The 56381-nt window shown below is 72.6% G+C and carries 49 protein-coding genes and 1 pseudogene (2 of these 50 cut by a window edge); 26 read left to right on the forward strand and 24 right to left on the reverse strand.

The genetic code is table 11. The features are described 5' to 3' along the window. The 4 genes from ACZ7G3_RS09185 to mug form a co-directional block, all read left to right on the forward strand. On the forward strand, nt 1–153 hold the 3' portion of the coding sequence (locus ACZ7G3_RS09185) for a hemolysin family protein (protein ID WP_470924366.1). Its footprint begins 861 nt before the window's first position; the window shows 153 of its 1014 coding nt (coding positions 862–1014); the start codon falls outside the window, past its left edge; its stop codon occupies nt 151–153. A 217-nt stretch (nt 154–370) separates the two neighbouring features. Continuing rightward, a complete protein-coding gene (locus ACZ7G3_RS09190) occupies nt 371–1153 on the forward strand; it encodes an SGNH/GDSL hydrolase family protein (RefSeq protein ID WP_470924368.1) in 783 nt (260 codons plus the stop codon). A gap of 85 nt (nt 1154–1238) precedes the next feature. Next, a complete protein-coding gene (gene purB / locus ACZ7G3_RS09195) occupies nt 1239–2681 on the forward strand; it encodes an adenylosuccinate lyase (RefSeq protein ID WP_426522222.1) in 1443 nt (480 codons plus the stop codon). Then, nucleotides 2678–3235 carry a G/U mismatch-specific DNA glycosylase gene (mug, locus tag ACZ7G3_RS09200; protein WP_470924549.1) on the forward strand — a complete coding sequence of 186 codons (558 nt, stop codon included), beginning with the start codon at nt 2678–2680 and terminating at the stop codon, nt 3233–3235. Before purB ends, mug begins: the two co-directional genes overlap by 4 nt. A gap of 13 nt (nt 3236–3248) precedes the next feature. On the opposite strand, the gene ACZ7G3_RS09205 is transcribed toward mug, so the two are convergent. The 3 genes from ACZ7G3_RS09205 to ACZ7G3_RS09215 form a co-directional block, all read right to left on the reverse strand. Then, nucleotides 3249–3692 carry a hypothetical protein gene (locus ACZ7G3_RS09205; RefSeq protein WP_470924370.1) on the reverse strand — a complete coding sequence of 148 codons (444 nt, stop codon included), beginning with the start codon at nt 3690–3692 and terminating at the stop codon, nt 3249–3251. Nucleotides 3693–3793: 101 nt separating this feature from the next. Continuing rightward, complete coding sequence (locus tag ACZ7G3_RS09210; RefSeq protein WP_470924371.1) at nt 3794–4519, reverse strand: ABC transporter permease; 726 nt, start codon at nt 4517–4519, stop codon at nt 3794–3796. A gap of 2 nt (nt 4520–4521) precedes the next feature. Next, the gene (locus tag ACZ7G3_RS09215; protein WP_470924373.1) at nt 4522–5442 is read right to left on the reverse strand and encodes an ABC transporter ATP-binding protein; all 921 of its coding nucleotides are present in this window, start codon (nt 5440–5442) and stop codon (nt 4522–4524) included. 108 nt (nt 5443–5550) lie between these two features. On the opposite strand from ACZ7G3_RS09215, the gene ACZ7G3_RS09220 reads away from it, so the two are divergent. From ACZ7G3_RS09220 to ACZ7G3_RS09230, 3 genes are all read left to right on the forward strand, one after another. Next, nucleotides 5551–6708 (forward strand): sensor histidine kinase, encoded by a 1158-nt coding sequence (locus tag ACZ7G3_RS09220; RefSeq protein WP_470924375.1) that lies wholly within the window; start codon nt 5551–5553, stop codon nt 6706–6708. Nucleotides 6709–6722: 14 nt separating this feature from the next. Next, nucleotides 6723–7385, forward strand: coding sequence for a response regulator transcription factor (locus ACZ7G3_RS09225; RefSeq protein WP_426598499.1), 663 nt, complete (start codon nt 6723–6725; stop codon nt 7383–7385). A gap of 100 nt (nt 7386–7485) precedes the next feature. After that, entirely contained in the window at nt 7486–8640 is a 1155-nt protein-coding gene (locus ACZ7G3_RS09230) for an ROK family transcriptional regulator (RefSeq protein WP_426598500.1), read from the forward strand. Nucleotides 8641–8665: 25 nt separating this feature from the next. On the opposite strand, the gene ACZ7G3_RS09235 is transcribed toward ACZ7G3_RS09230, so the two are convergent. Next, the gene (locus ACZ7G3_RS09235; RefSeq protein WP_470924378.1) at nt 8666–9427 is read right to left on the reverse strand and encodes a GntR family transcriptional regulator; all 762 of its coding nucleotides are present in this window, start codon (nt 9425–9427) and stop codon (nt 8666–8668) included. Between the two features lie 180 nt (nt 9428–9607). Then, nucleotides 9608–10493: pseudogene (locus ACZ7G3_RS09240) on the reverse strand (RNA polymerase sigma-70 factor). Nucleotides 10494–10724: 231 nt separating this feature from the next. Between ACZ7G3_RS09240 and ACZ7G3_RS09245 the strand changes: the two are divergent. Then, nucleotides 10725–11603: an alpha/beta fold hydrolase gene (locus ACZ7G3_RS09245; RefSeq protein ID WP_470924379.1), complete on the forward strand. Its 879-nt coding sequence runs from the start codon at nt 10725–10727 to the stop codon at nt 11601–11603. Here ACZ7G3_RS09245 and ACZ7G3_RS09250 read toward each other — a convergent pair. Next, nucleotides 11555–11857: a hypothetical protein gene (locus ACZ7G3_RS09250; RefSeq protein WP_470924381.1), complete on the reverse strand. Its 303-nt coding sequence runs from the start codon at nt 11855–11857 to the stop codon at nt 11555–11557. The two genes, ACZ7G3_RS09245 and ACZ7G3_RS09250, sit on opposite strands and share 49 nt — an antisense overlap. Before the next feature lie 42 nt (nt 11858–11899). Beyond that, complete coding sequence (locus tag ACZ7G3_RS09255) at nt 11900–12391, reverse strand: SRPBCC family protein (RefSeq protein ID WP_470924550.1); 492 nt, start codon at nt 12389–12391, stop codon at nt 11900–11902. 220 nt (nt 12392–12611) lie between these two features. Here ACZ7G3_RS09255 and ACZ7G3_RS09260 point away from each other — a divergent pair, with 220 nt between their 5' ends. The 6 genes from ACZ7G3_RS09260 (at nt 12612) to ACZ7G3_RS09285 (ending at nt 19229) form a co-directional block, all read left to right on the forward strand. Beyond that, nucleotides 12612–13259 (forward strand): hypothetical protein, encoded by a 648-nt coding sequence (locus ACZ7G3_RS09260; protein ID WP_470924382.1) that lies wholly within the window; start codon nt 12612–12614, stop codon nt 13257–13259. A 49-nt stretch (nt 13260–13308) separates the two neighbouring features. Beyond that, nucleotides 13309–15066, forward strand: coding sequence for an NAD(P)/FAD-dependent oxidoreductase (locus ACZ7G3_RS09265; protein WP_470924384.1), 1758 nt, complete (start codon nt 13309–13311; stop codon nt 15064–15066). 150 nt (nt 15067–15216) lie between these two features. Beyond that, nucleotides 15217–15741 (forward strand): RNA polymerase sigma factor, encoded by a 525-nt coding sequence (locus tag ACZ7G3_RS09270; RefSeq protein ID WP_426598507.1) that lies wholly within the window; start codon nt 15217–15219, stop codon nt 15739–15741. Between the two features lie 99 nt (nt 15742–15840). After that, on the forward strand, nt 15841–16542 hold the full coding sequence (locus tag ACZ7G3_RS09275) for a hypothetical protein (RefSeq protein WP_470924386.1): 702 nt from the start codon (nt 15841–15843) through the stop codon (nt 16540–16542). 91 nt (nt 16543–16633) lie between these two features. Next, complete coding sequence (locus tag ACZ7G3_RS09280) at nt 16634–18223, forward strand: ABC1 kinase family protein (protein ID WP_470924388.1); 1590 nt, start codon at nt 16634–16636, stop codon at nt 18221–18223. A gap of 124 nt (nt 18224–18347) precedes the next feature. Further along, nucleotides 18348–19229 (forward strand): SAM-dependent methyltransferase, encoded by an 882-nt coding sequence (locus ACZ7G3_RS09285; RefSeq protein WP_470924391.1) that lies wholly within the window; start codon nt 18348–18350, stop codon nt 19227–19229. 68 nt (nt 19230–19297) lie between these two features. Here the strand turns inward: ACZ7G3_RS09285 and ACZ7G3_RS09290 are convergent, their stop codons facing one another. From ACZ7G3_RS09290 to ACZ7G3_RS09330, 9 genes are all read right to left on the reverse strand, one after another. Then, nucleotides 19298–20539, reverse strand: coding sequence for a wax ester/triacylglycerol synthase domain-containing protein (locus tag ACZ7G3_RS09290; protein ID WP_470924393.1), 1242 nt, complete (start codon nt 20537–20539; stop codon nt 19298–19300). A 50-nt stretch (nt 20540–20589) separates the two neighbouring features. Then, complete coding sequence (locus ACZ7G3_RS09295; protein WP_470924395.1) at nt 20590–21912, reverse strand: NAD(P)/FAD-dependent oxidoreductase; 1323 nt, start codon at nt 21910–21912, stop codon at nt 20590–20592. Beyond that, nucleotides 21909–22598 (reverse strand): flavin reductase family protein, encoded by a 690-nt coding sequence (locus ACZ7G3_RS09300; protein WP_470924397.1) that lies wholly within the window; start codon nt 22596–22598, stop codon nt 21909–21911. Before ACZ7G3_RS09300 ends, ACZ7G3_RS09295 begins: the two co-directional genes overlap by 4 nt. Beyond that, nucleotides 22570–23037, reverse strand: a complete 468-nt coding sequence (locus ACZ7G3_RS09305; protein WP_470924399.1) for an aromatase/cyclase — start codon at nt 23035–23037, stop codon at nt 22570–22572. The genes ACZ7G3_RS09300 and ACZ7G3_RS09305 overlap by 29 nt, the downstream gene beginning before the upstream one ends. Before the next feature lie 118 nt (nt 23038–23155). Beyond that, complete coding sequence (locus ACZ7G3_RS09310) at nt 23156–24601, reverse strand: aspartate aminotransferase family protein (RefSeq protein ID WP_470924400.1); 1446 nt, start codon at nt 24599–24601, stop codon at nt 23156–23158. Then, entirely contained in the window at nt 24598–25719 is a 1122-nt protein-coding gene (locus ACZ7G3_RS09315) for an SDR family oxidoreductase (RefSeq protein WP_470924401.1), read from the reverse strand. The genes ACZ7G3_RS09310 and ACZ7G3_RS09315 overlap by 4 nt, the downstream gene beginning before the upstream one ends. 56 nt (nt 25720–25775) lie before the next feature. After that, entirely contained in the window at nt 25776–26909 is a 1134-nt protein-coding gene (locus ACZ7G3_RS09320) for an acyl-CoA dehydrogenase (protein WP_470924403.1), read from the reverse strand. 92 nt (nt 26910–27001) lie between these two features. Beyond that, nucleotides 27002–27964: a bifunctional lysylphosphatidylglycerol flippase/synthetase MprF gene (locus tag ACZ7G3_RS09325; RefSeq protein WP_470924405.1), complete on the reverse strand. Its 963-nt coding sequence runs from the start codon at nt 27962–27964 to the stop codon at nt 27002–27004. Then, nucleotides 27948–28454 (reverse strand): hypothetical protein, encoded by a 507-nt coding sequence (locus ACZ7G3_RS09330; RefSeq protein WP_470924407.1) that lies wholly within the window; start codon nt 28452–28454, stop codon nt 27948–27950. The genes ACZ7G3_RS09325 and ACZ7G3_RS09330 overlap by 17 nt, the downstream gene beginning before the upstream one ends. 151 nt (nt 28455–28605) lie before the next feature. Here ACZ7G3_RS09330 and pdxR point away from each other — a divergent pair, with 151 nt between their 5' ends. The 3 genes from pdxR (at nt 28606) to ACZ7G3_RS09345 (ending at nt 33496) form a co-directional block, all read left to right on the forward strand. Then, complete coding sequence (pdxR, locus tag ACZ7G3_RS09335; protein WP_470924409.1) at nt 28606–30066, forward strand: MocR-like pyridoxine biosynthesis transcription factor PdxR; 1461 nt, start codon at nt 28606–28608, stop codon at nt 30064–30066. A gap of 142 nt (nt 30067–30208) precedes the next feature. After that, nucleotides 30209–31795, forward strand: a complete 1587-nt coding sequence (locus ACZ7G3_RS09340) for an alkaline phosphatase D family protein (protein ID WP_470924410.1) — start codon at nt 30209–30211, stop codon at nt 31793–31795. A 321-nt stretch (nt 31796–32116) separates the two neighbouring features. Further along, nucleotides 32117–33496, forward strand: coding sequence for a GNAT family N-acetyltransferase (locus tag ACZ7G3_RS09345; RefSeq protein WP_470924412.1), 1380 nt, complete (start codon nt 32117–32119; stop codon nt 33494–33496). Nucleotides 33497–33521: 25 nt separating this feature from the next. Here the strand turns inward: ACZ7G3_RS09345 and ACZ7G3_RS09350 are convergent, their stop codons facing one another. Next, entirely contained in the window at nt 33522–34745 is a 1224-nt protein-coding gene (locus tag ACZ7G3_RS09350) for a trans-sulfuration enzyme family protein (RefSeq protein WP_470924414.1), read from the reverse strand. Between the two features lie 60 nt (nt 34746–34805). Here ACZ7G3_RS09350 and ACZ7G3_RS09355 point away from each other — a divergent pair, with 60 nt between their 5' ends. Beyond that, nucleotides 34806–35285: an Lrp/AsnC family transcriptional regulator gene (locus ACZ7G3_RS09355; RefSeq protein WP_426598524.1), complete on the forward strand. Its 480-nt coding sequence runs from the start codon at nt 34806–34808 to the stop codon at nt 35283–35285. Nucleotides 35286–35362: 77 nt separating this feature from the next. Next, nucleotides 35363–37051, forward strand: a complete 1689-nt coding sequence (locus ACZ7G3_RS09360) for a DUF885 domain-containing protein (RefSeq protein ID WP_470924416.1) — start codon at nt 35363–35365, stop codon at nt 37049–37051. A 341-nt stretch (nt 37052–37392) separates the two neighbouring features. On the opposite strand, the gene ACZ7G3_RS09365 is transcribed toward ACZ7G3_RS09360, so the two are convergent. The 3 genes from ACZ7G3_RS09365 to ACZ7G3_RS09375 form a co-directional block, all read right to left on the reverse strand. Further along, entirely contained in the window at nt 37393–40386 is a 2994-nt protein-coding gene (locus tag ACZ7G3_RS09365) for an AAA family ATPase (protein WP_470924418.1), read from the reverse strand. Then, nucleotides 40383–41546 carry an exonuclease SbcCD subunit D gene (locus tag ACZ7G3_RS09370; RefSeq protein ID WP_470924420.1) on the reverse strand — a complete coding sequence of 388 codons (1164 nt, stop codon included), beginning with the start codon at nt 41544–41546 and terminating at the stop codon, nt 40383–40385. Before ACZ7G3_RS09370 ends, ACZ7G3_RS09365 begins: the two co-directional genes overlap by 4 nt. A 712-nt stretch (nt 41547–42258) precedes the next feature. Next, nucleotides 42259–43551 carry a cellulase family glycosylhydrolase gene (locus ACZ7G3_RS09375; RefSeq protein ID WP_470924421.1) on the reverse strand — a complete coding sequence of 431 codons (1293 nt, stop codon included), beginning with the start codon at nt 43549–43551 and terminating at the stop codon, nt 42259–42261. Between the two features lie 977 nt (nt 43552–44528). On the opposite strand from ACZ7G3_RS09375, the gene manA reads away from it, so the two are divergent. The 3 genes from manA (at nt 44529) to ACZ7G3_RS09390 (ending at nt 47595) form a co-directional block, all read left to right on the forward strand. Next, entirely contained in the window at nt 44529–45746 is a 1218-nt protein-coding gene (gene manA, locus ACZ7G3_RS09380) for a mannose-6-phosphate isomerase, class I (protein WP_470924423.1), read from the forward strand. 106 nt (nt 45747–45852) lie between these two features. Next, nucleotides 45853–46827: an ROK family protein gene (locus tag ACZ7G3_RS09385; protein ID WP_470924425.1), complete on the forward strand. Its 975-nt coding sequence runs from the start codon at nt 45853–45855 to the stop codon at nt 46825–46827. Between the two features lie 183 nt (nt 46828–47010). Continuing rightward, complete coding sequence (locus ACZ7G3_RS09390; protein ID WP_470924427.1) at nt 47011–47595, forward strand: YdeI/OmpD-associated family protein; 585 nt, start codon at nt 47011–47013, stop codon at nt 47593–47595. A 195-nt stretch (nt 47596–47790) separates the two neighbouring features. On the opposite strand, the gene ACZ7G3_RS09395 is transcribed toward ACZ7G3_RS09390, so the two are convergent. Then, a complete protein-coding gene (locus tag ACZ7G3_RS09395) occupies nt 47791–48837 on the reverse strand; it encodes a LacI family DNA-binding transcriptional regulator (protein ID WP_426598535.1) in 1047 nt (348 codons plus the stop codon). Beyond that, nucleotides 48834–51257, reverse strand: a complete 2424-nt coding sequence (locus ACZ7G3_RS09400) for a glycoside hydrolase family 2 protein (protein WP_470924429.1) — start codon at nt 51255–51257, stop codon at nt 48834–48836. Before ACZ7G3_RS09400 ends, ACZ7G3_RS09395 begins: the two co-directional genes overlap by 4 nt. Nucleotides 51258–51535: 278 nt before the next feature. Between ACZ7G3_RS09400 and ACZ7G3_RS09405 the strand changes: the two genes are divergently transcribed. The 3 genes from ACZ7G3_RS09405 to ACZ7G3_RS09415 all read left to right on the forward strand — a co-directional run bounded on the left by ACZ7G3_RS09405 (nt 51536) and on the right by ACZ7G3_RS09415 (nt 54784). Continuing rightward, the gene (locus ACZ7G3_RS09405) at nt 51536–52858 is read left to right on the forward strand and encodes an ABC transporter substrate-binding protein (protein ID WP_470924431.1); all 1323 of its coding nucleotides are present in this window, start codon (nt 51536–51538) and stop codon (nt 52856–52858) included. A gap of 91 nt (nt 52859–52949) precedes the next feature. Beyond that, entirely contained in the window at nt 52950–53924 is a 975-nt protein-coding gene (locus ACZ7G3_RS09410; protein ID WP_426556385.1) for a carbohydrate ABC transporter permease, read from the forward strand. After that, nucleotides 53921–54784 carry a carbohydrate ABC transporter permease gene (locus ACZ7G3_RS09415; protein WP_470924433.1) on the forward strand — a complete coding sequence of 288 codons (864 nt, stop codon included), beginning with the start codon at nt 53921–53923 and terminating at the stop codon, nt 54782–54784. Before ACZ7G3_RS09410 ends, ACZ7G3_RS09415 begins: the two co-directional genes overlap by 4 nt. A gap of 79 nt (nt 54785–54863) precedes the next feature. Here the strand turns inward: ACZ7G3_RS09415 and ACZ7G3_RS09420 are convergent, their stop codons facing one another. Next, the gene (locus ACZ7G3_RS09420; RefSeq protein WP_426598539.1) at nt 54864–55490 is read right to left on the reverse strand and encodes a YigZ family protein; all 627 of its coding nucleotides are present in this window, start codon (nt 55488–55490) and stop codon (nt 54864–54866) included. A 139-nt stretch (nt 55491–55629) separates the two neighbouring features. Here ACZ7G3_RS09420 and ACZ7G3_RS09425 point away from each other — a divergent pair, with 139 nt between their 5' ends. Beyond that, nucleotides 55630–55920: a hypothetical protein gene (locus ACZ7G3_RS09425; protein ID WP_470924435.1), complete on the forward strand. Its 291-nt coding sequence runs from the start codon at nt 55630–55632 to the stop codon at nt 55918–55920. Here ACZ7G3_RS09425 and ACZ7G3_RS09430 read toward each other — a convergent pair. Continuing rightward, a protein-coding gene (locus tag ACZ7G3_RS09430; protein ID WP_470924437.1) for a hypothetical protein crosses the window boundary here: on the reverse strand, nt 55863–56381 show its 3' portion. It continues 198 nt past the right edge of the window; only the last 519 of its 717 coding nucleotides appear in the window; its start codon lies beyond the right edge, outside the window; it ends in the stop codon at nt 55863–55865. The two genes, ACZ7G3_RS09425 and ACZ7G3_RS09430, sit on opposite strands and share 58 nt — an antisense overlap.

Below are 56381 nucleotides of genomic sequence, written 5' to 3' on the forward strand. Positions count from 1 at the left end.
CGGGTGAGGGAGCGCACCCCGCTGGACGACGTACTCACCGCGATGCGGCGCAGCCGCACGCACGTGGCGGCCGTGCTGGGGTCCGACGGGCGGCTGGCGGGGCTGGTGACCATGGAGGACGTACTCCGGGAACTGTTCGGGCAGCGAACGTGAGTCTGCGGGACGGAGGGCGGTGCCGGGCCGGAGGCGGAGGACGGGTGCCGGCCGGAGCGGCGAGGGCGGGTACCGAGCCGGGGGCGAGGACGGGTGCCGAGCCGGGGGCGAGGACGGGTGCCGGCGGACTCGGAGAGGGGTGCGGACCCGAAGGGCGGCGTGGACCCGAAGGGCGACCGACCGGCGGGTATGTGCAGGGGCTACCATTTCTGTCGCCATGCAGACGAATCCCACCCACACCAGTCTCGTCGCCGTCGGCGACTCCTTCACCGAGGGCATGTCGGACCTGCTGCCCGACGGCTCCTACCGGGGCTGGGCCGACCTCCTCGCCGCGCGGATGGCCGCCCGCTCCCCCGGTTTCCGGTACGCGAACCTCGCGGTGCGCGGAAAGCTGATCGGGCAGATCGTCGACGAGCAGATCGACGTGGCGGCTGCCATGGGAGCCGACGTGATCACGCTGGTCGGCGGGCTCAACGACACGCTGCGGCCCAAGTGCGACATGGCCCGGGTACGGGATCTGCTGACGCAGGCGGTGGAGCGGCTCGCCCCGAACTGCGAGCAGCTGGTGCTGATGCGCAGTCCGGGGCGCCAGGGTCCGGTGCTGGAGCGGTTCCGGCCGCGCATGGAGGCGTTGTTCGCCATCATCGACGACCTGTCCGAGCGGCACGGCGCCGTGGTCGTCGACCTGTACGGGGCCCAGTCGCTGGCCGACCCCCGCCTGTGGGACGTGGACCGGCTGCATCTGACCGCCGAGGGGCACCGCCGGGTCGCGGAGGCCGTGTGGCAGACGCTCGGTTACGAGCCCGAGGACCCCGAGTGGCACGCGCCGATCCCGGCGACGCCGCCGCCGGGCTGGGTCATGCGCCGGACCGCGGACGTCCGTTTCGCCCGGCAGTACCTGCTGCCCTGGATCGGCCGCAGGCTGACGGGCCGGTCGTCCGGGGACGGCCTGCCGCCCAAGCGCCCGGAGCTGCTGCCGTACGAGGACCTCACTCCGTGATCCCCGCACCCACGCACCCTTCGTAGGTTCCGACGAAGAGCCCCGGGGAGCTGGCCTGCAGGAATCGCCAGTAGAATCCGTTTACGTGACTTCCGCTCCCGCCAAGCCCCGCATCCCGAACGTCCTCGCCGGACGCTACGCCTCCGCCGAGCTCGCCACGCTCTGGTCGCCCGAGCAGAAGGTGAAGCTCGAGCGGCAGCTCTGGCTCGCCGTGCTGCGGGCCCAGAAGGACCTCGGCATCGAGGTGCCCGACGCCGCGATCGCCGACTACGAGCGCGTCCTCGACCAGGTCGACCTGGCCTCGATCGCCGAGCGCGAGAAGGTCACGCGGCACGACGTGAAGGCGCGGATCGAGGAGTTCAACGACCTCGCCGGGCACGAGCACGTGCACAAGGGCATGACCTCCCGCGACCTGACGGAGAACGTCGAGCAGCTCCAGGTCCGGCTCTCCCTGGAGCTGATCCGCGACCGCTCGGTGGCCGTGCTGGCCCGGCTGGGCAAGCTGGCCGGCGAGTACGGCGAGCTGGTCATGGCCGGCCGCTCCCACAACGTCGCCGCGCAGGCCACGACGCTCGGCAAGCGGTTCGCCACCGCCGCCGACGAGCTGCTCGTCGCGTACGGCCGGGTGGAGGAGCTGCTCGGCCGCTACCCGCTGCGCGGCATCAAGGGCCCGGTCGGCACCGCTCAGGACATGCTGGACCTGCTCGGCGGGGACGCGGGCAAGCTGGCGGAGCTGGAGCAGCGGATCGCCGGGCACCTGGGCTTCTCGCAGGCGTTCACCTCGGTCGGCCAGGTCTACCCGCGCTCGCTGGACTACGAGGTCGTCACCGCGCTGGTGCAGCTGGCGGCGGCGCCGTCGTCGCTGGCGAAGACCATCCGGCTGATGGCCGGCCACGAGCTGGTCACCGAGGGCTTCAAGCCCGGCCAGGTCGGCTCCTCCGCGATGCCGCACAAGATGAACACCCGCTCCTGCGAGCGCGTCAACGGCCTGATGGTGATCCTGCGCGGCTACGCCTCGATGACCGGCGAGCTGGCGGGCGATCAGTGGAACGAGGGCGACGTGTCCTGCTCGGTGGTGCGCCGGGTGGCTCTCCCCGACGCCTTCTTCGCCCTCGACGGGCTGCTGGAGACGTTCCTGACCGTGCTCGACGAGTTCGGTGCGTTCCCGGCCGTCGTGGCCCGGGAACTGGACCGCTACCTGCCGTTCCTGGCCACCACCAAGGTCCTGATGGGCGCGGTGCGGGCCGGTGTGGGCCGCGAGGTCGCGCACGAGGCGATCAAGGAGAACGCCGTCGCCTCCGCGCTGGCCATGCGCGAGCAGGGCGCCGAGCGCAACGAGCTGCTCGACAAGCTGGCCGCCGACGAGCGCATCCCCCTGGACCGCGCCGGGCTGGACGCGCTGATGGCCGACAAGCTGTCCTTCACGGGCGCCGCCGCCGACCAGGTCGGCGTCGTCGTCGCCCGGATCGAGGAGATCGTCAAGCAGCACCCGGCCGCCGCGGGCTACACCCCCGGAGCGATCCTCTGACGCGCTTCACCCAGGCGGAGCTGGAGGCCGCCCGCGACCGTCTCGTACCGGACGTCGTCGCGGACGGTCTCCGCGTGCTGTTCTGCGGCATCAACCCCGGGCTGATGACGGCGGCGACGGGCCACCACTTCGCCCGTCCCGGCAACCGCTTCTGGCCGGTGCTGCACCTGTCCGGTTTCACGCCACGGCTGCTGAAGCCGTCGGAGCAGGGTGAGCTGCCGTCGTACGGACTCGGCATCACGAACGTCGTCGCGCGGGCCAGCGCGCGGGCGGACGAACTGACCGCGGAGGAGTACCGGGAGGGCGGTCGGGTGCTGGCGCTGAAGGTGGCACGGTTGCGTCCCGGCTGGCTGGCCGTGGTCGGTGTGACCGCGTACCGGACGGCGTTCGACGAGCCGAAGGCCCGCGTGGGCCCGCAGGCGCGGACGATCGGGGGCGCGCGCGTGTGGGTGCTGCCCAATCCGAGTGGGCTCAACGCGCACTGGACGGCGCAGACGATGGCGGAGGAGTTCGCGCGGCTGCGGGTCGCGGCGGAGGCGGAGCAGCAGGCGTAGGCGCGGGCGGGCGTCACGGCGGTGCCTGCTCCGTGACGACGGCCAGCAGCTGTACCTCGTCCGCCTCGTCGTCCCGGTCGGCGACCGCCACCCCCACCCAGCGGCCGGTGCCCTCCGCCTTCCAGAGATACGCCACGCGCGCGCGGGTGCTGAGTTCGGCCCACGGCTCGGGTATCTCCTCCCGCTCGGTCCGCAGCAGGACGGTCTGCAGGTTCCAGGGGTCCGTCCGGCCCCAGCGTGCGGCGAGCAGTTCGTGGAGGGCGTCCCGTTCCTTCTCGTACTGCTCCACCGTCACGGCCCGCTCCGCCCGGTTGCCGCCGCGCAGGCCGTGGCTGCTCTCCAGGACCGCCACGAAGTGGCCGGGGCCCCCGGTGCCCGCGTCCGACGGGCCGTGCTCCGCCGGGAACGGCCGGAAGCACAGCTCGTCGATGAGGGCGATGTGCCGCGCGATGTCCATGCCCTCCAGTAAACCGGCCGCCACTGACAATTGGCGGGGCGTCAGGCGGCCGGTGCTGCCGGGCGGCGGCCGGTACCGGCGGCACCGGCGGCCGGGTGGTGTCAGGCGTCCCGGCTGCGCAGCCGCCAGGCTCCCGCCAGCAGGGCTGCCGCCGTCCACAGCGCGGTCACCGCAAGTCCGGCCCAGGGCCCCAGAGTTCCCTCGTGCGTCTGGTACAGGACGACCTGCCCCGCCTTGTCCGGCAGGAAGTCGGTGACGCCGCCCACCGCGTCCCCGATCACGAAGGAGACGATGAGGATGAACGGGATCAGGACGGACAGGGTGGCCACGCCGCTGCGGAACAGCGCGGTGAGGCCGGCCGCGAGCAGCGCCATCAGCATGAGGTAGATCCCGCAGCCCACGACGCCGCGCACCTGCTCGCCGGTGGTGAGCCCGTCCGCAGCCGGGCCGAGGCCCGCCCGGGCCGCGACGAGGGCGGCGAGCGCGGTGAGCAGCCCCACGACGAGCGCGGGTACGGCGACGACCACGAGCTTCGCCGCGAACCACCGTCCGCGCCGCGGAACGGCGGCCAGCGAGAGCCGGATCCCGTTGCCGTGGTACTCGGAGGAGACGGCCATGGCCCCGAAGGCGACGGCGGCGATCTGGCCGGGCATGACACCGGAGAGCGCCATGAACAGCGGATCGAACTCGGGCTGGGAGGTGTCGGAGATTCCGGCCAGCGCGGAGAAGGCGGTGGTGACCGCGAACACCGCCAGCAGGGTGCCGCACAGCGAGCGCAGGGTGCGGACCTTGAGCGCCTCCGAGCGGAGTACGGGCGTGAACGACATGGTCAGACCTCCTGGGGCTGTGCGGTGAACTCGGTCTCGGTGGCCGTCAGGTCGAGGTACGCCTGCTCCAGCGTGCCTTCGTCCGAGGAGAGTTCGAGGATCGGGACTCCCGCGCCGGACATGGCGCGACCGATGTCGTCCACGCGCGCGTCGTGCACGGTCCAGTACCCGTCGTCGTGTTCCACGGCATCGTGGCCGTGCCGGGCCAGGGCGGCCTTCAGGGCGGTGGCGTCCGACGTACGGACGCGGACACGCGGCTGCACGCGCGCGTCGATGAACTCCCGCATCGGGGTGTCGGCGAGCAGGCGGCCCCGGCCGAGGACGACCAGGTGGTCGGCGAAGGACGCGGTCTCGTTCATCAGGTGGCTGGAGACCAGGACCGTGCGGCCCTCGGCCGCGAGCCCGCGCAGCAGTCCGCGGATCCAGATGATGCCCTCGGGGTCCAGCCCGTTGGAGGGCTCGTCCAGCATGACCACCTCGGGATCGCCCAGCAGGGCGGCGGCGATGCCCAGCCGCTGGCGCATGCCCAGCGAGTACGTCCGCACCCGGCGGCGGGCCACCGACGCGATGCCCGTCTCCTCCATCACCTCGTCGACCCGGCGCGACGGGACGCGGTTGCTCGCCGCGAGGACGCGCAGGTGGTCCCGGGCGGTGCGCGCGCCGTGCGCGGCCTGCGCGTCGAGCAGGGCGCCGACGTGCCGCAACGGCTCGTGCAGGGTGGCGTAGGGGCGTCCGCCGACGGTCGCGGTCCCGGAGGTGGGCCGGTCGAGGCCCAGGACGAGCCGCATGGTGGTGGACTTCCCGGCGCCGTTGGGGCCGAGGAAGCCGGTGACGCGGCCGGGGCGCACGGTGAAGGTGAGGTCGTCGACGGCTCGTCGGGTGCCGTACTCCTTGGTGAGGTTCTGGACGTCGATGCTGGTCATGGAAGCAGCGTGGCGGTTGGTACCGGGTCGTGGCCTCCCCCACGGGCGGGGAGCCTCTCCCCCGTGCGGGGGAGCCGGGCTGTCGGTGCCGGGTGGCACGATGACGGGATGGTCCGCCTGCTGCGCCCGCTGGTCCGCGGGACGACGTACACACGCCTGCTGCACCTGTGGGTGCCGATGGCGGCCTTCAGTGTGTATATGTTCGTCCTGCCGCACCTGCCCTGGGGACCCCTGCTCGTGCTGGTCCCGGTCGGCCTGATCCCGGCCGTGCGGACCGGCGAGGGGGTGCAGGCGCGCCTGCTCCTCACCCCCGGCCACGAGGACTCGGCGTTCTCGGTCACCCCCTCGGCGAGCCGCAGCGACCGGCTGCGCACGGTGGCGTGGCTGGAGCTCCGCATGCTGCTGGGCGCCTTGACCTCGATGGTCTGCGTGTGGCTGCCGCTCATCGCCGTCGAGATGGTCCGGCACTCCCTGGGGTACCGCGTCGACGACATACCGGTGCTGCGGGACACCGACCCGCACTGGGTGTGGGCGCTCCTCGCGGTGCTCCCCCTCCTCGCGCTGTACGGCGCCGTGGTCGGCCTCGGGGTCCTGGTGACGGCGGCGGCCCGCGCGCTCCTCGGACCGTCCGCCGCCGAACGGCTGAGCGCCCTCGAGGAACGCACCGAGCAGCTCCTGGAGCGCAACCGCATCGCCCGCGAGCTGCACGACTCCATCGGTCACGCGCTGACCGTCGCCGTCGTGCAGGCGGGGGCCGCGCGTACGGCGAACAGTCCCGAGTTCACCGACCGGGCCCTGACCGCGATCGAGGAGACCGGCAGGGCGGCCCTGGAGGACCTGGAGCGGGTGCTCGGTGTCCTGCGGGAGACCAAGGGGCCCGCGAGCGGCCGGCCGACGCTCGCGGACGCCGACCGTCTCCTGGAGTCCGCCCGCGCCTCCGGGGCGAAGGTCGACGCCGAGGTCACGGGCCCCGTGGAGACCCTGCCCGGCCCCGTCTCCCGGGAGGGCTACCGCATCCTCCAGGAGTCGCTGACCAATGTGCTGCGGCACGCGGGTGCCGTACCGGCGCGGGTCCGCGTCGAGGTGAGAGACGGTGCGCTCACCCTGGAGGTGCGCAATCCGCTGCCGGACGGGAGGGTCACCCCCGGACGCGGCAGCGGCCTGCGCGGTATACGCGAGCGTGCCGCGCTGCTGGGCGGCCGGGCGCACACGGGACCCGACGACGCCGGCGATTGGCAGGTGCGCGTCGAGCTGCCGCCGAGCTGATCTACCCTGGCCGGATGCCGGTCAGAGTGCTCCTCGTCGACGACGAACCCCTCGTACGCGCAGGTCTGCGGGCCGTGCTGGAGGCGCAGCCCGACATCGAGGTGGTCGGTGAGGCCGCCGACGGGGCGGCGGTCATCCCGCTGGTGCGGCAGGTACGGCCGGACGTGGTCGCCATGGACGTCCGGATGCCCCTGATGGACGGCATCGAGGCCACGCGCGCGCTGCTGCGGACGATGACCGACCCGCCGAAGATCCTCGTGGTGACGACCTTCGAGAACGACGAGTACGTGTACGAGGCACTGCGCGCGGGCGCCGACGGGTTCCTGCTGAAGCGGGCCCGGCCGGCCGAGATCGTGCACGCGGTACGGCTGATCGCCGAGGGCGATTCCCTGCTGTTCCCGGCCTCGGTGCGGCAGCTCGCCGCCGAGTACGGCGACGACGGCGGTAACCGCGCGGCCCGCGCGGAGTTGGAGCGGGCGCAGCTGACCGAGCGGGAGGGCGAGGTGCTGCGGCTGATGGCGCGCGGGCTGTCGAACGCGGAGATCGCCGCCCGGCTGACCGTGGGTACGGAGACGGTGAAGTCGCATGTCAGCGCCGTACTGTCGAAGCTGGGGGCGCGGGATCGCACACAGGCGGTGATCACGGCGTACGAGTCGGGTTTCGTGGCGCCGGGGTGAGGCACCGCGGCATTCCGGGAAGGGGCGGACCGGCACTCGCCGGGGCGGAGCGGGCCGAGTACGATCCGGCCAACACGCGCACGAGCTGGGAGGACTGACGTTGGGCGGGCTGACCGGCGGGGATCCGTCGCTGCTGCGGAGGATCAACTCCGCTGTGGTACTGCACGCGTTGCGTGCCACGGACTGCGCGACGCTGACCGAGATCACCCGGGTGACGGGACTGTCCCGGCCGACCGTCGAGGGTGTCGTCGAGGGGCTCATCGAGGCGGGTCTCGTCGTCGAGGCGGCCGCCGACGAGGGCGCGGCCCGGCGGCAGGGGCGGCCCGCGCGACGGTTCCGGTTCCGGGCGGAGGCCGGGCATCTGCTGGGTCTCGAGATCGGGCCGCACCGCGTCGCCGCGCTCCTGTCCGGCCTGGACGGCCGGGTGATCGGCGCTCAGGCCAAGGACGTCGACGAGACCGCCTCGGCCGACGAGCGGCTGGAGCGGCTGCGCACCGCCGTCGCCGAGTTGCTGCGCCGGGCCGGTGTCGCGCGCGGCTCGTTGCGTGCCGTGGGGGCGGCCACGCCCGGGATCGTGGAGGCGGACGGCACGGTGCGGCTGAGCACCGCGCTGCCCGAGTGGACAGGGCTGCGCCTGGGCGAGCGGCTGAGCCGTTCCTTCAAGTGCCCGGTGCTGGTCGAGAACGACGCGAACGCGGCGGCGGTCGCCGAGCACTGGAAGGGCGCCGCCACCGAGTCCGACGACGTCGTGTTCGTGCTGGCCGGGCTGAGTCCGGGGGCCGGGGCGCTGATCGGCGGGCGGCTGCACCGGGGGTACGGCGGGGCGGCCGGCGAGATCGGCGCGCTGCATCTGCTGGGCCGGGAGGTGACGCCGGAGACACTGTTGTCCACCACGGACCAGCCGCTGCATCCCCTGGACGAGCAGGCGGTGGCCAAGGTGTTCGCCGAGGCCCGCGAGGGCGACCAGCGGGCCCGCGCGGCCGTCGAGCGTTTCATCCAGCGTCTGGTGCACGACGTGGCGGCGCTGGTGCTGGCCCTCGACCCGGAACTGGTCGTCATCGGCGGCTGGGCGGCCGGGCTGGACGGCGTACTGGAACCGTTGCGACGGGAGCTGGCCCGCTACTGCCTGCGCCCGCCGCGGGTGACCCTGTCGCTCCTGGGCGAGGCCGCCGTTGCGACGGGTTCGCTGCGACTGGCCCTCGACCATGTGGAGGAGCAGCTGTTCGCGGTAGAGGGCGCGACGGCACGCCGCTGACCCGCCGATGCCCGGCCCGGGGCGGTCAGGAGGCCCTGGTCTCGGGGCCGTGGTGGATCTCCACGTCGCCGGAGTCCCCGAACGTCAGCCGGCAGGTGTCCGCGCGGTACGTGGCGACGGAGAGCGCGGCGGTGCGGCCCTTGGCCAGGTAGCGGGTGGTGACCACGAGGACGGGTGCCCCCGGAAGGCGGTCCAGTTCCTTCGCGTCCTCCGCGCCGGCCGATCCCAGCTCCACGGCGCTCTCCTGCCGCTCCAGTTCTCCGCGCCGCAGCTCGCGGAGCACGGCACGCGCGCGTGCGGCGCCGGAGGGCGCGTCGATGGAGGTGAGGTCGGGCACCGAGGCCGGTGGGATGTACAGAAGCTCCGCCGCGACGGGCTGGCCGTGCGTCACGCGGGAGCGGCGCACGGTGTGCACGGGCTCGTCCCGGCCGGTGTCCAGCGCGTCGGCGACGGCCGCCGGCGGAGCCGCCAGGGTGCAGTCGGCCGAATGCCAGGCGTCGTCGGAGGTCCCGGGCCAGACGTGCTGCCGGGTGCCGACGGCCACGCCGACACGTGGCGGGGCGACGGTCGTGCCGACGCCGCGTCGGCGCTGGAGCCTGCCTTCCAGTTCGAGCTGTTCCAGGGCCTGGCGGAGCGTGGCGCGGGCGACCCCGAAGCGGGCGGCGAGATCCCGCTCGTTGGGCAGGATCTCACCCACCGAGAACTCCGAGTCCAGGGCTTCGCTGAGGACGGTCCTGAGATGCCAGTACTTCGGTTCCGCCACCGATCCCAACTGCGTGGTCCCCACCCTGTCCTCCGCAATCGCCGTGGTCCGGCGGCGTTTTGACGCCCTTGTTTATTAAAGGTTGTTGTAGTTCTCTGCGACGATAAAACGGCCCACACCCTTGGTCAAGACCAACCCTGCGGCAGGGCGACGAGGCCCCCGTCACAGGACGGGGGCTCGGGCCGCGGCGGGGAGGCGCTCCGGTCAGGCGAGGGCGGCCAGGGAACGCAGTTTGTCGGGGTTGCGGACGATGTACACCGCCTGGATCCGGCCGTCGGCCACGTCCAGCTGGAACACGGAGTCGGGCGTGCCCGCGGACAGGACCAGCAGGGCCGGGCCGCCGTTGAGTTCCACGGGGCGGAAGGAGACGTCCGGAATCCCCTTCTGCGCGGCGCCGAGCAGGAAGCGGCCCACCTTGTCCGCGCTCTCCACCACGCGCAGCGGCGCCCTGGACTTGCCACCGCTGTCGCCCACCAGGCGGACGTCCGGAGCGAGCAGCGCCATCAGCCCTTCGAGGTCGCCGTCGGCCGCGGCGGCGAGGAAGCGTTCGGTGAGGTCCCGGCGCTGCGCGGGATCGACGTCGTAGCGGGGCCGCCGCTCGTCGACGTGCTTGCGGGCCCGCCCGGCGAGCTGGCGCACCGCGGCCTCCCCGCGCTCCAGCATGGCGGCGATCTCGGCGTACGGGTATCCGAACGCCTCCCTCAGGACGAACACCGCCCGCTCCAGCGGCGACAGCGACTCCAGGACGACGAGGACGGCGAAGGACACGGAGTCGGCGAGGACGGCCCGCTGCGGAGTCCGGCACGGTGTCCCCGAAGTCGGTGACGTAGGGCTCGGGCAGCCACGGGCCGACGTACGTCTCGCCCCGCGACTTGATCTGGCGCAGCCGGTCGATGGCGAGGCGGGTGGTGACGCGCACCAGGTAGCCGCGCGGTTCGCGGACGCCGGACCGGTCGGCACCGGACCAGCGCAGCCAGGCCTCCTGGACCACGTCCTCCGCGTCGGCCAGCCGGCCCAGCATGCGGTAGGCGACTCCCAGGAGGACGGGGCGGTGCTCTTCGAAGACGTCGGTCGCGGTGTCGGTGGTCACCGCCCCATCCCAGCGGACTCGTCCGGCCGTGTCCAGGCGGAGCCGCCCGTACCCGCCACCCTGCCGGCGAAGGCCGGCGAAGGCCGGCGAAGGCCGGCGACCGGGGGCTACCCGTCGGTAGCTCTTGCTGACACTCTGTCTATGCAACGCCGCCATCGTCCACGCGTTCCCCAAGACATGCGTTCCCTACGACACATGCCACACGAACACGCGTTCCCGACAAGGAGCCACATGTCCGCGACGCTCTCCTTCACGGCCCCCACCGAGCACGGCCCACGGGACATCACCCTCGCCTACGCGCGCGTGGGCACCGGCGAGCCGCTGCTTGTGCTGCACGGCATCGGCCATCACCGGCAGGCCTGGGACCCGGTGGTCGACATCCTCGCGACCGAGCGCGAGGTGATAGCCGTGGATCTGCCCGGATTCGGGCAGTCGGCCGCACTGCCCCACGGACTGCCGCACGATCTGCCGACGACGACCGCCCTGCTCCACGCCTTCTGCGCGGCCCTGGGAGTCGACCGGCCGCACGTGGCCGGCAACTCGCTGGGCGGCCTGCTGGCCCTGGAACTCGGCCGCCAGAACCTGGCGCGTTCGGTGACGGCCCTGTCACCGGCCGGGTTCTGGACGCAGGCCGAGCGGCGCTACGCCTTCGGCATGCTGACGGGGATGCGCCGGACCGCCCGGAATCTGCCCCTGCCCCTCGTCGAGCGACTCTCCCGCACGGCGATCGGCCGCACCGCCCTGACGAGTACGATCTACGCCCGTCCCGGCCGCCGCTCCCCCGAGGCCGTGGTCGCCGAGACGCTCGCGCTCGCGCGTGCCGAGGGGTTCGACGAGACGCTCCGGGCCGGACGGAGCGTGCTGTTCACCGACGACGTCCCCGGCATCCCCGTCACGGTGGCGTGGGGCAACCGGGACCGGTTGCTCCTGCCCCGGCAGGGCATACGCGCCAAGCGCACCATTCCGCGGGCCCGGCTGGTGCGACTGCCCGGCTGCGGTCACGTCCCGATGAACGACGACCCGGCGCTGGTCGCCCGCGTCCTCCTGGACGGCAGCCGCGCTCAGGAGGTGCGAGCCCTGAGGGCCTCCTTCAGCACGGCCGGGTCGTAGGGCATGCCCACATGCGGCGTGCGGTCGTCCGGGGCGAAGTCCCGCAGGAAGATGGTGTCGACGTAGCGGCCCTCGGCCTTCGAGGAGTTCGACCGCTCCAGGTATCTGGCGCGCGAGGTTCGACAGGCCCTGGGCGGTGACCCGTGGTTGCCGAGCGCGATGCCGGCGAACGTGTGCGCCTCGGGGCCTCCGCCCAGGGCGTTCAGGTGACAGCGCGGCATCGTGCCGCCCTGCGAGAAGCCGACGAGGGTCATCGACGACCTGCCGTGCGCCCGTGCGCCGCAGATTCGCACGAGTCACACGGCCAGTCGTGCGGCGGCCGCGCGCAGCAGGCGCACGTACCGGCTCTCCCTGACCGGGTGGGCCACCCGCCCCGTCAGGGCCCGCTCGGCGCAGTCCAGGCTGCGCCGGAACGCCGCGTCGTGCAGCGGCCGGACGACCAGGACCCAGCCCAGCCAGCGCACCCCCCGCGGACGGACCACAAGGGTGTTCCGCAGCACGGTCCGCCGCCCGTCGAGGCATTCGACGCTGAACTCGTGGAAGCCCTCGAACCCCCGCGGACCGGTGAAACGGAACCGCACCCACCGACCCGGCACGTAGTGGCTCACCACATACCGCACCGGTCCGTGGCCACCGGGAACGCCCACGGCGAGAGGCCCCTCGAAGCGTACGGGCGGCCAGTCCGGTGGCCAGAGGCGGTCGTCCTCGCTGCCCAGCGAGTCGATCAGTACGCCGACCTCTTCGGGGGGAGCGGGCAGGGAGCGTTCATGAACGTTGAGCACGGCGATCACGGAATCCAGACTGCCAGCACGCATCCGTCCGGAGGTCCCCCGAAAGGGCATCCCAAAAGCACGCCCGGAGCGCGCGTTCCGGGCCGTGCGCCGTCGTCCACGCGTCAACGCGCTGTCGGGAGAGGGCTGTTGTGCGTGGGGGGTGCGGCGGGGCCCGAGCGTAAGGACAGATGAGACGGACACAGTCGGCACGGCTCACAGCGAGGGGAAGTCGGTCATGGAGGAAGGGTCCGAGTTACCCGGGTCCGGTGGCGAGGGCGCGCGCCGGGCCTCCGTCCCACCGGCGGCGTTGCCCGGGTCGTGGCAGCCACTGCTCGGCCGGCCCGGCCTGGCGGATCTGCTCGGGCATCCTCTCGCGGGTGCCGCGCTGACGGAGATGCGCCGGCTGCCGCCCCGCGTGGCCGTGCACTCCCTGCGTACTTTCCTGCTGGCGGACGCCTGTGCGCGCACCCGGGGGACGGTCTACGACCGGGTCGGGCTGCTGGCCGCCGCGGCGTTCCACGACGCCGGACTGGTGGGGCGCGCCCCGCTCGGGCACGGCGGGTTCCCGGGTCGTTCCGCGGAGTTGCTCGACCTCTTCCTGGCCGGGCACGCGGTGGGCGCCGAACGGCGCAGGACCCTGACCCGCGCGGTGCGCGAGCACATGCGGCCGTTCCCCGCGCGCGACGCCGGGCCCGAGGCGCGGCTGCTGCACTTCGGTGCGTGGCTCGACGTCACCGGGCGCGGCGAGCGCCTGGTGCCGGGAGACCGGCGCCGGCTGTCCGGGCTGGCGCCCACTCCCTGGTTCGCCGTCTCCTTCTCCGCCCGGGTGGCGGCCTGCGGGCTGCGCCGGGTGCTGCCCGCGTCCGTGGTCGCCCGCCGGTGACCGCGGAGCCGGACAACTCGCTTCTCCCGTCGCGAAAGGAACCGCAGACATGCAAGAGGACCAGCGTGTTTTCGATGTCGCCATCGTCGGTGGCGGCATCGGCGGGACGATGCTGGGGGCCGTGCTCGCACGCCACGGTGTGCGCGTGCTGCTGCTGGAGGGCAGCGGACACCCCCGCTTCGCCATCGGAGAGTCCACCGTCCCCGAGACCACGTTCGGCCTGCGGGTGCTGGCCCGCCGCTACGGCGTCCCGGAGATCGAGCACCTGGCGACCAACGGGACGCTGCGCCGTCACGTGTCGTCGAACTGCGGAGTCAAACGGAACTTCAGCTTCGTCTACCACCGCGAGGGCGAGCCGACCCGGCCCGACGAGTGCACCCAGTACCCCACCTGGGGCCCGCCGCTGGGTCCCGACTCGCACTACTTCCGGCAGGACGTGGACGCGTACATGTTCCACGTCGCCGTGTCCTACGGCGTCACCGCGTACACCCACACGCTCGTCGACGACGTGAAGTTCGAGGAGGACGGCGCCACCCTGGTCACCCGGGACCGGGGCACCTTCCGGGCGTCGTACGTGGTCGACGCCGGCGGGATGCGGGCCGTGCTGCCCGAGCGGCTCGGGCTGCGGCAGGAGCCGCCGTACCGCACCCGGTCGCGCACGATCTTCACGCACATGGTGGACGTGCGCCCCTTCGACACCGTGGCACCGCCGCGCGAGCAGCACGGAATGCCCAGTCCGTTCAGCCAGGGGACGCTCCACCACATGTTCCGGAGCGGCTGGTTGTGGGTGATCCCGTTCGACAACCAGTCGACGAGCACCAGCGAGCTGTGCAGCGTCGGCGTCAACCTGGATCTGGACCGGTACCCGCGTCCGGACGACGTCTCGGCGGAGGAGGAGTTCTGGCACCATGTGCGCCGGTTCCCCAGTGTGGCGCGGCAGTTCGAGCGGGCGCGGGCGGTGCGGCCGTACGTGTCGACCGATCGCACGCAGTTCGCCTCGCAGAAGGTCGTCGGCGACCGGTGGTGCCTGCTGCCGCACGCCAGTGACTTCATCGACCCGCTCTTCTCCAGCGGCCTCGCGGTCACCGTGATGGCGCTCAACGCGCTGGGCCATCGGCTCATCGAGGCGGTGCGCCAGGACGACTTCGACACCGCCCGGTTCGCGTACCTGGACCACTGGACCAAGCGCATGTTCCGGTTCTACGACGACCTGGTCTCCTGCAGCTACGTCTCGTTCGACGACTTCGACCTGTGGAACGCCTGGAACCGGGTGTGGACCATCACCACGCTGTACGGGACCAACGCCCAGAACCAGGCCGCCGTGGCGTTCGAGAAGACGCACGACCCCACCTGCTTCGACGCGCTGGAACTGCCCCCGTACCGGGGCCTCCAGGGAGTCGACAACCCGTGGGTGGAGCGACTGTTCGACCAGGCGCGGGACGCCGTACTGGCTTACCGGGCGGGGACATCCACGAAGGAACGGACCATCGCGCGCATCTACGAGCTGCTGCGCGAGAGCGAGCTGTGCCCCGCGGTGTGGGGCACCCTCGATCCCGAAGACCGCTGCCCCTCCGGTGTGTTCACCCTGTGGCCGCTGATGAGGATCCTGTTGTGGGGCAGGTTCCGCTCACCGCGGCACGTGCGCGGGTCCTACTTCACCGGCGGCGCCCGGATGGTGGGCAGGGAGGCCGTCCAGGCGTACACCACCGAACTGCGCGCCGGCGGCTCCCTAGTGCACCAGACCGTACGGGACATGTGGTTCAACTGGAACCGTGACTGGACCCGGCGTCCGGCTCCGCGGAAATGACCGCGAAGAATCATTCCTGCCGACCGCGGGAGGTACACATTCCGGTTTGCCGCTCGAAGGCCTCGGGTAGGAAAACCACATGGCCGACAAATAGAAAGTCGGCCGCGGTTCTCCCTCCTCAATACGAGAGACAACGGGCTGCAAACCACGATGGCGAGACATTCCACCTGCCAATCGCCCGCTGAATGCTCCTGGGAAGACATCTTCCAGCATCAGGACCGCCTCATGCGGTTGGTTCGACGAAGACTGCCCAGCTTTCAGGACGCCGAGGACTGCGTTCAGGAAACGATGGCCCGCGCAGCCGCCCACGCCGCGCTGGACAAGAATCGACTCGGTTCCTTCCTGACGTCCGTGGCACTTCGCCTCTGCATCGACTTCTACCGTGACATGGAGCGTCGCAGCAGACTTCTGCAGCGTGCGGCACCCATGGACGCCTCCGGGACGACCGAGGAGGACGTCTGCGACGAGGACTTCGGCAGATGGCTGCTGGGCCAGGTACAACACCTGCGCGGGCGGGAACAGGAGGTCATACTCGCTCGCTCCGAGGGAATTTCCACTGCGGAATTCGCCCGCATGCACAACATTTCCGTCAAGGCGGCCGAGGCCGCCTTCACCAGAGGCCGCGCCCGACTCAAAAACGCGTGCGCGAAAGCCTTGGAAGGCTGCACCCAATAACGGGGCGAATCCTCCTCCCTCTTCCTCACCGATCCCCGTTCGATGCCATCCCCACTCTCATCGCATCTCATCGCAGGAAAACGGAAAGGGATTCCACTCATGTCCAACAACAAAAACATCCAGGACATTTTCAAGGACCTGGTCGGCAATATGGCCGACAGCAGCAAGGAAGCCTTCGACGACATCCTCAACCGGTCCGACAGGCCCGGGTCGTCCGGGTCAGGCAACCCCGTCGACACGCTGGCCGGGCTGCCGGCGAACGTGCTCGGTGCCCTGGCCGGCACGGTCAACCCGGCTGCCGCACTCGCGGGCGCCGCGAACCCTCTGGCGGCCCTCGCGGGCAACCCCCTGGCCGCGCTGGGCGCAGTCGGCGGCGGCAACCCGCTCGCGGGCCTCGCCGGAGGAGCCGCGAGCCAGCTGGGGAACATCGCCGGCGGCGCACAGAACCCCCTGGCCGCGCTCGCCGGCGGCGCACAGAACCCCTTGGCCGCGCTCGCCGGCGCCGCGGGAGGGGCCAACCCGCTCGCCGCGCTCAGCGGGGCGGGCAACCCCCTCGCCGTCCTGGGCGGCGCCGCCAACCCCCTCGCCGCCGTCGGCGGTGCGGCCGGCGCCCTCGGCGGGCTCGGGCAGCTGGCCGGAGGCCTCGGACAGGCCGCCGGCGGGGTCGGCGACCTCATGTCGCTCCCGTCCCAGCTCACCCAGCTGCTCCAGGTGCTGCCCAAGCTCATCGAGGCGCTCCAGGGCCTGCAGAACCTGGCCGGCCCGCCGGCCCAGGGCGGTCAGTCCGCGTCCTCGGGCTGACCGGTCGTGCCGTCGTCCCGGCCGGCCGGCCGGGACGGGCACGCCGACCGCCCGCCCGTCCCGGATCCCGTCCTGAGGAGGATGACACGCGATGGCGTCTGTCGTCGGCGATCGGCTGCGTCTCGTGGTCAAGGTGCTGGGCGGCCTCGTGGCCGACGAGGTGGGACAGGCGGCCCGGCCGCGGAGACGTGCGGGACGGGACACGCGGTCCCCGGCGGAGGACGCCCCCGCCTCCGCCGGGTCCGCCGACGGCTCCGGCCCGGGCCGGTTCACCGGGGCGGAACAGCGCCGCGCCAAGGCGGTGCGGCAGGCCTTGGAGAGCCTCGGGCCCTTCTACGTGAAGCTCGGGCAGATCCTGTCCACCCGGCCGGACATGGTCCCGCAGTCGATCCGGGACGAGCTGCAGAACCTGCACGACCAGGTGGACGTCCAGCCGTTCTCGGTGTTCGAGCCGGTGCTGGCGCGGGACCTCGGTCCGGACTGGAAGCTGCGCTTCGACGACGTCGAGACCGTCGCCCCGCTCGGGGCGGCGTCCCTCGCCCAGGTCTACCGGGTGACGCTGCCCGGCGGACGCCCGGCCGTGGTCAAGATCCAGCGCCCCGGCATCCGGGAGGGCGTGCTCGCGGACATGGCCCTGATGCGCCGGGCGTCGAAGATCGTGGCCCGTGTCGCACCCCGGTTCAACGAGGTCATCGACATCGAGGCGATGCTCGGCTCCGTCTTCGACGCGATGGAGCCGGAGCTGGACTTCAACGGCGAGGCCCAGAACATGGACGAGGCCCGCGAGCACGTCCGGCAGTTCCGCTCGCTGGAGGTGCCCCGGGTGCTGCACGCCAGTCCCCGGGTCCTCGTCCAGTCGCTCGCCGACGGGAAGTCGGTACGGCACATCCACCGGAGCCACTTCACGGACGACGAGCGCGTCGAGATCGGCAAGGATCTCCTGCGCTTCATGTACCACGGGTACTTCGTCCACCGCTTCTTCCACGCCGACCCGCACGCGGGCAACGTCTTCGCCGCGCCCGGCGGACCCGCGACGCTGATCGACTGGGGCATGGTCGGCCGCCTGGACCGGCGTACCAGCCTGCAACTGCTGCCCCTCTTCATGACGTTGGCACAGAACGACGGCATCGGGCTGGCGCAGCACTGGGCGGAGATGGGCCGGATGACGCCGTGGGCCAACATGCCGGCGTTCGCCGCCGACATGGCCGCCTTCGTCCCCAAGGTCTCGCATCTGTCCCTGGAGGACATGAACTTCGGTGTCGCGCTCACCACCGTGCTGGCCAAGGCGACCAAACGGGGCATCGGTTCGCCGCCGGCGGTGTCGCTGCTGGGCAAGTCGTTCGCGAACCTCGACGGCTCGGTGCGCTGTCTGGCTCCCGAGATCACGCTGCCGGAGGTGTTCCAGGGCGAGGTGCCGAAGATCCTCTTCGCGCTGGGCCGGGAGTTCCTCGGCCGCAACCAGTTCGCCCGCAACTCCATGGAGCTGCTGCTGACCGCCGTCACCAGCCCCGAGCAGGTCCGAGGGGTGCTGTCCGACATCGCCAACCGCCAGTTCGCGCTGAACGTCCACGAGCCGCGGACCCCCGCCGCGATGGGCGGCCAGCGGCCCTCCCGTCCCTCCGGCGGACTGCTGGCGCTGGGCGCGCTGGCGATCCTGCTCAGCCGTCGCCGATCCCCCTGAGCCGGGCCCGGCGGCCGACGGACCGACATCACCGGGCACTACTGCCATCACCTCCACGCCACCGACACCACAGCCGCCACCGACACCACCGACACCACCGACACCACCGACACGGAGGGTTCTCATGCAGGAGACCGCACGGCCCACTCCCCCGCCCGGACCTGGCGTTCTCGTGCCGGACGGACTGTCCCGGGTCGCCCTCTGGACGGCGTCCGCGCACGCCGCGGAGCACGGCAGGCCGGCGCCGTACGTCCGCGATCCATGGGCCGCCGCGTTCGTGCGCGCGGCGGACTTCACCGGGGCTCCCCCGGGCGACGGCCCCCTCCAGCGGCTGCTCCCCGACTGGGCCGTGGTGCGCACCCGTTTCTACGACGAGTACCTGGTGTCGGCGGCTCGTTCGGGCTGCCGCCAGGTGGTTCTGCTCGGGGCCGGTCTCGACACCCGCGCCTTCCGGCTCGACTGGCCGGCCGACGTGCATGTCTTCGAGGTCGAGGATCCGGCGCTGCTGGCCTTCAAGGAGCACGTGCTGGACGGGGCGCCGCCGTCCTGCGGGCGGCGCACCACCGTCGGCGCCGATCCGGCCGGCTCCTGGGGCGGGGACCTGCTCGCCGCCGGGATGGACCCGGGCCGGCCCACCGCGTGGCTGTGCGAGACGCGTCTGTACCACCTCCAGCCGCACGCGGTGGAGGACATCGTCGCCGCGATGACGGATCTCTCCGCGCCGGGCAGCGCCTTCGGTGCCGAGTGCGTGAACGCCGGGGCCGCTTCCTCGTCGTTCGTGGCCCCGTTCCTGGAGGCGCTGTCGGCGACCGGGATCTCCTGGCACTGGCAGCTCGCCGAGCCGGAGGGCTGGTGGGGGGAGCACGGCTGGGACGCGCGGGTGGCCGACCTGTTCACGCTGCCGTACGCGGTGGATCGTCTGGCCCCGTATCTGCCGCTGGTCGGCGAGGCGGCGGCGAAGTGCGTGTTCCTGGCGACGGGGTCCGTGCGCGGCTCCTGCCGCTGAGGGACGGGACGGCACGGCAGGCCCCGGGCTCATGGTGACGTCCGGGGCCCTGCCGTGTCTCGTACCCGCTACGGCCGTTCCAGTTCCAGCAGTGCCGCGAGCCACAGGCCGGGGAGTTCGCCGGCGGTGTGCAGGGCCTCGTCGTGGATCACGGCGAGGCAGGCGGTGTCGTGCTGGCTCGTCAGCGTGGTCAGGCAGCGGATGCCGGCGCCGAGCCCGGAGTAGACGACGGCCCGGCGGGCGGCGTTGCCCCGGTGGACGAGGGCGCTGCCGAAGTTCACGCTGCTCACCGGTCCGGCGACGGACCGGCCGTTCACCATCCGGGTGCCGACCCGGGCGCCGACCGCCCGCGGCCCGGCCGCCAGCAGCAGGCGCAGGGCATCGCGCTGACGGCCGGTGCGCAGTGACCCGGTGCGGGCCACCACGCGCCGCAGGGCGTGCTGCGGGGACGGGGCGTCGCAGGGCAGCAGGACACGTGCGACGACGAGCCGGTTGCCCGGGGCGTACTCCTCGCCGGGCCCCCGCACCGACATCGGGACCGCGACCGGCAGCGGCGGATGGGCGGAGCCGGTGCTCTTCCGGTGCCAGGTGCCCACCGCGTGGGCGAGCGCTGCGAGGAAGACGTCGTTCACCGTGGCGCCGTGGGCTCGGCCGACGGCCCGCAGCCGCGTCACCGGGACGACCGCCTGGCACATGTCCGTCCGCCCGCCGAGCGGTACGTCGAAGGCCGGTTTGTCGCTCCGCCGGAAGGAGGCGGCCACGTCGCCGACGGCGTCGGCGAGGCCCCCGAGGGCCGGCCGGCCGCGGCGGTGCGGGGGCGGCCCGCCGCCGGGGTCGTCGTCGAGCAGGGCCCGCGCGGTGTGCGCGGCTCCCACGCCGTCCTGGAAGGTGTGGTCGGTGCGGTAGCACAGGCTGTGGCCGCCGGTGGGCCCATGCACCAGCCACACGTCCCAGGGCGGCCGGGTGTCCCCGCCCATGGGACGGGACAGCATCAGCCGACCGGCGCCCGAGCCGTCGTCGTCCCCGGGCAGCCAGGCCTCGTGCACGTGCTGCTCCACGTCGATCCGTCCGACACGGGAGAACGTCCGGCTCTTCCTGTCGATGCGGTAGCGCAACGCGGGGATGCGGGGCGCGCGTTCGGCGACGCGGGCGCGTACCGAGTCCAGGGTGGGGGCGGGGCCCGAGAATCCGAACAGGAAACCGGCCGGCAGCGGTCTGCCCCCCATCGCCAGGTGGTAGGCGACGTCGGCGGTGCCCATGGGCAGGGACGCCGGCAGACCGCCGTCGCCGCCGGGGTGGGGTGGGCGCATCAGGAACCTCTCTGTCGGTTGGAGGAGACGGCCGCCGTCCCGGGCGGCCGTCAGCACGCGTGGCGCGCGGCGCGCCCGAGTACGTCCACGTACGCGCGCAGCAGGGGCCGGGCGGGTCCGCGTACGGGCAGGCGCGGGGCCCTGGAGCGGTGCCAGGGCAGCGGTTCGCCGGGGTCCGGCTCACCCAGCAGGGCAGCGGCCACGTACGCGCCGTGCGCCACGGACAGGGCGAGGCCGTGTCCGCAGCAGCCGCCGACGTACCAGACGTCGGGGAATCCGTGGACCGGCCCGACCACCGGCAGGTCGTCGCCGGTCATGCCGATGCGGCCGGACCAGCGGTGGGTGACCCGTACCCGGGCGAGGTCGGGGTGCAGGGACCGCAGCCATGCCTCCAGCCGGGTCCAGGCGCGCTCCCGGAGGGACTGGAGCCGGGGAGCGCCGAGCCCGGCCGGGACCGTGGCGGTGCCGCCGCCCGCCACCAGGCCGCGGTCCGGGAGCAGTCGGAAGTACGGCGCCATCGGCACGGCGTCGACGACGGAGTACCCCGCGCGCCCGCCCAGCACCTCGTACGCCGGAGCGCTCAGCGGTTCGGTGGCGACGGCGTACACCTCCAGCGGCAGGATCGTGCCGACCGGCAGATCCAGTGACCGTGCGGCGGAGTTGACGGCCAGCACCGCCTGGCGGGCGTAGAGCCGGCCGTGCGGGAGGACCAGTTCCGGTCCGACCAGGTCGCCGGGGCGCAGCGCCAGCAGCGGGCTGTGGCCGTAGAACCGCACGCCCTTGTCGGCGCAGGCGCGGGCGAGGGCACGGGTCAGGGCGGCCGGGTCCAGGGTGGCGGCGGGGCGGTGCAGGAGAGCGGCCCGGAACGGCACACCCACGCGGTCTCGGATGCCGGCCTCGGTGAGGACGGGGACGTCCAGGCCCAGTTCGCGGCAGGCGCGGGCCCGGCGGGCCAGTGCCACCAGGCCCGCGGACGAGCGCGTGGCCATGAGCTGGTCGCCGGTTCGCAGCCCGCAGGGCACGTCGAGCCGGGCGCACAGGTCGAGGACGTCCTGTACCGCCCGCTCACTGGCCCGGTGCATCCGGCGCGCCGTCCGCGGGCCGAAGCGGCGCACCGCCCGGTCGACGGCGGGGCCGGCCCGGGGGCCCAGCAGACCGGTGCCCCGGCCGCTGGCCCCCGCGGCCGGGTGTTCGGCGTCCACCACGGCGATGTCGAGCCCGGGGGCGCGTTCCGCCAGGTGGTAGGCGCAGGACAGCCCGGCCAGACCGGCCCCGACGACGGCCACGTCCGCGGTGACCACGCCGTGCAGCTGGGGGTGCGGCGGCAGTTCCGCCGGGTCCCAGTACGGCGTTCCGGCCGGCGAGCTGTTCATCCGGCGGCGTCCGGCACCGGCTCGGTCAGCGCGCCGAACCGGCGGTCGTGCCACAGCAGGGGCCGTCCGCCGCCCACGTGCACGGCGGCGACCCGGCCGACGACGAGGTGGTGGTCACCGTAGCGGCGCACGTCCTCGGTGAGGCACACCGACCAGGCGAGCGCCCCGGCCAGCACGGGGGCGCCCAGCACCTGCCGGGTGCCGGTCCCGGCGAACCGCTCGGCCGCGGTCGTCGTGGGGGACGCGAACCGGCCCGCCAGCTCCTGTTGTTCCTCACGCAGCAGGTGCACGGCGAAGGCCCGGCGGGCGCGGACGGCGGCGAGGGTGCGGGAGCCGTCGCGCAGGCAGACCAGGAGCAGCGGCGGGCGTGCGGAGAGCGAGGTGACGGCGGAGACCGTCATGCCGAGGGGGCCGTCCTCGCCGCGGGCGGTCACGACGGTCACCCCGGCGGCCAGCTTGGCGTAGAGGCCGAGGCAGCGGGCGGCACCCGGTCCCGGTTCCGCGTGCAGCGGTTCCCCGTTCAACGGGCGCCCGTGCGGCGGTTCCGCGAGGAACGGTTGCTCGTGCGGCGGTTCCGCGAGCAGCGGTCGCTCGTGCGGCGGTTCCTCCCGCGGTGGACAGACGGCCGGAGGCGGGGCCCCGGTGGTCGTCGCCCGGTCAGCCACGAGCCGCAGCCGCGCGTTCATCGATCACCTCCGCGTTCGCCAGGCCCCGGAGCACGCGGGCGATGTTGGTCCGCACGGTCGACTCGGCCACCGGGTCGAGGATCTCTGCCAGGGAGGGGATGCCGAGGTCGAAGGCGGCGGTGAAGACGACGAGCGTGCCACCGTCCCCGGGTTCGCAGCGCCAGCTCCCCTCGAAGGTCTGGAAGTCGCCGCTGAGCTGCTCGAAGGCGAGGGAGCAGGTCTCTGGCGCGTAGGTGTCGCGTTCCCGCCACCGCATCAGGCCGCCCCGGAACTCGACGGTCCAGTCCGAGACCGTCGAGCCGTCGGGCAGCGGAGGCTCGACGCGCACCTCGCGGAAGGTGTCGCTGTACTCGGGGTAGCGGCGGAAGTCGGTGATGCGTCGGTAGACGTCGGCGGGTGCCAGACCGTCGGCGAGGGCGTGCAGGACCACATGGCGCATGGGTCGTTCGGTTCCTTCCCTGAGGTTTCCGGACGCTGGTGTCAAGAAGCAGGTGCCAGAAAGCTGGTGACGGGGGGCGACGGGCCGGTGGTGACGGGCCGGCGGCAGGAGCCGGTGTTCAGCCGGCCATGCGGTCGGCCGTGCTGCGCAGGGCCTCGGCGAGGACGGTGAGGAACAGGTCGAGCGCGGTGTCCTCGACCACGGCCGGCGGGGTCAGCCGCAGCACCCGGGTCGAGTTGAGGGAGTGGTTGACGAGAACTCCGCGGGAGATCAGCTCCAGCAGGAGTTCACCGACCGCCTGTTCCTCGGCGAACTCGATACCGATGAGCAGTCCACGGCCTCGCGCCTCGCGCACCAGCCCGCCCTCGTACGGCGCGCACACGGCCCGCACGGCGGTGAGGACGCGCAGGCCGAGCGCGGCGGCCCGGGCCACGGTGTTCTCCTCCTCCATGGCCCGTACGGTGGCGAGGGCGGCGGCGCAGGCGATCGGTGAGGCGCCGAAGGTGGAGGTGTGCAGGTAGGGGTCGCGACTGAAGGGTGCGTAGGCCTCCGCGGTGGCGGCCATCGCGGCGATCGGTACGACGCCGCCGCTGAGCCCCTTGCCGGCCAGCAGCACGTCCGGGCGAACCCCCTCGGCGTCGACGCCCCACCAGGTGCCCAGCCGTCCCATGCCGGTCTGGATCTCGTCGACGACCAGCAGGGCGCCGTACGCCCGGCACAGCGCCCGCACCTGGCTGAGGTAGCCGGGGCGGGGGATGCGTACGCCGCCCTCGCCCTGGACGGGTTCGATGACGACGCAGGCCCGGTCGCGGCGGGTGGCAAGGGCCCGTTCGAGGTCGGCCGGGTCGTCGTAGGCGACCTGGGTGACGTCGGGGAGCAGGGGCTGGAACGGCGTCTGGTACGTGGTGTTGGCGGTGACGCTCAGCGCCCCGAGGGTCTTGCCGTGGAAGCCCCCGCGGGTGGTGATCAACGAGGTGCGGCCGTGGGCGCGGGCCAGTTTCAGGGCCGCCTCGGTGGCCTCGGCACCGGAGTTGACGAAGTGGACGTAGTCCAGACCGGGCGGGGTGTGGGCGGCGAGGGCCTGGGCGGCGCGGGCGGCCACGGGTTCGAGGAAGACGCGGCTGGCCAGCGGGTGGGTGTCGATCTGGCGGTGCACCGCCTCGACGACGGCCGGATGGCGGTGGCCCAGGATGAAGACGCCGTAGCCGCCGAAGTCCAGGAAGCGGCGGCCGTCGTCGGCGTGGATCCAGACGCCCTCGGAGCGGACCTCGGCCATGCCGCCCATGACCCGGCCCATGACGGCGCGGCCGGAGCCGATGTGCTTGAAGTAGAGATCGACGACGTCGGCCCGGTCGGGCGGTGCGGCGGCCTCGGTGGACGGTGCGGCGGTCTCCGTGGACGGTGCGGCGGACCCGGTCGAGGGGGTGGCGGCCCCGGTCGAGGGGGTGGCGGCCCCGGTCGAGGGGGTGGCGGACCCGCCAGGCCGCACGGCGGACCCGGTAGGCGGCACGGTGGTCTCGGTAGGCGGCACGGTGGTCTCGGTGGGCGGGGGTGACACGGTCATGACGCCACCTCGCTCGGAGCGGCCGCGGCGGCCCGGTGCCGGCTGAGCAGGCCGGCCCTTTCCTCGGCCCAGCTCTCCGCGTTGCGCACGAGTGCGGCGTGGATGTCGGTGTGGGTCAGTCGGGTGCCGCAGTCGGGTTCGCCGAGGGAGGTGTCGAACGGCAGCTCCCGCTGGAACACCAGCAGCAGTTCCGCGTAGTGCTCCAGTCGGCGGCGGACCGAGGCGGGCAGCGCGGTGCCCTCCAGCATGGGCAGCAGCAGCCGGTGCACCGCCTCGACCGGGATGAGCCGGGGCCGCTGGGGCCGGGGCAGGCCGTGCCGTACGGCGACGTCCGCGCAGGCGTCGGCGAACTCCCGTAACTCGATGGCCTCCTTCCCCGCCGTCAGCCAGTACTCGCCGCTGTCCACGCGGCCCCGTACCAAGTCACCGATGGCCCGCGCGACGTAGTCCTGGGGCACCATGTCGATCCGCGCCTCGGGGGCCCCGGGCAGCACGGGCACCTGCCCCAGGACCATCGCGCCGATCGTCTTGGTCAGTCCCTGCTGGCCGGCGATCCGACCGGTGCCGGAATCACCCATGACGACCGAGGGCCGCACGATGGCGCCGGGCACACCCGAGTCGCGTGTCATCTGCTCGGCACGGGTCTTCGAGTCGAGGTAGGCGGCGGCGCCGGGAAAGCGCCGGCGGTCCTCCTCCGTGGGGGTGTGGGCCACGAACGCGGTACTCACCAGATACAGCGGGGCGTCGGCCCGGGCGGCCAGGTCGAGCATGCTGTCCGCACCGAGCAGGTTGGTGCGTGTGATGTCGTCCGGCGGGGTGCGCCAGTTGGTCTCGGCGGCGGAGTGCAGCACCACGTCCACCTCCCGGGCCAGGTCGTGCCAGGCCGGAGGGTTCAGACCGAGCCGGGGCGCGACGAGGTCGCCCTGGAGCTCGCGCACCCGCGGGTCGCGCAGGGGTGTGGTGCGGCGCAGGCACAGCAGGTCGAAGTCGGGTGACAGCTCGTCGATCAGGGCCCGTCCGAGTACCCCGGAACCGCCGGTGAGCAGCAGGGTGGGGTGGTCGCGCGGTCCCGTGCGGCCGGCCGGCGGTACGGCGGGACGCTGGTTGTCTGACGGCATGGGTGTGTGTTCCCCCAACGGGTCTCGGCCACCGACGGACGGTGGGGTGCGGTGGGTCAGGCGATGGTGAGTGGCCGGCCGGCCAGGTAGGCGGAGAACGAGCCGGTCATCCGGGAGCGCGACGGCGGGTGCAAGGAGAGTCCGTTGGCGCAGGCGGCCAGGTGGCCCACCTCGTCGGACGTCATGAAGTTGAGCCCGCCCAGCAGCTCGACCGCGCGCGGGACGACACGGGCGATGGCGTCCTGGACGCCGTAGCGCGCGTACAGGGCCTGCGCGAGCGCCGACTCGTCCAGGTCACCGGCGTCGATACGGCGGGCGACGCCCTCGGCGGTGGCCATCGCGGCCTCGGTCCCGACGAAGAGGCGTACGCGGTCGTGCTCGGGGATGCGGTCGTTCAGCAGCACACGCTCCACCAGCGCGCTCGCGGCGCCGAGGTAGCTGCCCGTCATCAGCGCCTGGAACCAGATCAGACCGGCCGTCTGGATCTCGTCGAGCCGTTCGCCGGAGGTCGTCGCCGTGCGCAGCAGGAGTTCCGGCGGGACCAGGACATCGGTGAGCGTGACCTGTTCGCTCTCGGCGCCCGCGAGGAAGGAGCTGGACCAGAAGCCGCTGACGCTCAGGCCCTCGCTCTCCGCGGGCACGAGGGCGACGGCGAGTTCGTCGCCCTGCCCGTCCTCGCGCGGAATCACGACACTCGCGGTGAGTACGTCCATGGAGCGGGCGAGGCTGCACGGCCGTTTGACGCCGTTGATCCGGATGCCGTCCCCGGTCACCGTCGCGGTCATCGACGGGTCCAGGACGCCGGCTCCGCGGCGGCCCTCGGCGAAACCGGAGGCGATGAGGCGGTTGGCCGAGGCCACGCCTTCGATCAGCATCCACTCCAGGCCGTCGCCGAGGCCGCCGAGTCCGACCAGGGTGGCCATGGAGAAGTGGTGCATGGTGGTGGCCACGGCGAGGGACGGAGAGCGGCTGCCGATGGCCCGCTGCACGCGCACCGCGTCCAGCGCGGTGGCGCCCCGGCCCTGATGGGACTCCGGGACCAGGAGTCCCGGGCCGCCGCTGTCCCGGAAGTGCCGGATGCCGGGGCTGTCCGGCCGCTCCAGCTCCATCAGCGGCGTCTCGCGCAGGGCGGGGTCCAGGTCGGGCAACAGCTTGGCGAGGGTGGCGCGTTCACGTTCGAGGAATCTCATGGACGTGGTCCTCCAGGGTGGGTCGGGCGGGAGATCCGCGCGTCAACCGCAGGGCACTCGCACGGCACTCGCACGGCCGTGGAGGCGGTGGCTCACACGGCGTTGGTGGCGCGCAGCAGCTGCCAGACGGCGCCGGGGCGTGGTCTGCCGCGGAAGGCGATGTACTCCGGGAGGACCACGTGCGGGGCCCACTTCTGCTTGTACTCGAGCTGGGAGGCCGCCGGGTAGACCGCGTCGCCGCGCTCGGCCAGCAGCCGGGCGAACCGGGCGAACAGGCGGCTGGCGCCCGGTGGTTCGTGCTCCGGGTCCAGCCCGGTGAACGGGGTGAACCCGAAATGCAGCCAGCCGGCGCCGTCGGCGGTCAGCCGTTCCATGACGGTTGCGTTGAGCGCCTCCATCACGCCGGGCGGCGCGTCGGGGCGGCGCCGGCTGAGGTCGTGGAGCCAGCCGGGGCGGCTGCCGTAGACCGGCGAGTAGTTGATGTACCCGACGGCCTCGCCGCCGATCCGGCCGACGAACAGACGGCGGTGCTTTTGGAGGCTTCCGTTCCGCTGGCCGACGAGGAAACGCAGCTCCTTGACGTGCCGGCCCTTCTCCCGCAGCCAGCACTGGTCGATCCGGTCGAGTTCGGCGCGGTCGTCGCCGTCCCGTACCTCGGCGACCTCGAGGCCGGCCCGCCGGGCGCGCGAGATCTTGTTCCGCAGCCGGACGAACCGTGAGCCGCGCAGCGTGAAACGGCTCAGGTCGACGGCGTACGACGCACCGATCTGATTGACCGTGAATCCGTGCGCCGCGTACAGCTCGGCATCCGCCCGCTGCAGTTGCACGGCGACCAGGCGGCGTCCAGCGTGGGCGACGAAGGCGTCCAGCAGTCGCGCGCGGTGTTCGGGGGCCGCGAACGGGCCGCCGAACTGGAGCACGTAACGGCCCGAGGTGCGATAGGCGCAGGCGCCCTCGAACCGGTCGTCGTGGAAGTACGTGTTCCCGCTGTTGAGGGCGAGAAAGGAACTGGGGTTGTCGCTGTGCGCGGCCAGCGCGTCAAGCACGGACGGCATCGGTGTCCTCCAGGGGAGTCCGCGCCGCGGCGCTTTCACCGGAATCGGCCGCCGAGTGATACTGCCGCTCGAATGTCCGGAATTCCGGAGTGATTGCCGGTTCGAAGGCGACACCGAAGGGTTTGAGGGAGTTCCCGAAGAGTGCCCGGTCTCCCATGAGATGGATCGGAAGGGCGAGCAGTGCCCATTCCGGCCGGACGAACAGCGCCCACGCCCCGGCCAGGGCACCTGCCGTGACCAGGCTGTGCATCGCGTTGTAGGCCACGTAGTAGCCGCGCGGAATACGTCGGTCGGGGCTGCGCCGGAAAGCGATCGCGCCGGGCAGATAACCGATGGCGTCGATCACCACGAACAGCAGCACGAAAACACCCCAGCGGATCTCCGTTCGGTGCTGGAATGCGAGCACGAGCGATACGGCGAGAAAGCCCAGCCATTCGAGTCGGGAGAGAGCGAAGGTGGCCTTCGTCTCGAAACGGTTCTTGGCGTCCACGGGCGCTCCTGGATTGCGCGTACGATTCCGGGGCCCGGCACCGGCCTGCCCCCTCGCTGTGGTCTGTCACTCCGGTTTACGCACCGGCGGGTCCAACCCCTCGTAAAGTGGGGGCGATTGAACGGACGTGATCCTCGGGGGGATTGTTCTCATGACGTCAGCGCCGATCGGCCCGGACGGCCGCCCGAGCCCCGTCGGCCGCGCCGTCGACGGCACGGCGGCCTGGGAGTTGCTGCTGCCCGCCGCCTCGGCGCCGGCCCGCGCGCGTGGCCGCGCCCTGCAGGCGGCGCTGCGGGACGCCGTCCGCTCCGGCCGGCTCACGCCGGGCACCCGCCTGCCGTCGAGCCGGGACCTCGGGGCCGACCTGGGGGTGTCACGGGGGCTCGTGACGGAGGCGTACGAGCAGCTGACGGCCGAGGGCTATCTGCGCAGCGGGCGGGGCGCGGGGACCTGGGTGGGCGACGCCGTACGGGCCGCACGTCCACGCGCGCGCGATCTCGCCCCGCGCTCCCCGGGCGACCGGGCCGACTTCGTGCCGGGCACACCGGACCTGTCGCTCTTCCCCCGCTCGGCGTGGGCCGCCGCGCAGCGCGGGGTGCTGACGGAGCTGCCGCACGAGAGCCTCGGCTACCCCGACCCGCGCGGGCTTCCCCGGCTGCGGACCGCGCTGGCCGAGCTCCTCGCGCGACGCCGGGGCGTGGTGGCGGACCCGGAGCGGATCGTCGTCGTCTCCGGGGTGGCGCAGGCGACGGCGCTGATCGCCGACGTGCTCCACGCGCGCGGGATGCGCACCGCCGGCGTCGAGGACCCCGGCAGCCCCCAGCACGACGCCCTGTACGCGGCGGCGGGCGTCGCCACCGTGCCGCTGCCCCTGGACGACGAGGGACTCGCCGTCGGCCCGCTGCGCGCCTCGGGCGTACGGGCCGTCGTGACGACGCCGGCCCACCAGTTCCCGACCGGGATCGCCTACTCGGCGCGGCGCCGGGCCGAACTGCTGGACTGGGCGCGGTCCGTGGACGGTCTCGTCCTGGAGGACGACTACGACGGCGACTTCCGCTACGACCGTGCCCCGGTGGGCGCGCTCCAGGGTCTCGATCCGGAACGCGTCGCCTACACGGGTTCGGTCAGCAAGTCCCTCGCGCCGGGGCTGCGGCTGGGCTGGCTGCTGGTACCGGAGTGGCTGGCGGACGACATCGTGCAGCGGAAACGCACCACGGACCTCGGACATCCCGCGCTCGACCAGGCACTCTTCGCCCGTTTCGTGGAACGCGGCGATTACGACCGCCAGTTGCGGGTCTGCCAGCGCGCCTACCGGGAGCGGCGCGACGCGCTGGTCGCCGCGCTGGCGGAGCACTTCCCCGGTTCCCGCGTCTCCGGCATCGCCGCCGGACTCCACGCCATCGCCGCGCTCCCGGAGCGGTACGGCCCCGAGGAGCGCTTCCTCGCGCGCGTGTCGGAGGCCGGGGTCGCGGTGCGCTCGCTGGCGGAGTACGGGCACGAGGCCGGGGGTGACGAGGCCGCCGGGAAGGAGGTGCGGCTGGTGCTGGGGTACGCGCATCTGTCACCGGGACGGATCCGGGCGGGGGTGGAGATGATGGCGCGGGCCGTGTGACGCGGCGCGGGAGGATGCGCTCCCCGCGCGCGGGCGCCCGGTTGTTCACCCGGCGTTTGCGTGATCGCCGCGCCGCACCAGTAGGTCTGGCTCTGCACACTGGCCGAAACGCTGGCCGGATCCCGTTCCTGGAGGCGCATCCATGTCACACCGTCCGTTGCCCGGTCGCCGCAGCGTGCTGCGCGGCTCCCTTGCCGCGTCGGCGGCCCTGACCCTGCCCACCGCTCTCGGGGCGGCGCCGGCGTTCGCCCGTTCCGGGCGGCCGGGAGCGGGCTGGGGGGTGCAGACGGGAGACGTGACCTCCCACTCCGGTCTGGTCTGGGTGCGGTCCGACCGGCCGGCCCGGATGATCGTCGAGACGTCCGCGACCGAGTCGTTCCGCAACCCGCGCAGATGGCGCGGCCCGCTGCTGGGGGCCGACACGGACTTCACCGGCACGACCCGGCTGCGCGGCCTGCCGCCGGGCGAGCAGATCCACTACCGCGTGCTCCTCGCCGACCCCGACGACCCGCGCCGCACCGGCGAGCCCGTCCCCGGCACCTTCCGCACGGTGCCGGTCCGCCGGCGTGAGGGAGTGCGCTTCGTGTGGTCCGGCGACCTGGCGGGCCAGGGCTGGGGCATCAACCCGGACCTCGGCGGCTACCGCATCTACGACGCCATGGGCGCCCTGGACCCGGACTTCTTCCTGTGCAGCGGCGACAACATCTACGCTGACGGCCCCATCGCCGCGACGGCCGAGCTGCCCGACGGCAGCACCTGGCGGAACATCACCACCGAGGAGAAGTCCAAGGTCGCCGAGACCCTGGCCGAGTTCCGCGGCAACTTCCGCTACAACCTGCTCGACGAGAACCTGCGCCGCTTCAACGCCCAGGTCCCGTCCATCATCCAGTGGGACGACCACGAGGTGCGCAACAACTGGTACCCGGGCCAGGTGATCGCGGACACGGACAGCCGCTACACCGAGAAGAGCGTCGACGTCCTGACCGCCCGGGCCCGGCGCGCGTTCGCCGAGTACTTCCCGATCTCCACGCTGCGCCCCGGCGCACGGGAGGGCCGCGTGCACCGGGTGCTGCGCCAGGGCCCCCTGCTGGACGTGTTCGTCCTGGACATGCGGACGTACCGCAACGCCAACTCCCCCGGCGACGAGACGGTGGACCCGCAGGGCATCCTGGGCCGCGAGCAGCTCGAGTGGCTCAAGCGGGAGCTGTCGCGGTCGCGTGCGGTGTGGAAGGTCATCGCCGCCGACATGCCGCTCGGCCTGGTCGTGCCCGACGGCGGCGAGGGGAAGCCGAACATCGAGGCGATCGCGCAGGGCGACCCCGGCGCGCCGCTGGGGCGCGAGCTGCAGATCGCCGAGCTGCTGCGCTTCATCAAGCACCGTCGGATCACCGGCACGGTCTGGATGACGGCCGACGTGCACCACACCTCGGCCCAGCACTACCAGCCCTCGCGGGCCGCGTTCACGGACTTCGAGCCGTTCTGGGAGTTCGTGTCCGGGCCGCTCAACGCGGGTGCCTTCCCGGCCAGCGCGCTCGACGGCACCTTCGGCCCGGAGAGGGTGTTCGTGAAGGCGCCGACCGCGTCGAACGTCTCCCCCGCGGGCGGCTACCAGTTCTTCGGCGAGGTCGACATCGACGGCGACAGTGCCGAGATGACGGTGCGGCTGCGCGAGCAGGACGGCACCGTGCTGTTCACGAAGGTGCTCCAGCCGGGCCGGGTCGGCCAGTAGTTCCCGTATAGCCTGTCGGGTGTGCCGCGCACCGGCGTCATCCCCCGGTGCGCGGCCGGCTTCCTGCTGCCGCGCGCGCAGTCCAACTGACCACCCTGCGGGGTCGTTTCGGCAGCTCAGGCCGTTTGTCAGTGGCTGCCTTCACGGTTTTCCGCATGACGCGATCCTTGCGGAGCACGCTGGCGGAGGAGGTGGCCGCCCTCTGACACCACACGGGCAGAGAACGCAACAAATACCCCGGAAGCCTTCTTTACCCGTCGGTCACAGAGCGTTCGTGATCACGCAACACCGTTCCTTCACAGTGGCTGCATGACTCGAGACATGTCTGAAGTGACGGATGCCGCGGCCCTCCTCGTCGCGCACGGCCCCGGGGTGCCCGTCATGCTGCTCGCCTCGGTGGCCGCACTGATCACCACGGCCGGGTTCCACAGCCGGTGGTCACGGCGCCGCGGACACGCCCCGCCGGCGGACGATACCGGCTCCCGGCCGCCGGCCGCGACGGCGGCCGGGAGCCGGGCCGAGGACGAGGCCGGGGCCAGGACCGGTGCCGCAACCGATACCGGCACCGACGCCGCTCTCGGTACCGGCGCCGGTACCGATACCGCAGACAGCGCGCTGTGGCGGATGCGGACGACGGTGCGGGACGCACCGGGGTCGTTGGCCGTCCTGTGCGCGGCCCTCGCCGACCGGCGGGTGGACATCCTGAACCTGCAGACGCACCCGCTGGCCGAGGGCACGGTGGACGAGTTCCTGCTCCGCGCCCCGGGTGAGCTGACGGGGTCCGAGCTGGCCGACGTGGTGTCGACGGCGGGCGGTGCCCACACCTGGACCGAGCGGGCGGACGCCCACGACCTGGTCGACGCGCCGACCAGGATCCTGGGACTGGCGGCCCGCACGGCCCTGGACGCGGCGGAACTCCCGCTCGCTTTGCGGCAGTTGCTGGGTCGGTGCACCATCCGGTCGGTGCCGGCGTCCGCCGGGGGACGCGCGGCGGGCGACGTACCGCCGGAAGGCGCGCTGGAGGCCACCGTGCTGCGGCTGCGCGCGCCGGAGGGCGGGGTGATCAGTGTCGAGCGGCCGTATCTGCCGTTCACCCCGGCCGAGTTCGCGCGGGCGCGGGCGTTGGTCGAGCTGGACGCCCGGCTCGGTCAGCGCGTCCCGCGCAGCCGGGACGCGCTGACGCTGCCGCAGGGGAGCGACATCACGGTCCGCCGGGCCGACACGCGTGACCTCCCGGCGGCCAAGGCGATGCACGAGCGGTGCTCGGCACGGACGCTCGGGATGCGGTACCACGGCCCGGTCGGTGACGCCGACCGGTATCTCGACCACCTGCTCGGCCCGCGCTACGGCCGAACCCTCGCCGTGCAGACCGCATCGGGGCGGATCGTCGGACTGGGGCACCTGCTGTGGGACGGGGACGAGACGGAGGTCGCGCTGCTCGTCGAGGACGCGTGGCAGCGTAGGGGCATCGGCGGTGAGCTCCTCGGCCGGCTCGTGACGATGGCGGCCGAGGCGGGCTGCGAGAGCGTGTACGCCGTGACGCAGGCGTCCAACACCGGCATGGTCGCCGCCATGCGCGGCCTGGGCCTCCCCCTCGACTACCAGATCGAGGAGGGGACCCTGGTCATCACGGCCCGCCTGGACCCGGCGGCCCGGGCCGCGGCGCGGCTGCCACGTGGGGAGCGGATCGGCACGGAGTGAGCGCCGACGGGCGGTGCCGCGCGGGTCAGTCGGCCCGCGACAGTGCCTCCCGCAGCGGGATCGCCCCGGCCACCCGCTCCCCCAGCGCCCGGTCCAGGTCGGCCCACAGGTCGTCGACGTCCTCCAGGCCGACAGACATCCGCAGCAGCCGGTCGACGACCCCGGCGTCCCGGCGGTCGTCGGCGGCCACGATGCGGTGGCTGATGGACGCCGGGTGCTGGATGAGCGTGTCCACGCTGCCGAGGCTGACGGCCGGGGTGATCAGGCGGACGCGGCCGATGACGTCGTGCGGGTCGCCGTGGACCTCGAAGGAGACCATCGCGCCGCCGATGCGCGGATAGTGGACGCGGGCCACCCGCGGGTCGGCGGCGAGGCGCTCGACGAGCGTGGCGGCGGTCGCGGAGGCGGCGCGCACCCGCACCGGCAGGGTCGACAGCCCGCGCAGCAGCAGATAGCCACCCAAGGGGTGCAGTACGCCACCGGTGGCGAAGCGCACCTGCCGCAGCCGCCCCGCGAACTCCTCGTCGCAGGCCACCACACCGGCCAGCACGTCTCCGTGTCCGCCGAGGTACTTGGTGGCGCTGTGCAGCACCAGCCGGGCTCCGTGTTCGGCGGGGCGCTGGAGCACGGGCGTGGCGAACGTGTTGTCCACGAGCAGCGGCACGGATCCGCAGGCGTGGGCGACGGCCCGCAGGTCCACCTCGGCCAGCGTGGGGTTGGCCGGTGACTCCACGAGCACCAGGCCGGTGTCCGGGCGCAGCGCGTCGGCGACGCCCGCCGGATCGGTCCAGGTGACCTCGGACCCCAGCAGTCCGGCGGTCAGCAGGTGGTCGCTGCAGCCGTAGAGGGGCCGTACGGCGACGACGTGCCGGAGTCCCATCGAGCCGCGGACCAGCAGGACGGCGCTGAGCGCGGCCATGCCGCTGGCGAAGGCGACCGCGGCCTCGGTGCCCTCCAGCCGGGCCAGCGCCGTCTCGAAGCGGGCGACGGTGGGGTTGCCGAGGCGGCCGTAGACCGGCGGGCCCTCCGGGTCGGCGCCGGTGGTGGCGAACGCGTCGATGCGGGCGGCCTCGCCGCGGCTGTCGTACGACGGGTAGGTCGTGGACAGGTCGATGGGCGGAGCGTGCAGTCCCTGGCCGGCGAGATCGTCGCGGCCGGCGTGCACGGCCTCGGTGGCCAGTGCCCTGCCTGTGCGTACGGTGGTGCGTGCGTCGTCGGACGTTGACGTGTGCGTGCGCGCGGAGTCCATGGACCGAAGAGTGAACACCGACCGGGCTCCGGGGACCGCGGGCCGTGCTACGTTCGGCCGATGGGCGAATCAGTCGTACTGGATCCGGTGGATCTTCATCTGCTGCGACTGCTGCAGAACGACGCCCGGACCACCTACCGCGATCTCGCCGCCCAGGTCGGGGTCGCCCCGTCGACCTGCCTGGACCGGGTGACCCGGTTGCGGCGTGCCGGGGTGATCCTCGGCCATCGGCTCGAACTCGACCCGGCGAAGCTCGGGCGCGGGCTCCAGGCGCTGCTGTCGGTGCAGGTGCGACCGCACCGTCGGGAGCTGGTCGGCCCGTTCGTGGAACGGATCCGGGCGCTTCCGGAGTCGCGTACCGTCTTCCACCTCACCGGCCCGGACGACTACCTCGTCCATGTCGCGGTCGCGGACATGACGGATCTGCAGCGCCTCGTCCTGGACGAGTTCACGTCCCGGCGGGAGGTGGCCCGCGTCGAGACACGGCTGATCTTCCAGCAGTGGGAGTGCGGCCCCCTGCTGCCGCCCGCCACGCCCTGAGCGAAATCCGGCCCCCGCGGCGGCGGACCCGTCGAACAGGGCTGACGCGGCACCGGAATCCGTATGAGTATGTCCGCATGTCAGAGACCAAGAGCCCGCTGCCCCGCGAGGTCGCCGACGCCTACGTCGACGCACTCATCGCCCTCGACCCGGTCACCGGTACGTACCTCGGCGTGCCGGAGAGTTCCAGCCGCCTGCCCGACTTCTCGCCCGCCGGGCAGGAGGCCCTCGCGGAGCTGGCGCGGACCACGCTCGCCCTGCTGGACGAGGCGGAGCGCCGGCCCGGCGGGGACAGCGACGTGGAGCGGCGCTGCGCCCGGCTGCTGCGCGAGCGCCTCACCGCCGAACTCGCGGTGCACGAGGCCGAGGAGGGACTGCGCTCGGTCGGCAACATGGGCACCGCCGCGCATTCGGTGCGTGAGGTCTTCACCATCACTCCGACGCAGACGGAGGAGGACTGGGCTCGGATCGTCGAGCGGCTGCGCGCGGTGCCGGCGGCGTTCGCGGGCTACCGCGAGTCCCTGGCCCTGGGGTTGGAACGCAAGCTGTACGCGGCACCGCGCCCGACCGCCACCTTCGTCGACCAGCTCGGCGAGTGGGCGGACACGGGTGAGGGCCGCGGCTGGTTCGAGGACTTCGCGTCGGCCGGCCCCGACGCGCTGCGCGCGGAGCTGGACGAGGCGGCCCGGGGCGCGACCGCGGCCGTGGTGGAGCTGCGGGACTGGATGCGTGACGAGTACGCACCGGCCGTGGCGGGCGCCCCGAACACGGTGGGCCGGGAGCGTTACGCCCGCTGGTCGCGCTACTACAACGGTACGGACCTCGATCTGGACGAGGCGTACGCGTACGGCTGGGCCGAGTTCCACCGCCTGCTCGCCGAGATGAAGCAGGAGGCGGAGAAGATCCTGCCGGGCGCCGAAACCCCGTGGGTGGCGCTGGCGCACCTGGACGAGCACGGCAAGCACATCGAGGGTGTCGACGAGGTCCGCGACTGGCTGCAGGGCCTGATGGACCAGGCGATCGAGGCGCTGGACGGCACCCACTTCGAACTCGCCGAGCGGGTGCGGAAGGTGGAGTCGCGGATCGCTCCGCCCGGCAGCGCGGCGGCCCCGTACTACACGTCCCCGTCGGAGGACTTCTCCCGTCCCGGCCGCACCTGGCTGCCGACGATGGGCCTGACCCGCTTCCCGGTCTACGACCTGGTCTCCACCTGGTACCACGAGGGTGTCCCGGGCCATCACCTCCAGCTCGCCCAGTGGACGCACGTCGCGGAGGACCTCTCCCGCTACCAGGCCTCGGTCGGCATGGTCAGCGCCAACGCCGAGGGCTGGGCGCTGTACGCGGAGCGGCTGATGGACGAACTGGGCTTCCTCACCGACGCGGAGCAGCGGCTCGGGTACCTGGACGCGCAGATGATGCGGGCCGCCCGCGTCATCGTGGACATCGGCATGCACCTGGAGCTGGAGATCCCGGCGGACTCCCCCTTCCACCCGGGCGAGCGCTGGACGCCGGAGCTGGCGCAGGAGTTCTTCGGCGCGCACAGCAGCCGTCCGGCGGACTTCGTGGAGAGCGAGCTGACCCGGTACCTGACGATCCCGGGCCAGGCGATCGGCTACAAGCTCGGGGAGCGGGCCTGGCTGCTGGGCCGGGAGAACGCCCGCAAGCGGCACGGTGACGCGTTCGACCCGAAGGCCTGGCACATGGCGGCTCTCTCCCAGGGTTCGCTCGGCCTGGACGACCTGGTGGACGAGCTGTCCCGGCTCTGAGCCGTGCTCCGGCCCGGCGCCGGGCCCGGCTGACTCAGAGCCGGGATCCGAACCGGCGCCGGGCCGTGCTCATCGCCTGGAGCCGCCTTCCGAGTCGATGACCTGCCCGGTGCCCCTTCCCCAGCTCTCGACTGCGTTCGAGCCGGGGAGACCACTGTCGCCTCGTCCGTGGCGAGCCGCGCGACGAGGCGGGCCGGATCGTCCGGCATGCCCCACCACTCGGCGGGGAAGAGCGCGGTGACGTCCTCGTACGTCGAGCTGGGGTCGATGACCACGAGCGTCGCCTGCTTCCCACCGCTCCCCCGCCGGCCGCCGGGCCGCCGGGGTTCCGCCGGAACCCCTCAGGTGGCACCCCGCTGCCGCAGCACCGACCCCGACCGTCCCTTCACGACCTCCAGCTGGGCGTGGATCCGCCGCCGCAGATCGGCGACATGGCTGACGATGCCGACGCTGCGGTCCCGCTCGCGCAGTGAGTCGAGGACGTCGAGGACCTCGTCGAGGGTCTGGTCGTCGAGGCTGCCGAAGCCCTCGTCGATGAAGAGGGTGTCCAGGCGGACACCGCCCGCCTCGTCCGTGACCACGTCGGCGAGGCCCAGTGCGAGGGCGAGCGAGGCGAAGAACGTCTCACCGCCGGACAGGGTGGCCGTGTCGCGTTCGCGGCCGGTCCAGGCGTCGACGACGTGCAGGCCGAGGCCGCTGCGGCCGCGCCCGGTGCGGTCGTCGGAGTGGACGAGGGTGTAGCGGCCGGAGGACATGCGCTGGAGCCGTGCGGTGGCCGCGGCGGCCACCTGCTCCAGACGGGCCGCCAGCACGTACGACTCCAGGCGCATCCGGCGTTCGTTGTCCGCGGAGGTACCCGCGGCGAGCGAGGCGAGCCGGGCGACGCGGGTGTGCTCCTCGCGCAGCGGGGCGAGCCGGCGCGCGGAGGTGGTGGCCCGCGCGGACAGCCGGTCCAGTTCGGCGCAGCACCGGGCGGCCGCGTCGCGTGCGGAGGCGGCGTCGCGCAGGCGGCGGCCCGCGTCGGCGGCGGCGAGTTCCGCCGCCGCCACGTCGGCGGGCGGCCGCTGGGCGGCGGCAGCGGTGTCGGCCTCGGTGAGGACCGCGCGGACGGCGGCCTCCTCGGAGTCCCATGCGTCGAGCCGCCGTTGCAGCTCGCGGTGGGCGGCGTCGTCGAGCAGCGCGGCGGCGGCGTCCCGCGGGGTGTCGAAGCCGGCGCGGAAGGCGGCGTCGGCGAGACGGGCGTCGGCGTCCTTGAGCCGCTGGGCCGTGTCCTCGGCGAGGCGGACGGCGTCGGCCGCCTCCGTCAGCAGCGCGGCCCGGCGCTCCAGCTGCTCCGCTCGCGCCGCCACACTGCCGGCGCTGCCGCGAGCCCTCGTCAACTCCTCCTCCAGTGCGGCCCGTTCGCTCTCCAGCCGCTCCCGGTTGCCGACCCGGGAGGCGGCCCGCACGGCGGCCTGCTGCTGGGCGGTGATCCGCTGCTCGCGCTCGTGCTCCGCCCGGCGCAGCTCCTCCTGCGCGGCGTGCGTCCCGGAGGCGCTGGCCCGCGCCCGCGCGTACCGCCGCTCCAGTTCCTCGGCCTCTTCGGCGAGCCGGGCGGTGGGCGTCTCCCCAGCCTCCGCCGCGGCGGCGGCGAGTGCCTCCCGTACGGCGCCCAGGCGCCGTTCGGCGTCCGCGCGCCGCTCGTCGGCGTCCTGGTAGGCGGCGAGGGCGCGCTCCTCCGCCTCGCGGCCGACATGCCCTGCGATCCTGCGCGCGGGGGCGGGGTGTTCGAGGGCGCCGCACACGGCACACGGTGCGCCGTCGGTGAGGCCCTCGGCGAGTTCGGCGGCGATGCCGGTCAGCCGCTGTTCCTTGAGGTCGAGCCAGTGGGCACGGGCCTCGACGGCGCGTTCGGCCGCGGCGAGGGCGTGCCGTTGGGCCTCCTGCGCGTCGGCGGCGTACCGGTCCCGCTGCCGGGCCGCGGCGAGCCGCCGCTGCGCCGGGTCGCGCTGCACGGCGAGCTGTTCGGCGTGGGCCGCGGCCTCCTGCGCGGAGTCGACGCGGGCCTGCAGTGCGGTGCGTGTGGTCTCCCAGTCGGCGAGCCAGGTCTCCGCCTCGTGCAGGACGTCCTCGTCGGCGCGTTCCTGGCGGTCCAGCGCGGCCCGCTCCTCGACCAGGTCCGCGAGGCGCCGTTCGGCCCGCCGGGTCGACTCCAGCCCGCCCAGTTCCTCGGCTGCCCGACGCGCGGCGGCGGCGAGCCCTGCGGCCCCGGCGTCCGCGAGGGCCTCGGGCAGCAGGGCACGCGCGTGGGTTTCCGCGGCTGCCGCCCTCCGGTGCTCGGCGTCGGCGGCGTCCCGCAGCTCCAGGGCGGGGGCCACCGCTTCGGCCTTGCGGGCCCGTGCCATGCGTTCCTGTGCGGCGCGGTGGGCGTCGGCCCGCTGTGCCAGCAGCGCTTCCCGCTCCCGGGCCTCGGCGAACCGCCGCTGCAGCCGGTCCAGTTCCCGTGCGTCGGCGAGGTCGCGTTCGGCGGCGGCCCGGTCGGCCTCGGTGGCCGTGAGCCGGCAGTCGGCGACGGTCAGCAGCTCCCGGGCCGTGCTGCGCGCGAGAGCGGCGGCGGCGAGGACCGCCTCGGCCAGACCGGGCTCGCCCGGCGCCAGCTCCGGCAGATCCATGGCGTCGCCGGCGGCCTGCTGCATCCGGTGGGCGTCGGCCAGCAGCGCGGCGTCCCCTTCGCGCACCCGGGCCTCGGTCGTGCGGCGCCGCTCGACGAGGCGCTTCTCGACCTCGGCGAAGCGCCGGGTGTCGAAGAGCCGGCCGAGCAGCTTGCCGCGAGCCTCCGCGTCGGCGCGCAGGAAGCGCGCGAAATCGCCCTGCGGCAGCAGTACGACCTGGCAGAACTGCTCGCGGCTCATCCCGAGCAACTGCGTGATCTCCTCGCCGATCTCCTGGTGGGAGCGGCTGAGGTCCTTCCAGGCACCGGCCGTCGCGTCGTACTCGCGCAGCCAGGTCTGGGCCTTGTCGACGGTCGTGCCCTTGCCCCGCAGCTTCGGACGCTCCCAGGGCGGCTGCCGGGTGACCTCCAGTCGCCGCCCGGCGACGGTGAGGGCGAGGCGCACCTCGGTCCGCGTGCCGACGGCGGCGTGGTCGCTGCGCAGGGTCATTCCCTGGCCGCTCTGGCGGGCGCCGGGCACCGACCCGTACAGCGCGTAGCACACGGCGTCGAGGACGGAGGTCTTGCCGGCGCCGGTGGGCCCGTGCAGCAGGAAGAGTCCGGCGGCCGACAGGTCGTCGAAGTCGACGCTCTGTGATCCGCCGAAGGGGCCGAAGGCGGTGATGTCCAGCCGGTGCAGCCTCACCGGGCCACCTCCCGCACGGTCTCGTCGGCGCGCACCGCGTCGAAGGCGTCCCGCAGCACGGTCTGTTCGCGGTCGTCGGGCCCGGCTCCGCGCACGTGCGTCACGAAGTCCTCCGCGATCTGCTGGTCGCTGCGGCCGGCGAGGCGTCGCGCGTAGGACACGGCCGGGCCGTCCGGGGGCCGCTCGGGGTCGAAGACGAGGGTCAGCGTGTGCGGGAAGCGCTCGGTGAGCCGGGCCATGGGGTCGGCGGGGCGGACCGGATCGGTGAGGGTCGCCTCGACCCACGCCTCCTCGTGCCGGGTCAGCTCGGGGTCGGCGAGCAGCTCCTCCAGGGTGCCGCGCAGCCGGGCCAGAGAGCGCGGCACCGGGCAGTCGACCCGCTCGGCGGTGACCGAGCCGTCGGCGTCCAGGTCCACGAGCCACATGCTCTTGCGGTGCGTGGCCTCCGAGAAGGAGTACGGCAGCGGGGACCCGGAGTAGCGGACGCGCTCGGTGAGGGCCTGGCAGCCGTGCAGGTGCCCGAGCGCCACGTAGTCGACGCCGTCGAAGACACCGGCGGGCACTGCCGCGACCCCGCCGACGGTGATGTCCCGCTCGCTGTCGCTCTGCTCGCCGCCGGTGACGAAGGCATGCGCGAGGACGACGGAACGGGTGCCGCGCGCGCGAGTGGCGAGGTCGGCACGGACCCGGTCCATGGCGGCGGCGAGCACGGCCTCATGACCCGCCTTCTCGACCCCGAGCCCGGCCTTCACCAGAGCCGGCTCGAGGTACGGCAGCCCGTAGAAGGCCACCTCACCGTGCGCGTCCTCCAGCACGACCGGGGATCCGCATCCCGCCGGGTCGGTGCGCAGGTGGATGCCGGCACGGTCGATGAGCCCGGCGCCGACGCCCAGGCGGCGTGCCGAGTCGTGGTTGCCGGAGATCATCACCGTGGGCACGCCGAGGTCGGCCAGGCGGTGCAGGGCGTCGTCGAAGAGCTCGACGGCGGCCAGCGGCGGCACGGCACGGTCGTACACGTCTCCCGACACGACCACGGCGTCGACGCCCTGGTCCCGCACGGTCTCGACGAGATGGCCGATGAACCCGGCCTGGGCCTCAAGCATGTTCACCCGGTGGAACGCCCGGCCGAGATGCCAGTCGGAAGTGTGCAGAATTCTCATGAAATTGCCCTGACCTGCACGTTTCTACCCTTACTGCACCTTCGCAACCAGCGCGAACCAGCACGGAGCTCACTACCGACGCTCGTCACGCTAACGCATGGGGGCCTCTGACCCACCACTGTCCTCGAATCACCCGGACGATGGAACGTCCTTCCAGGATGCCGTTCCCTCTCGCATCGCCGAGGTCGCCGATCGCCGATCGCCGTCCGCCGTCCGCCGTCCGCCGTCCGCCGTCCGCCGTCCGACCAGGGTTTACCGCAGGGCGACCATGGCCATCGTCGCCCCTGGCGGATCCGGACGAGCCGCCGGGCGGCCCGGCGCGCACCGCCGCCACCGGCCCGGGCAGCGGGCCCGCCTGCTGCCCGCTGCGAGGCATCGGCCCGCACAGCGTGCGCGGCTGCGGGACATGCGGAGACCCGGCTACGACTGCTCGTACGCCGGGCCGGGCACGTACACGCGGGTGCCTGACCGGCGTCGGATTCCGCCGGCTCGCCCAGCGTTGAGCGCTGCAGCGCGTCGAGTCCCTCTTGCAGCCGGTTCAGTACGGAGCCGGTTCAGTGCGGAGCCGGACGCGAGCCGGATGCTGTGCGGCGCCCGCCACCTCACCTCGGTCTCGGGGTCGTGGAGGGCCGAGCCGGGGCCGCGCATCGGGTTGTCCCCCCGCCCCGAGGACCGGGAGGACGACCCATGAATGTGAAGGTGCGCGAGGGCGTCAGCTGTCCGCGCCGCTGCCCCGGACCACGCAGGAACGGCTGTTCTCCCAGCCCCACCCGTCACCGTCGGGGTCGGACGAGCCGCCGTTGACGCAGTACGGGTAACCGTTGGGCGCGGTACCGCCGCCCGTCCCGCCCCCGGTGTCGGCGCCGCTGCCCCGGACCACGCAGGAACGGCTGTTCTCCCAGCCCCACCCGTCACCGTCGGGATCGGACGAGCCGCCGTTGACGCAGTACGGGTAACCGTTGGGCGCGGTACCGCCGCCCGTTCCGCCCCCGCTGCCGTAGACGGTGGCGGTCTCGGACGTGGCCGCGATGCCGTTGGCGCCGTTGATGATGCGGTTGCCCCAGGTGGTCAGGGAGTTCGCGTCGAAGCCGTTGACCATGTCGAGGTACTCGACGCCGCTGCCGTTGCCGCTCCAGGACCAACCGATATAACCCACGCCCAAGGACTGCGCGGTCGCCATGATGGCGTCCTCGTTCGGGTTGCCGTCGCTGTGCTGGTCGCCGAACTCGCCCACGACGATGGGCAGTCCGTTGTCGACGAAGTGGTTCAGGTAGCCCTGCACCTCGGCGGCCGTGTCGTAGACGCCGTACATGTGGATCGAGAAGATGGTGTTGCGGTCGGGGTCGGAGGCGAAGACCGAGGCCGCGTTGCCCCTCATGGTCCCGGACCAGTCCTGACCCCAGTTGGGGGCGTCGACCATCAGGGCGTGGCTGATGCCGGCGCCCCGGAGCTTGCCGATCGCGCTCTTGGTGGCGTCGGTCCAGGCCGCGTAGCCGGAGTTGCCGAACGGCTCGTTGCCGATGTTGACGATGACGTAGTCCTCCTGGCCCTGGAGCGCGCCCTTGATGCCGATCCAGTAGTCGGCGGCCCTGTCCAGGGTGGTGGCGGCGCCGTCCTCTCCGTAGCCGGTGGTGTCGTGCACCTCCAGCACGCAGATGACCTTGCTGGCCTTGCACTGGCCGATGAGGGAGGAGACCTCGGAGGCGCTCGTCCGCGTCCACCGGTCGCCGCTGCTGAGGACGACGCGGACGGTGTTGGCACCCTTGGCCGCGATGTCGGCGATGGAGCTCGTGCGCTCGGGGTACCAGGTGTGGGCGTGGTTGACCCCGCGCATGACGAACTCGTTCCCGTTCGCCTCGACCACGTTTCCGTCACTGACACGGATACCGGTGGGTGCCGCCTCGGCCTCGCCGACGGAGGGGCCGGCAAACGAGACCAGCAGGCCCAGGACTGCGGCGAACGCCATGCCCGCCGTCGTGATCAGGGTGCTTCTCGGCTTTCGCATGTCTCTCCTTGTATGCGGCTGCGGATACGAACGCGGTGCGGGTGGTGCGGAGCGCGCCGATGCCCGCGAGGGCGGGCCGCGTCTCGCTGACAACGATGTCTGGTGCCGGCATCGACTCCTGAGAGCAGGATTGGTGAGCGTCGCGGGCACTTCGACAGAGGTGTGACCAAAGGCAGGCTTCGCAGGCGTCGCCGGTGCGGGTGAGCGCCGACAAGTGACCTCGCCCTGCCGCGACTTCGGCCCCATGGGGCGCCACCGGGCCATCGCCACACCATGAGGCACCGGGTGTTCCGTCCATGTCAATAGCCGGTTCGCGATCCGTCCACCGAGCACGACCGCACCCCCGGGACTAAACCGCTAAACGGGCTGACCAGTCCCGATGGACGCGACAAAGTGGTTAACCACCAGCGGAAACAGAGCTGGCGCAACTGATTGACAGTGGAACGACGTCGCTCTACGTTCCTACCTGGTTAACCGGTACACGGGCCGACCTGCACTACCCGCGCCGAAATCTCGAGGCCAGACCCGTCGCACCCGCCGACGCGACGAGCCGTCTCGCCTTCGAACGAAAGAGACGCCATCCATGGCCACCCCCACACGCCGACCGGGACGCCCACGCCCCCTGGTGTCCCTGCCCCCGGACGCGCCCCCTTGACGGGCACCTGCCCGTCACTCACGCCCCCGCCCCCGGCACCGGCACCGGCACCGGGAGGCCGCCTACGTCTTCATGCCGCGTCGCGGGAGCCGCTTTCCGCCGGAACGGGCTCCGGGCCCGGATCCGCGCACGCCGCCTCACAGGCAGGCGCCCCACACCCTCCGCCGTTCGCCGTTCACCGTTCGGCCTTCCGTCCTCCCGCACCCTTCACACCGCACGGCAGGAATGACCCGTAGATCCCCTCGGGGCGTCACTATACCGGTTCAATAACAGGAAGCCGATCGGGCCATGGAGTTCGTTCGTACGCCGTTAACGTGAAAACGTGGATCTACTTCAACCGGTCATCAAGCCATACGCATGGGGCTCGCACGAGGCACTGGCCCGACTGCAGGGCAGAGGGACGCCCTCGGCCGGGCCGGAGGCGGAGTTGTGGATGGGCGCACACCCGTCCGGCCCCGCGGGCATGACGCGCGGCGGACGAGAGCTGACCCTCCTGGACGCCGTGTCCGACGGCCCCGAGAGGGAGCTGGGGGCCGCGTGTGCCCGGCGGTTCGGGGGAAGGCTGCCCTTCCTGCTGAAGGTACTGGCCGCCGAGCAACCCCTGTCCATACAGGTGCACCCCGACCGGGAGCAGGCGCGCTCGGCCTTCGCCGCGCAGCAGGCCGACGGCCGTCACGGCCCCTACGTGGACGGCTGGCCCAAGCCCGAGCTGCTGTGCGCGCTGAGCCGGTTCGAGGTGCTGGCCGGCTTCCGCGACCGCGCGGAGGCCGTGCGCGTGCTGGAGGACCTGGAGGTCGGCCGGTTGCGCCCGGTCGTCGCGCTGCTGCAGGCCGGCGCCGGCGACCAGGTGCTGACCGGCGCCCTGCGGGCCGTACTCGAGTGGCCGAGTGATGACCGCGCGGCGCTGGTGCGCGGCGTCGTGGAGTCATGCCGACGCCGGGCGCGGTCCGACGGCCCCCACGCGGAGGCGTATGCGGCGGTGGAGCGCATGTCCCGGCACCACCCCGGAGATCTCGGGCTCGTGGCCTCCCTCCTCCTGAACCACCGGGTCCTGGAACCCGGTGCGGCGCTGTTCATGCCGGCCGGTGGACTGCACGCCTACGTGCGGGGCGTCGGACTCGAACTGCTCGCCAACTCCGACAACGTGCTGCGGGCCGGGCTGACGGCCAAGGAAGTGAACGTGCCCGAGCTGCTTCGGATCACCGACCCGGCGGTGCGCGTACCCGAGGTGACGCCCACCGGCGTCCCGGGGCCCGGTTCCACACAGCTGTACGACTGCCCGGTGGAGGAGTTCTCCCTCCACCGGACCCGGCTCGACGGCTCGGGCGGACCCCTCGTGCCGTCGGCCGGCCCTCGCATCGCCTTCTGCACGGACGGATCGGTCCGACTGCGCGCGGGTCGCACGGACCACCTTCGGCTCGGCCCCGGCGACTCCTGCTTCCTGTCCGCCTCGGACGACGGCGTCCTGGTGGAGGGCGAGGGAACGCTGTTCGTGGCAGCCGCCGGCCTGAGCCCGGCCGAACGTGGCCCCCTCGCGTAAGACCTGCTGCCGCCCATTTCTTTGACAACGTTGTCCGGGCCTCTCGCTCGACGCCGCCGGTAAGCGGTGCGCAGGGAGGCCCGACCGGCCCGAGAGGACTGAATCGGTGTACGCCGCCCTGGACATCGGAGGGACCAAGATCGCGGGTGCGTTGGTGGACGAACGGGGGACCGTCGTCCACCGCGCCGAACTCCCCACACCCGCACGGGAATCCACCCAGCGCATGGCCCGGACCGTCGACGCCGTGATCGACACCCTGGCCGCCGCCCCGGCCTGGGGCACGGTACGTGGACTGGGCATCGCGAGCGCGGGCCCGGTCGACACGGCGGCCGGCACGGTAAGTCCCGTGAACATTCCCGCCTGGCGGGCCTTTCCCCTCGTCGAGAGCGTGCGCGCCCATCCGATGCTCTTCGCCGGCATCAGACCGGTCCTGCTCGGAGACGCCGTGGCCATGACCGCCGCCGAACACTGGCTCGGCGCCGCTCGCGGAGTGGACCACGCACTGTGCATGGTGGTCTCGACCGGCGTCGGAGGCGGGTATGTTCTGGGCGGCCGACTGCATCCGGGGCCCTCGGGGAACGCCGGGCACATCGGTCACATCTCCGTCGGCCTCGACGGCGCCCCCTGCGCCTGCGGCGCACGGGGATGCGTGGAGGGATACGCCAGCGGAACCGCCATCGCCCGACACGCGGTGCGGACGGGCTGGACACCGCAGCCGGGCGCGGAGCCGACGGCCGCTGCCGTCGCCGCCTCCGCCCGCGCGGGCGACGAACGCGCCCTGGCCGCGTACGACCGCTCGGCACGGGCCCTGGCCGCCGCCATCGCCGGCAGCGCGACACTGCTGGAGATCGAGGTCGCGGTCATCGGGGGTGGTGTCGCCCAGGCCGGGGAGACGCTGTTCACTCCGCTCCGCCGCCATCTGCGCACCTTCGCGGTACTCGACTTCGCCCGCGGTCTCGAGGTGCGCCCCGCCGCTCTGGCGCGGGACGCGGGCCTCGTCGGAGCTGCGGCGGCCGCCCGCCTGCAATTGCGGGAGGCCGGTGGCACAGCGGCGGGAGCCGTGTTCGCGACAGGTACTTAACCGGTTTTACCCAGGCGGATTTCCGCCGTTCATCAGATGCCGTGCGGCACTCTCGGTTTTACGGCCTTCTGTTCGTCGATCGACAGATGTGCGACACGTGTCCCATCACCGCAAGCTCCCCGACGTACCGGCATCAGGCGTTGCCCGCTCCGGCTGGGGCGCGGCCGGGCTGGCCTGGCCCGTATGGAGCCGTTCAACGGGGTGGAAGTCGTCGCGTTCCCGGACGCGGCGGCCTTCGAGGACTGGCTGGCCGAGCACCACACCCGCCGCGAGGGCGTGTGGGTCAAGGTTGCGAAGAAGGCTTCGGGGATCGCGTCGGTCACGGATGACGAACTGGTCGACGTGGGACTGTGCTGGGGCTGGATCTCCGGGCAGCGTCGGGGCTTGGACGACCGGCACTACCTGCAGAAGTACGGGCCACGGCGGCCGAGGAGCCTGTGGTCGCGGGTGAATGTCGAGAAGGTCGCGGCGCTGACGGGGGCGGGCCGGATGCGGGAGCCCGGCCTCGCCGAGGTCCGACGGGCCCGGGAGGACGGCCGCTGGGACCGCGCGTACGCGTCGCAGGCGACGGCTGTTGTCCCGGACGACCTTGCTGCGGCGCTGGCCGCGGACCCGGTGGCGCGCGCGGCCTTCGACGCGCTCGACCGGACCGCCCGCTACCTCGTGCTGCTCCCGCTGCTCCGGGCCACGACGTCGGAGACTCGCCGGACGTGGCTGGAGCGGGCGGTACGGGACCTGGCGGAGGGGCGGCCAGTGGGCGAAGGGTGACGCCCCGGTGGAACGCCGGACCGCCGGTGCTGTGACCCGAAGTGATCACCGGGTTGCGTACTCATCAGGTGACTAGGAGCCGTCCGTGCAGGGGACGAGAACGTGGGAGGGGCGCGGCAGGATGCCGCACCCCTCCCACGTTCGTGTATCTCCAAGACGCCGTATCGCCGGACGTCGTATCCAGACGCCGTACCGTCAGACGTCCGTGTATCTCTCAGGGCGGGGTGCGGCGGTCGAGGCACGCGGTACCAGGGACGGTGTCGCCACCGGCCGGGAGGCGACCTGGCGGCCGTCGAGAACGTCGAACAGCACGCGTGTGACCTGGGCGCCGAAGCCGTGGACGTCGTGGCTCATCGCGGACAGCGTCGGATGGGTCAGCCGGCACAGCTGGGAGTCGTCCCAGGCCAGCAGGGACAGGTCGTCCGGCACCGAGATGCCCATCTCGGCGGCGACGCCCAGTCCGGCGACCGCCATGATGTCGTTGTCGTAGAGGATCGCCGTGGGCCGCTCCCGGGCCAGCAGCAGGGAGCGCGTGGCACGCGCCCCGTCGTCGCCCGAGAAGCTCGTCTCCGCGTGCGGGCCGCTGTCGAGGCCGAGCTCCCTCATGGTCTGTTCGAAGGCGGTCGTCCGGATGGCGCTGTGCCCCAGGCCGCGGGGGCCTCCCACGTGCGCGATGCGCCGGTGCCCCAACGCCGCCAGGTAACGCACCGCCTCGGCGACGGCGGCGGCGTCATCGGTCCAGACGGAAGGGAAGCCCCCGGTGAGGGACGGGTGGCCGACCGCCACGGCCGGCAGGCCCAGCTTGCGCAGCGGTTCGACACGCGGGTCCTCCTGGTGGAAGTCGACCAGGATCGAGCCGCCGATCTGCCGCTCCCTCCACCAGCGCTCCTGCAGTCCGATCTCCTCCTCCAGGGAGTCGACCAGTCGCAGCAGCAGCGAGCAGTCCCGCTCGGCCAGCACGCTCTCGATGCCGGAGACGAACTCCATGTAGAAGGGCTCCAGGCCCAGCAGCCGGGCCGGCCGGCAGATGGCCAGCCCGACGGTGTCGACCGACTGCCGGGACAGGCTGCGGGCCGAGGAGTTCGGTGCCCAGCCCAGCTGCCGCGCCGCCGCGAAGATCCGCTCCCGGGTGGCCTCGGAGACACCCGGTTTGTGGTTGAACGCCAGCGACACGGCACCTTTGGACACGCCCGCGGCGGCGGCCACGTCCTTGATGGTGACGCGTTCGGAGGGTGCGCTCACGCCGGTTCCACGCAGAACAGTGCGGCGCGCACGGCGTTGGCCCCGGCTTCGGCCGCCCTCGTGACCCGGAGGCGGGCCCGTTCTCCGGGAAGGAGGGTGCGTAGTCCGGTGTCGCAGACCGCGTCCGGGCCGAGCCGGTCGGCCTGCAGGAGGAGGTCACGTACGAGAGTGTGTGCTGTCACCACGACCTCGACACTACTCGCATCACCACCGACCGGGGACTCCACGGCCACGTCGTAGTGAGGTACCGGGTACGCGAAGTCCTTGTCCGGCACGGGAACATGCAGCGCGCGCAGGCCGCCGCAGTCGGCGACGAGGAACTCCTCGCCCGACCGCTCGTCCGGCACCAGTTCCTCCGGCACACTCTGCCGGTGCACCGAACGGGCGTTCACGGTCACGTCGAGGACCAGCTTCGCCAACTCGGTGCCGTCCGCCCGCATCCGGCGCAGGGTCACCGGGGCCTGCCACGGCTCCGGTGCCTGGTTGACGACGGCGAGGACCGGGCCGTCGGTGTCCGGCTGGAGGGTGAGGAGGCGATCCGCGTAGACCCGCCGCAGCTCGTGGTACAGGGGCTTGAGCCTTCCGTCGCCGTCGATGGCGGCCCATGAGCTGACCGGCCAGCAGTCGTTGATCTGCCAGACGATGGTGCCGGCGCAGACCGGCCAGTGCGAGCGCCAGTGCTCGATGCCGGCGGCGATCGCGCGGGCCTGTACGACCTGGGTGAGGTAGTGCCAGCGGTCGAAGTCGCCCTCGGGCAGGGCGAAGTGGCGTGCCAGGCCCCGGTTCAGCTTGCCGTTGCCGTCCTCGGCCTTCTGGTGGTGCAGCATGCCGGGCGAGTCGGGAGCGAGTTGCTCACCGGGCAGCGCGCGCCGCAGGGTCGCCATGGCGGGGGGTGCCTGCCAGCCGAACTCCGAGACGAAGCGGGGCACCGAGTCGCGGTACTCGGCGTAGTCCCGGCGGTTCCAGACCTCCCAGGAGTGGTGGGTGCCGTGGGCCGGATCGTTGGGGTGGTGGTCCCACGAGCCGGACCAGGGGCTGCCCGCGGTGTAGGGCCGGGTCGGGTCGAGCTCGGCGACGACGCGCGGCAGCAGGTCCAGGTAGTAGCCGCCGCCCCAGGAGTCGCCGGCGAGTTCGGGCTCCCAGTCCCAGTCGCGGAAGCCCCACAGGTTCTCGTTGTTGCCGTTCCACAGGACGAGGCTCGGGTGCGGCATCAGGCGGACAACGTTGTCGCGCGCCTCCGCCTCCACCTCGCCGCGCAACGGCTGCTCCTCGGGATAGGCGGCGCAGGCGAAGAGGAAGTCCTGCCAGACCATGAGACCCAGTTCGTCGCACGCGTCGTAGAAGGCGTCGTCCTCGTAGATCCCGCCGCCCCAGATGCGCACCAGGTCCACTCCCGCCTCGGCCGTCTGGTGCAGCCGCGTGCGGTACCGCTCGGGTGTGATCCGGGAGGGGAAGACGTCGTCGGGGATCCAGTTCACACCGCGGACGAAGAGCCGTACACCGTTGACGATCAGGGTGAACCCGGTTCCGTGCGCGTCCTCGGAGCGGTCCAGCTCCACGGTCCGGAAACCGATCCGCCGCTGCCAGGAGTCCAGGGCCCTCGCCTCGGGCCCGTCCTCGACGAGCGCGACCTCCAGGTCGTGGAGCGGCTGCGCACCGTAGCCGCGCGGCCACCACAGGGAGACGTCGGGCACGTCGAGCGTCAGCACGGCCCGCGTACCGTCCACGGGCGCGCGGGTCTCGACACCGGCGACCGTGGCCCGCACGGCGAGCGAACGGTGCGCTCCCTGTGCCGTGCGCTCGACCTCCACCCGCACCTCGACCCGTCCGGTGCCGCCCTCGACCGTCACCAGGGGACGCACGCCGGCCAGTCTCGCCGTCGACCAGCGTTCCAGCCGGACCGGACGCCAGATCCCGGCGGTCACCAGTGTCGGGCCCCAGTCCCAGCCGAAGCTGCTCGCCATCTTGCGGATGTACTGGAACGGCTCCGGGTAGACGTTGGGCCGCTCGCCCGTCAGGGCCCGTACCGCCGCCGCCTCGTCGTAGGCGGAGGCGAAGTCCACCTTCAGCTGCCCGTGGTGGCCGGTGACGTCGAAGCGGTGGTGGCGGTGCATGTTGCGGGTGCGCCCCAGTTCCCGCCCGCCCAGGGTGACGGTCGCGGCCGTGTCGAGTCCGTCGAAGACCAGGTCGGTCCGCTCGTGGCCCTCCTCGGCGGTGTCGGTGGCCGCCACGTCCCGGACGTAGGTCCAGGCACGCTGTCCGACCCACGCCACCTCCGGCTCGTTGACACCGAGGAAGGGGTCCGGGATCAGGCCGGCCGTGAGCAGATCGGTGTGGACACAGCCGGGGACCTGGGCGGGCAGCAGGCTCTCGCCGTGGCGCAGGCTCCAGTCCTCGGTGAGCTGGACGACTTCCTTCATGTGCGGCTCCTTAGGCGGGACGGGCCCGTTTCCTGTACGACGCGGCCAACTTAACCCCACACAAGTGAACCGGTCTAGCCCTCACCTCCTGACAGGAGCCACCACTGCTCCGCCGTGAGTGCCGGTGTGAGCGCCAGCGGCATTTGGCGCAGGCATTCACCGCCGGTAACGATTAAGTATCGCGGTGCGGCACTTAGCTTTACCGGTTCACGCGTGCCTGACATAGTCGCCGACAACCACCGGAGCCCGAGCCGTAATCCTTGGAAGGAGCTGGGCACATGGGGAAGAAGACGCTGGGCGTCGCTCTGCTGACCACCGCGATGCTGACCGTCGCGGGGTGCGGCGGGGGCGGGAGCCCGAACGCCGACGAGACCGCTGCCGCGCCGGTGAACCCGGACAGCGTCTCGGGGGACATCACCGTCCTGACCAATCGCACCGACCTGATCCAGGACGGGACGATGAAGAAGTACGCCGCCGAGTTCAACAAGACCTACCCCGAGGTGAAGGTCGAGTTCGAGGGCCTCACCGACTACGAGGGTGAGGTGAAGATCCGCATGAACACGGAGGACTACGGCGACGTCCTGCTGATCCCCTCGGTGATCGCCAAGGGTGACTACCCCAAGTTCTTCGCGCCGCTCGGCGACACCTCGACGATGAAGAACACCTACCGCTTCACCGACAAGACCGACGTCGGCGGCAGGACCTACGGAATCGCCACCTTCGGCACCGCCAACGGCTTCGTCTACAACAAGGCGCTGTGGAAGAAGGCCGGCATCACCGATTGGCCGACGACGCCGCAGCAGTTCCTGGACGACCTGAAGGCCGTCGGGGAGAAGACGGGCGCGACGCCCTACTACACGAACTTCAAGGACGGCTGGCCGCTCAGCAGCCCCTGGACGAACAGCGTCGGGTCCGTGAGCTGCGACAGCCAGGCTTCGGACAAGCTGGCCTCGATGGACAAGCCCTGGGAGAAGGGCACGGAGCTGAACGCGCTCGACACCCTGCTCCACGACATCGTCCACGAGAAGCTGTCGGAGAAGGACCCGGCCACCACCAACTGGGAGAGCTCGAAGACCCTCCTGGCCAAGGGCGAGGTGGGCAGCATGATGCTCGGCTCCTGGGCGATCAACCAGATGCGGGACGCGGCCGAGAAGGCCGGCCAGAACCCCGACGACATCGGCTTCATGCCCGTCCCGGCCCAGACGGGCGGCACGTTCTGCGCGACCCTGGTCTCCGACTACCAGCAGGCCGTCAACATCCACTCCGACCACAAGAGCGCGGCCCGGGCCTGGATCGACTGGTTCACCGAGAAGTCGGGCTACGCGGCGAAGGAGGGGGCGGTCTCCGCCCTGAAGGCCGAGGGTATGCCGGACACCCTCAAGGGCTACGTTGACAACGATGTCAAGATGGTGGAGCGCTCCGAGGCGAAGACGGCCGAGGTCAACGCCATCGACAACGCCTCCGAGATCGGCCTGGCCAAGCCGGACTACCGGCAGAAGCTGATCGACATCGCCCGCGGAGCCGTGGACGGGTCGCTCGACGGCTACTTCGGCGAACTGAACGAGCGCTGGTCCGAGGCCAGGCAGATGGCCGGCTCCTGAACCGGTGCCCGGCAGGGCCCCTCCCGTCGGCGGGAGGGGTCCGGACCCGCCCCAGTGCCCTCAGCGGACGACGAAAGGCCCTGGCCCCGCTATGACCCGCACCGCCTCCACCGCATCACCGCCCGCTCCGGCCACCGAACCGGGCCGGACCGCTAAACAGCCCTCCCGGCGCCGTGCGCCGGGCGCTGCCTCGTGGCATGACCGGCCCCTGCGCCGTATCACCCCGTGGCTGTTCCTCCTGGCCCCCCTCGCCCTGCTGGTCACGTTCACGTACGTGCCCGTGGGCAACATGATCTATTACAGCTTCACCGACTGGGACGGCGTCAGCCCCGACCGGAACTTCGTCGGCGGCGACAACTACACCGAGCTGTTCACCCGGCCCGAGCTCTTCAAGGTCTTCGCGGTCAGCTTCTACTACCTCGCGGCCTCCGCCGTGCAGATCGTGATCGCCCTGTACTTCGCCGTGGTCCTCAGCTTCGACCTGCGCTTCAGGAACCTGTTCAAGGGCATCCTGTTCTTCCCCTACCTGATCAACGGGGTCGCGATCGGCTTCGTCTTCCTCTACTTCTTCCAGGACGGCGGCACCCTCGACTCCGTCCTGTCCTGGTTCGGCGCCGACACCGGCCACGCGTGGCTGGGCAGCCCGGAGTCGGCCAACACCTCGCTCGCGGGGGTGTCCGTGTGGCGCTTCACGGGCCTGAACTTCGTCCTGTTCCTCGGCGCGATCCAGTCGATCCCCGGTGAGCTCTACGAGGCCGCCCAGCTCGACGGCGCGACCCGGTGGCAGCAGTTCCGGCACATCATCGCGCCCAGCATCCGCCCGGTGCTGAGCCTCAGCGTCATCCTGGCGATCTCCGGCTCCCTGTCCGTCTTCGAGATCCCGTACATCATGACCGGCGGCGCGACCGAGACCTCGACGTTCGTCATCCAGACGGTGAAGTTCGCCTTCCAGTTCAACAAGACCGGCCTGGCTTCCGCCTCTGCCGTCGTGCTGCTGGTCATCATCCTGCTGATCACCTGGATCCAGCGCCGCATCGTGCCCGACGAGAAGGTGGACCTCGTATGACCATCACCGCCCCCACCGAGGGCCGGCCCCGCCGGCGCCTCCCGATCGGCAGCGCCCTCACCTACCTGTCGCTGGTCGTCGCCTCCCTCGTGGTCCTGGTCCCACTCCTCGTCGTCTTCCTGACCTCGCTGAAGTCCTACGACGAGATCTCCGACGGCCAGGGCGCCCTGGCCCTGCCGGACGACTGGCTGAACTTCTCCAACTACGCCACGGCGTTCACCGACGGCCACATGCTGACGGCCTTCGGCAACACGGCCTTCATCCTGCTGTTCTCCGTCACCGGCACCGTGGTCATCGGTTCCATGACCGCGTACGCCATCGACCGCTTCGACTTCCGCTTCAAGAAGCTCGTCATGGCGCTGTTCCTGATCGCCACCCTGGTGCCCGGCGTGACCACCCAGGTCGCCACCTTCCAGGTGGTCAACAGCTTCGGCCTCTTCGACACCCGCTGGGCCCCGATCCTGCTCTACATGGGCACCGACATCGTGTCCATCTACATCTTCCTGCAGTTCATCCGCGGGATCCCGAAGTCCCTCGACGAAGCGGCGCGGCTCGACGGCGCGAACTCGTTCACCATCTACCGGAAGATCATCTTCCCGCTGCTCAAGCCGGCGATCGCCACCGTGGTCATCATCAAGGGCATCACCACGTACAACGACTTCTACATCCCGTTCCTCTACATGCCCTCAGAGGAACTCGGGACCATGTCCACGGCCCTGTTCCGCTTCAAGGGGCCGTTCGGCGCGCACTGGGAGAACATCTCCGCCGGGGCCGTCCTCGTGATCGTGCCCACTCTGGTGATCTTCCTCTTCCTCCAGCGCTACATCTACAACGGGTTCGCACAGGGGGCCACGAAGTAGCGGGCTCCGCGCGCACGGTGGGGCGGACGAGCCTCCGCCTCACCGGAGACACCACGTCGGCGACGGTGAACCGGTGCGGTCACGCGTCCCCGTACGCCTCGCCGCCCAGTTCGAACCCGGCCGACCCCGCGGTGGCGTCCGCGAGCCAGGACCGGAAGGCGGCCACGTCGGCCTCCGGCAGGCCGATCTCGATGGTGACGGCTTCGTCGTACCGCACGTCGCGCACCGCGCGTCCCGCCGTGCGCAGGTCGTTCTGGAGCTTGCCCGCGCGCTGGTGGTCGACGGTCACCGTGGCCAGGCGGAACCGGCGGCGGGTGAGAGTGCCGAGGTCGTCCAGGGCCTCGCCGACCGCGCCGCCGTAGGCGCGGATGAGTCCGCCCGCGCCGAGCTTGACGCCTCCGAAGTAGCGGGTGACGACGGCGACGACGTACCGCATGTCGCGGCGCAGCAGCATCTGGAGCATGGGGACACCCGCGGTGCCGCCCGGCTCGCCGTCGTCACTGGCCTTCTGCACGGCGGCGTCGGCCCCGATGACGTACGCCCAGCAGTTGTGGTTGGCGTCCGCGTGCTCCTTGCGTACGGCCGCGACGAACGCCTGGGCCTCCTGCTCGGTGGCGGCCGGGGCGAGGGCGCACAGGAAACGGGAGCGGTTGATCTCGGTCTCGTGCACACCCGCGCGGGCGACGGTGCGGTACTCGTCCTGCATCCGGCCAGCCTATGCGCTCACCGTCGCACGCCCCGCGGCACCGTCGCCGCGGCCGGCAGGGCCACGCCGGGGGCCGGGGGCCGGGGGCCCGTCCGGCCGCGGCTGAGTCTCGGCGGCCTCGCCCGGCGAGCGGACGGTCGTGGCCGACGAGCGTGCCGTCGTGGCCGACGAGCGGACGGTCGTGCACGGCGAGCATGCGGTCGTGACCGACGAGCGGACGGTCGTGCACGGCGAGCATGCGGTCGTGACCGACGAGCGGACGGTCGTGCACGGCGAGCATGCGGTCGTGACCGGCGACGCCGGCGGGTGGGCCTGCTTGGCGTGCCGCGGGACGGCCAGGCGGCGCGGCCGCGGCCGGAGCCCGGCGCGCGCTCAGGCCGGGGTTCCGACGTCCCGGGCGAGGTGGAGGCCGAGGAACCGGTCGGCGTAGGCGTAGGTCTCGAACCGGGCTCCGTCCGGAAGGTCCGGATCGGTCTCCACCCGGCGCAGCACACGCAGCACCCCGGGGGCGTCCAGGTCGTCCTCCCACGCGGCTCGCAGCTGGTCGCGCACCTCGCCCGGGACGGGACGGGAAGGCTGCCGCGCCCAGGCGGCGACCGCGCGGCGCCAGCGCGCGAGCGTTTCCCCGGCATCGTCCAGCGCGCTCGCGTCGAGCTCCACGCGCGCGTGGTGGTGCCGCTCCAGCAGCGCGAGACGCACGGCGTCGGGGTCGTCGGTGCCCTGTGCGGCCACGTCCACGGAGGCCACGGCGACCGTTGCCCCGTCCGGAGTGGCCCCGCCCTCGCGCACGACGTGCACGGTCTGCCCGGCGCCCGGTCCGGGTCCGGCCGCTCCTCCGTCGTCGAAGGGCCGGATGCCGAGGGCCGCGGCGTCCGCACGCAGCCGTGGCTC

The organism is Streptomyces sp. NPDC037271 (assembly GCF_055603605.1).

Coding starts and splice junctions, on each gene's coding strand:
- pdxR (WP_470924409.1), top strand. CDS start 28,606: ATGACGTCAGCGCCGATCGGCCCGGACGGCCGCCCGAGCCCCGTCGGC.
- ACZ7G3_RS09265 (WP_470924384.1), top strand. CDS start 13,309: ATGCAAGAGGACCAGCGTGTTTTCGATGTCGCCATCGTCGGTGGCGGC.
- ACZ7G3_RS09420 (WP_426598539.1), bottom strand. CDS start 55,490: ATGCAGGACGAGTACCGCACCGTCGCCCGCGCGGGTGTGCACGAGACC.
- ACZ7G3_RS09215 (WP_470924373.1), bottom strand. CDS start 5,442: ATGACCAGCATCGACGTCCAGAACCTCACCAAGGAGTACGGCACCCGA.
- ACZ7G3_RS09275 (WP_470924386.1), top strand. CDS start 15,841: ATGTCCAACAACAAAAACATCCAGGACATTTTCAAGGACCTGGTCGGC.
- ACZ7G3_RS09370 (WP_470924420.1), bottom strand. CDS start 41,546: ATGAGAATTCTGCACACTTCCGACTGGCATCTCGGCCGGGCGTTCCAC.
- ACZ7G3_RS09300 (WP_470924397.1), bottom strand. CDS start 22,598: ATGAACGCGCGGCTGCGGCTCGTGGCTGACCGGGCGACGACCACCGGG.
- ACZ7G3_RS09320 (WP_470924403.1), bottom strand. CDS start 26,909: ATGAGATTCCTCGAACGTGAACGCGCCACCCTCGCCAAGCTGTTGCCC.
- ACZ7G3_RS09305 (WP_470924399.1), bottom strand. CDS start 23,037: ATGCGCCATGTGGTCCTGCACGCCCTCGCCGACGGTCTGGCACCCGCC.
- ACZ7G3_RS09345 (WP_470924412.1), top strand. CDS start 32,117: ATGTCTGAAGTGACGGATGCCGCGGCCCTCCTCGTCGCGCACGGCCCC.
- ACZ7G3_RS09315 (WP_470924401.1), bottom strand. CDS start 25,719: ATGCCGTCAGACAACCAGCGTCCCGCCGTACCGCCGGCCGGCCGCACG.
- ACZ7G3_RS09190 (WP_470924368.1), top strand. CDS start 371: ATGCAGACGAATCCCACCCACACCAGTCTCGTCGCCGTCGGCGACTCC.
- ACZ7G3_RS09390 (WP_470924427.1), top strand. CDS start 47,011: ATGGAGCCGTTCAACGGGGTGGAAGTCGTCGCGTTCCCGGACGCGGCG.
- ACZ7G3_RS09210 (WP_470924371.1), bottom strand. CDS start 4,519: ATGTCGTTCACGCCCGTACTCCGCTCGGAGGCGCTCAAGGTCCGCACC.
- ACZ7G3_RS09270 (WP_426598507.1), top strand. CDS start 15,217: ATGGCGAGACATTCCACCTGCCAATCGCCCGCTGAATGCTCCTGGGAA.
- ACZ7G3_RS09405 (WP_470924431.1), top strand. CDS start 51,536: ATGGGGAAGAAGACGCTGGGCGTCGCTCTGCTGACCACCGCGATGCTG.
- ACZ7G3_RS09325 (WP_470924405.1), bottom strand. CDS start 27,964: ATGCCGTCCGTGCTTGACGCGCTGGCCGCGCACAGCGACAACCCCAGT.
- ACZ7G3_RS09245 (WP_470924379.1), top strand. CDS start 10,725: ATGTCCGCGACGCTCTCCTTCACGGCCCCCACCGAGCACGGCCCACGG.
- ACZ7G3_RS09340 (WP_470924410.1), top strand. CDS start 30,209: ATGTCACACCGTCCGTTGCCCGGTCGCCGCAGCGTGCTGCGCGGCTCC.
- ACZ7G3_RS09355 (WP_426598524.1), top strand. CDS start 34,806: ATGGGCGAATCAGTCGTACTGGATCCGGTGGATCTTCATCTGCTGCGA.
- ACZ7G3_RS09205 (WP_470924370.1), bottom strand. CDS start 3,692: ATGGACATCGCGCGGCACATCGCCCTCATCGACGAGCTGTGCTTCCGG.
- ACZ7G3_RS09310 (WP_470924400.1), bottom strand. CDS start 24,601: ATGACCGTGTCACCCCCGCCCACCGAGACCACCGTGCCGCCTACCGAG.
- ACZ7G3_RS09350 (WP_470924414.1), bottom strand. CDS start 34,745: ATGGACTCCGCGCGCACGCACACGTCAACGTCCGACGACGCACGCACC.
- ACZ7G3_RS09260 (WP_470924382.1), top strand. CDS start 12,612: ATGGAGGAAGGGTCCGAGTTACCCGGGTCCGGTGGCGAGGGCGCGCGC.
- ACZ7G3_RS09220 (WP_470924375.1), top strand. CDS start 5,551: ATGGTCCGCCTGCTGCGCCCGCTGGTCCGCGGGACGACGTACACACGC.
- ACZ7G3_RS09290 (WP_470924393.1), bottom strand. CDS start 20,539: ATGCGCCCACCCCACCCCGGCGGCGACGGCGGTCTGCCGGCGTCCCTG.
- ACZ7G3_RS09280 (WP_470924388.1), top strand. CDS start 16,634: ATGGCGTCTGTCGTCGGCGATCGGCTGCGTCTCGTGGTCAAGGTGCTG.
- ACZ7G3_RS09285 (WP_470924391.1), top strand. CDS start 18,348: ATGCAGGAGACCGCACGGCCCACTCCCCCGCCCGGACCTGGCGTTCTC.
- ACZ7G3_RS09400 (WP_470924429.1), bottom strand. CDS start 51,257: ATGAAGGAAGTCGTCCAGCTCACCGAGGACTGGAGCCTGCGCCACGGC.
- ACZ7G3_RS09360 (WP_470924416.1), top strand. CDS start 35,363: ATGTCAGAGACCAAGAGCCCGCTGCCCCGCGAGGTCGCCGACGCCTAC.
- ACZ7G3_RS09410 (WP_426556385.1), top strand. CDS start 52,950: ATGACCCGCACCGCCTCCACCGCATCACCGCCCGCTCCGGCCACCGAA.
- ACZ7G3_RS09415 (WP_470924433.1), top strand. CDS start 53,921: ATGACCATCACCGCCCCCACCGAGGGCCGGCCCCGCCGGCGCCTCCCG.
- ACZ7G3_RS09225 (WP_426598499.1), top strand. CDS start 6,723: ATGCCGGTCAGAGTGCTCCTCGTCGACGACGAACCCCTCGTACGCGCA.
- ACZ7G3_RS09375 (WP_470924421.1), bottom strand. CDS start 43,551: ATGCGAAAGCCGAGAAGCACCCTGATCACGACGGCGGGCATGGCGTTC.
- ACZ7G3_RS09295 (WP_470924395.1), bottom strand. CDS start 21,912: ATGAACAGCTCGCCGGCCGGAACGCCGTACTGGGACCCGGCGGAACTG.
- ACZ7G3_RS09250 (WP_470924381.1), bottom strand. CDS start 11,857: ATGACCCTCGTCGGCTTCTCGCAGGGCGGCACGATGCCGCGCTGTCAC.